Here is a 57,671-nt window from a genome sequence, read left to right as displayed (position 1 = left end):
GCATGCTGGAGCAGATCGGCCGCACTGTCGCCGGCGTCGGCGGCACCGTGGCGGGCCTGATCGACATGCTCGGCGCGGTGCTGGCGGCGGGCTTTCGCGTGCTGGTCCACCCGCGCTCGTTCCGCCTGACCTCGACCGTGCACCACATGGAGCAGGTCTGCTGGCGCGCGGTGCCGATCATCGTGCTGATCACCTTCCTGATCGGCTGCATCATCGCGCAGCAAGGCATCTTCCACTTCCGCCGCTTCGGCGCCGACATCTTCGTCGTCGACATGCTCGGCGTGCTGGTGCTGCGCGAGATCGGCGTGCTCTTGGTCGCGATCATGGTCGCGGGACGTTCGGGCAGCGCCTACACCGCCGAGCTCGGCTCGATGAAGATGCGGGAAGAAATCGACGCGCTGCGCACGATGGGGTTCGACCCGATCGAGGTCTTGGTGCTGCCGCGCATGCTGGCCCTCGTGCTGGCGCTGCCGATCCTCGCCTTCCTCGGTGCCATGGCCGCGCTCTATGGCGGCGGTCTCGTCGCCTGGCTCTATGGCGGCGTCGATCCCGAAGCGTTTCTATTGCGCCTGCGCGATGCCATCTCGATCGACCATTTCATCGTCGGCATCGTGAAGGCGCCTGTGATGGCCGCCGTGATCGGCATCGTCGCCTGCGTCGAGGGACTGGCCGTGCAGGGCAGCGCCGAATCGCTCGGGCAGCACACGACGGCGTCGGTGGTGAAGGGCATCTTCTTCGTCATCGTCATGGACGGCGTGTTCGCCATCTTCTTCGCCTCGATCGGGATGTGACGATGGCAGGCGAAATTCAAAATCCCATCATACGCGTCCGCGACATCACCGTGCAGTTCGGCACGACGCGCGTGCTCGACGGCCTCAACCTCGACGTCAAGCGCGGCGAGATTCTTGGCTTCGTTGGCCCGTCCGGCGCGGGCAAATCGGTGCTGACGCGCACCATCATCGGCCTGGTGCCTAAGGTCGCGGGCAGCATTGAAGTGTTCGGCGTCGACCTCGATTCCTCGAGCACGTCGCAGCGGCGCAATGTCGAGCGGCGGTGGGGCGTGCTATTCCAGCAGGGCGCGCTGTTCTCCTCGCTGACCGTGCGGCAGAACATCCAGTTTCCGATGCGCGAATATCTTCGCGTGTCGCAGCGGCTGATGGACGAGATCACCATGGCCAAGCTCGCCATGGTTGGGCTCAAGCCCGAAGTTGCCGAGCGCTTCCCGTCGGAACTGTCGGGCGGCATGATCAAGCGCGTCGCGCTCGCACGCGCACTGTCGCTCGATCCGGATCTCGTGTTCCTGGACGAGCCGACCTCGGGCCTCGATCCGATCGGCGCCGGCGATTTCGACGAGCTGGTGCGGACGCTCCAGCGCACTTTGGGTCTGACCGTTTTCATGGTAACCCACGATCTCGACAGCCTTTACACCGCTTGCGACCGCATCGCCGTTTTAGGGAACGGTAAGATCATTGCGGCAGGGTCGATCGCCGACATGCAGGCCTCGCAGCACCCCTGGCTGAGGCAGTATTTCCATGGCAAGCGCGCCCGCGCGGTCATGAGTTGAGTAGCCGGAGCACCTGATGGAAACGCGGGCGAATTACGTCCTGATCGGATCGTTCACGCTGGCGGTGATCGCCGCGGCAATCGGCTTCGTGCTCTGGTTCCAGTCGCTGCACACCACCAAGCAGCGCAGCCCCTTGCGCGTCGTGTTCGAGGGCCCGGCGGCGGGCTTGCGCAACGGCGGCAGCGTCAATTTCAACGGTATTAGGGTGGGTGAAGTGGTCTCGGTGAAGCTCGACAACCCGCGGCGGGTTGTCGCACTCGCCATGGTCGAGAACAACGCCCCGATCCGCAAGGACACCCTGGTCGGCCTCGAATTCCAGGGCCTCACGGGCGTCGCCGCGATCTCGCTCAAGGGCGGCGAGGAGGCGGCACCGCCGCCGCCGCTCGACGAGGACGGCATTCCGACCCTGATGGCCGACCCCAACAAGCTCCAGGACGTCACCGAGGCGATCCGCGGCACGCTGCAGAACATCAACAAGATCGTCGCCGACAATCAGGAATCGGTGAAGAACTCGCTGAAGAATCTGGAGACCTTCACCAACTCGCTCGCCCGCAACTCCGAGAAGATCGACGGCGTGATGGCCAAGGTCGACGGCGTCATGCTCAAGGCCGACAGCCTCATGCTCGGCCTCAACACGCTGGCCGGCGGCAAGGACGGCGGCGAGCTGTTCCAGGCGGTGAAGTCGATCCGCGAGCTCGCCGACGATTTCGACAAGCGCTCGGGCGCGTTGATCAGCGACGGCCGCCGTACGCTCGGCGACATCAGCCGCGCCGTGAACAATTTCGACCGCAACCCGACCCGCGTGCTGTTCGGCGCCAGCAACTCATCGCAAGCCGCCCCGCCGCCCGAGCCGCCGAAGCCGTCGGCACAGGAGCGCAGGCGGCAGTAGGCGGACGTGTGTTTGCACGCTTCGTGTCCCGGACGCGCTGCAACGCCCCTTAGCATTGCTGCGCTACAATGCCGCGACATAGGCCCGGCTCTGCTGCGCACCGCTGCAGAAGCGCTGCGCTGCGTCCGGGGCACGAGAGGGTGCATGCTCTCTCCACCCGTCATTGCGAGCGAAGCGAAGCAATCCAGACTGCTTCTGCGGGGACGGTCTGGATTGCTTCGTCGCTTCGCTCCTCGCAATGACGACATGGAGGGAGCGTGCGCTGCCTTCGTAGCCCGGATGGAGCGAAGCGCAATCCGGGTTCTTTGCCTGCCTTCCCGCATTACGCTTCGCTCCATGCGGGCTACGATCGCCGCGCTATGACGAGCTCAAACGAAAACGGAGGCCGCGGGGCCTCCGTTTCCCTTTTCGTCAATCGCTATTGCTGTCTCACCCCAGCCGGCCCGCCGCATGCGCGAGCAGGGTGTACACCAGGCCCGTCTCCGAGGTCAGGTGGCCGCGCAGCTCCTGCGGGCCGCGGCCGTCGCGGGCGACTTCGTCGAGCAGGCGCTCGAACTCGGCGACGTAGCGGTCGACCGTGCCCTTGAAGTTGCGGTCGGCGCGGTACTTGCGGGCGACCTCGTCAAAGGCCTTCTGGCCGGCGGGCGTGTAGAGGCGCTTGGTGAAGGCCTTGTTCTCGCCGCGCTGGTAGCGGTCCCACATCTCGGCGGCGAGGTTGCGGTCCATCAGCCGGCCGATGTCGAGCGACAGCGATTCCAGCGGATTGCTGCTCGCCTGCGGGGCCTGCGGCTGCGGTGCAGGGGCAGCAGCACGGCCACGGGGAGCCTCACGGCCGTTCGGAGCGCCCTGATTGGCGTCCGTGCGGTTCAAGAGGTCCGACAGCCAGCCGTCACGGCCCTGGTCGTTGCTGGAAGGCGCAACCGACGGCGCTTCGGTACGGCGCGAGGGCGCGGGCATGCCGAGGTCCGGCGGCGGCAGCGTCGAGGCGCTGCCGGTGTCGCGCATGCGGGTCTCGGTCGCCCGGCCGCCGACAGCCGCCATCATCGGCTCTTCCTGACGCTGGACGGCGACAGAAGCGCGGCCCGTCGTCGAGACGTCGAGGCCGCGGCCGTGCTGGGCCACGATGCGGTTGAGCTCGGCGAGGGCCTCGATCTGGTCGACGATCACCTTGCGCATCTGCGCAGTGCTCTCGGCGGCCTCCTGCGGCATTTCGAGCACGCCGCGGCGCAGCTCGTTGCGGGTGGCTTCGAGCTCGTTGTGCATCTCGAACGCCATCTGCTTCATGCTGGAGACGAGGTTGGTGAACTTCTCGGTCGACTGCTTGAACATCGTATCCGCCTCGTCCGTGGTCTGGCGGTAGATGTCGTGCATCGCCTCGATGGTCTGGCGGTGCTCCTCCTCGGACGCCGCGCGCACCGCCTCGAACTGGCGGGTGATCGCGGCCGAGCCTGCGCCGGCGGTCTCGGCGACGACGCGGGCGATGTCGCGGGCACGCTCTTCGGCCGCGGCCAGCGATTCATCGAGCAGGCCGGTGAAGCGCGACAGCCGCTGGTCGAGATCGGCCGTACGCAGGTCGATCGTGGTGACGAGCGATTCCAGCGCCTGCTTGCGCTCGGCGAGCGAGGCGGTGGTGTTCTTGTTGCTCTGCTCCACGACCTGCGCGGCATCGACCAGCGCCTTGCCGTGCTTGTCGAACTGGACCGACAGCTCGCCGAGATCCTGGAGCGCCTTCGTGGTCTTGCTGTTGAACACGTTGAGCTGGTCTTCCAGGTTCTGCGTCGCCGCGCCGTTGCGCGAGGTGACGTCGTTCATCGCCGAGACGAAGTCGGCGACGCGCGTCACCAGCGCCCGCTCCAGCGAGTTGAGGTTGTCGTGCGCACCGGTCAGCACCTCCTGGAGGAGGATGTTGCCTTCGCGCAGGCGCTCGAACAGGGCGACCGTATCGGTGCGCAGGATCTTGCTGGTCTCCTGCATCTCGGTGACGGCCGCGATCGAGACCTGGCGCGACTGGTCGATCGCGGAACGCGAGGCCTGCTCGAGGTCCTTGAGCGACTTGCCGACCGCGCCGGTCGCCATCTCGCTCGCCGCGTTGATGGTGCGGGCGACTTCCGAGCCGTTGCCCATCATGGTCTGCGAGAAGGCATGGCCGCGCGTCTCGATCGACTTCAGCGCGTCGGAGGTGACGCGGTCGATGTCGAGCGTGAGCTGGCTGGTCTTGGAGCCGATCGCATCGACCAGCGCGCCGCGCTTGGCGTCGATCATGTTCGACAGACGGTCGGCCTGCTGCTGCACATAGGTGACGATCTCGTCGGTCTTGCCGGTCATGGCCTGGCCGAAGCTGGAGCTGGCGGCGAGCACCGAGCGCTCGACGTCGGCCGAGCTCGACTTGACCCGCGAGCTCGCCTCGTTCGAGGCGGAGATCAGCGCGTTCTGGGCGTTGAGTGCGCTGGTCTGGATCTCGCTGGTCGCGTTCGTGGTGGCCGTGCTCAGGGCGCGCTCGATCTCGGTCGAGATCGTGCGGATCTGGCTCGCGGCATCCGCCGAGGTCGAGGTCAGCGAGGTCTGTGCCTCACGCGCGCTGTTGAGGATGGTCGAGGCGGTGTCGGCGCCGACCGCGGTCAACGTGCGCTCGATATCCGTGGTCAGCGACTTGATCTGGCTGGCCGCATCGGTCGAAGCGGAGATCAGGGTGCCCTGGGCCTCGCGCACGCCGCTGGTGAGCGCCTCGATGGTGGCGCCGCCGGCGGTCGCCAGCGCGCGCTGCATCTCGGCCGCGAGCGAACGGACCTGACCGGTTTGTTCTGCGGAGACAGCAAGAAGGGTGCTCTGGGCGTCGCGGGCGCTGGTCGTGATGGTCTCGGCGGTCGTCTGTCCCGCCTGCGAGAGCGAACGATGCACCTCGGCCGCGAGCGTCTTGACCTGGCTTGCCGCATCCGAGGACGCCGTGACCAGCGTGCTCTGGGCTTCGCGGGCGCCGGTCATGATGGTCTCGGCCGTCGCGGTGCCCGCCATCGTGAGCGAGCGCTGCACGTCCGATGACAGCGCCTTGATCTGGTTTGCGGTCTCGGTCGAGGCCGCGATCAGCGCGCTCTGCGCGTCGCGGGCGCCGGCGGTGATCGATTCCGCCGTGGAGGAGCCGGCCATCGACAGCGAGCGCTGCACGTCGGCGGTGAGCGTCTTGACGTGGTTGGCCGCGTCCGAGGACGTCGTGACGAGGGTGGTCTGCACCTCGCGGGCGCCGGCCAGGATCGAGGCTGCGGTGGCAGAACCGGCCGCCGACAGCGTGCGTTCGACGTCGGCCGCAAGCCCCTTGATCTGGTTGGAGGCATCGCCGGACGCCGCGACCAGGGTCGACTGCGCCTCGCGGGCGCTGCTCAGGATCGAGTTGGCGGCGCCGGTGCCGACCGCGGTCAGCGCGCGCTCGACCTCGGTCGAGGTCATCTTGAGCTGGGCGTTGACGTCCGAGGAGACCGTCATCAGCGACTGCTGGGCGGTGCGCGCACCGGTCTGGATCGTCTCGCTGGTGTTGACGACGAGGTTGGTGAGCGAGCGCTCGGCGTCCTCGACATGCGAGCGGATCGCGGTCGAGATCATCTCGGCGCGGGACATCATGTCCTCGCTGGCCTGGCGGCCGCTGCTCTCGATGCGGCCGGCGACGGCCTCGACGCGCGAGCCGAGCAGGTCCTCGAACTGCGCCACGCGCACGTCGATGTCGCTCGCGACCGAGCCGACCTTGGTCTCGATGGCCTGCTGGATGTCCTGGAAGCGCGCCGTGACCGTGTCGGTCAGGTGCGTGCTGCGGCCGTCGATGATCTCGGTGACGCCGGTGATGCGGCGGTCGACCGCCTCGATCGCCTGTGCGGTGCCGTCGGTGAGCGTCGAGGTCAGCAGCGTGAGGCGCGTGTCGATCGACTGCACGGCCTGCGAGGCGCCGTTGGTGACGGCGGTGGTGAGGTAGGTGAGGCGGGAGTCGATGGATTCGAGCGCCTGCGCCGCGCCGCCCGTCAGCGTCGTCGTGAGGTGGGTCAGGCGGGAGTCGATCGACTGGATGGTCTGCGACGCACCATCGGTCAGCGAGCTCGTGAGGTGGTTGAGGCGCGAATCGATCGTCTCGATGGCGTGCGAAGCGCCGTCGGTGAGCGACAACGTGAGGTGGGTGAGGCGGGAGTCGATCGACTGGATTGCCTGCGCGGCACCGTCGGTGAGCGACGTCGCGAGCGTGTTGAGGCGGCCGTCGATGGTCTCGGTCATCGACTTCGCGCGGCTGTCGAACGACTGTTCGAGCGTGGCGACGCGGCCGACGAGCTGCTCGTCGAAGGTCTTGATGTGGCCCTCGATCGTACCGTCGAGACCGGCGATCTTGCCGTTCAGCGAGGCATCGAGATGGTTGACGCGTTCGCCGATCGTGTTCTCGAACTGCACCAGGCGCTGGTCGAGCACGGCCGTGATCTCGCCGCCGTTGGAGGTGAAGCGGGTGTCGAAATTGTCGACATAGGTCTTCAGCGACTCATGGATGTCCTGCGTGCGCTGGCCCATGCGCTCGACGATCTCGCCGCCGAACGTCTTCACGGTGCGGTCGAACTCGGAGATGTGGCGGGTGATCAGTGCGCCCAGCGTGCCGGAGTCGCGGGCGAACTTCTCGACCAGCTCGGTGCCCTGGTTCTTCACCAGCTCGTCGAAGGCGCTCATCTGCAGCGACAGCGAGTCGTGCGCGGTCTCGGTCTGGCTCACGACCTTGGCGACGAGGGTGTTGACGGTGGCGTCGAGCGCCTCGCTCGCCTTGTCGCCGCTCGTCATGATCTGGTTGGCGAGGCGGCTGCCGGCGTCGTCGATCTTGGCGGAGATGTCGTTGGAGCGCAGCTCGAGCTCGAGCAGCAGCGAGTCCGACGAGTTCTTCAAGCTGTCGTGCACCTGCTCGGTACGCTCGGAGATGCCGTCGACGATCGCGGCGGAGCGCTGCTCGAACTCGCCGGTGATGCGGTCGATGCGCTCGTTCAGCATCTCGTGGACGCGGTCGGCGAGGTCGACGAACTCGTCGTGGACGTGGCCGGTCTTGAAGTTGAGGCTGGTGGTCAGCCGCTCGCTGGCGTCGAGCACGGCGCGCGTGGTCTCGTTGCTGGCTTCCTCGAGGCGGTCGAGCAGGTCGCCGCCGCGCTCGCCGAGCGCCAGGATCATGTTGTCGCCGGCATTGCTCAAGGCGCTGGTAATGTGGGCGCCGCGCTCTTCGAGCGCGCCGGTGATGGACTTGGCGACCTCGTCGACGCGCGAGGCGATCGCGTCCGAGATCAGCGCGATGTCGTGGCGCAGATCGATCTGCACGCCGGAGATGGCGCTGCGGACCTGCTCGGCCTGGCCGACCAGATTGTCGCGCTGATGCGCGATGTCCTGGAGCAGGGCGCGGATGCGCACTTCGTTGTCGCTATAGGCGCGCTCCAGCGCGGCGACCTCGTTGGCGACCAGCGTCTCGAGCTCGCCGGCGCGCGCGATCGCGCGCTCGATGCCGTCGCCCATCGCCGCGACCTCGCGGCGGATGGCCTGGCCGACGGTGACCATGGAATCGGAGGCCGAGCCTTCGGGCTCGGAGAAGCGGATCGCGACCTGCGCCATCGCCTGCGCGATCATGCGCATTTCCTGGCCGCGCCAGACGAGGCTCGCCAGGAAGTAGAACAGCATGATCGGCGCGAAGAACATCGCGATCAGGCCGGCGATGACCAGCACGCCGCCGCTCTGGCCCATGGCGGCCTGGATCGAGGGCAGGAAGCCGACCGTCAGCGCGGCGCAGGCGGCGAGCCAGACGCCGGCGAAGATGGTGGCGAAGGTGTAGACGCTGCGGGCAGGGCGGCCCTTCTGCAGCGCCTGGAGCAGCTGGCCGATGGTCTCGCGGTCGTCGTTGGCGGCGCGGCGCGTGGTGCGCGGCTCCTCGACCGGGTCGAACACGGTCGCCCGTTCGTTGGCGGCGGGGCGCGGCTCGAAGCTCGGCTCGTCGAAGACCGGGGGTGCCGGAGGCGTCACCTGAGACGTCGTTTCGCCCCGCATCGAGGCGTTGCGGCTGGTGTCCGCAGCCGTGTCGCTGATGTTCAGGGCTTCCTGGATCGCAGAAAGCGCAACTTCTGTGGGGTCTTTGACCTTCTTGGGAGTGTTCGCCATGTTCAGTCCGAGCCCTCGTTACTTGTACACGCCCCCCGCGAGCCCTGCGCGCTACGCAAGCCCACAGACCGGATCATGCCGCTTATGCGGATCTCCGAGCCGTCCCCACCCGGACGGCTTGTCCGCCAATTTCCGCAACATCCTATTGGCAGAGCGTCGCGAATGAAATGCCCGCGATTAAGACAATCTTAATCATCGTTAACAGGATCGGGCCGTAACGCCTTAGCAATAAATGAAATTCTCCACGGAACCCGGTCAATTGCGGCGACTTTTCGTCAATAAACGGGCGGAATTGCGTAAATAAGTCCAAACATTTCGTTAACCATTTCCGTGCTTGGCTGGGGCGAACCGTACCGCCTGACCGGCGGAACCACCGCGCGATGCCGGGGCCAGCGCCATGACGCCTGAACTGCAACGGATGGACTGGATGCCCTCGCCCCCGCTTGCGCCCATCGACAGCCCGCTCGATCTCGACCACCTCTCCCGGATGACGCTCGGCGACACTGAACTGGAACAGGAAGTGCTCGCGATGTTCGCCGAGCAGGCCGTCCGCCTGCTCGCCGCAATGGCGGCGCTGCCGGCCGAGACCGGTGCGCTCGCGCACACGCTGAAGGGCTCGGCCCGCGGGATCGGCGCCTTTGCGGTGGCCGATGCTGCCGCCAGCCTCGAGACGGCGGTCCGGACCGGCCACAACCGATCGCATGCGCTTGCCGCACTGAAAGAGGCGGTGGCCGAGGTCCGCGCCGCGATCGCGGCGATCCTGAAGCACTAGGGCGGCCCCCACGAATATGGGGCCTGCGCACTAGCCGTTTGATTTGACGCGTTTTCTGCGCGCGATGCGGGATCCACGCCGCTCGAAAACGCTATGGCGCCGGGCTAACCGACCCGTTATAGGACAGCCCGGACCCTCCTTCATTCCCAACATCGCGGCAGCACGAGCACACATGGCCAAGATTCACTTTGTCGACCACAAGGGCGAAACCCGCACGGTGGAAATCGAGAACGGCGCGACCGTGATGGAAGCCGCCATCCGCAACAGCATCCCCGGCATCGAAGCCGAATGCGGCGGCGCCTGTGCCTGCGCGACCTGCCATGTCTATGTCGACGAAGCCTGGCGCGAGAAGGTCGGCAGCCCGACGCCGATGGAAGAGGACATGCTCGATTTCGGCTTCGACGTGCGCCCGAACTCGCGCCTGTCCTGCCAGATCAAGGTGAGCGACGATCTCGACGGGCTGGTCGTGGCGACGCCGGAACGTCAGGCCTGATCGTCCCTCGATATTACTAGGTGCTCGGCGGCGCGACCTCGATGCCGCGCTTGTGCCAGGGTCTGAACTTCTCGATCACCTCTGCGGTCAGCGGCGCCGGTCGCCGCGTCGCCTCGTCGAGCAGCACGCCGACGGACGTCGCTGACGCAACGCACTTCCCGTTCGAAAACACGACCTGCTCGAAGGTCACGGACGTTCGTCCGAGCTTCACGACGCCGAGGCCGAGCTCGATCGTGTTCGGCCAGTGCAGCTCGGCGCGGAAATGCATGTCGAGCCGCACCATGATCCAGGCGAGGCCGGGCGGGGTCAGCCCGTATTCGGGAAGCTTCATCAGCGTGACACGGCCGGTCTCGAAATAGGTGGCATAGACCGCGTTGTTGACGTGCTGGTTCGGGTCGAGATCGCCGAAGCGGACGTTGTCGCTTAGGCGAAAAGGGAAGTCCTCCAGGCGCGGCGTCGTGTCGAGGCGGGCTGGTGCGTTCACCGATTGATCTCCGTCATATCCAGCCTCGTTACAGCCCAGTTATTTTGGCCCGGCAAGTGGGCGTGCTTGCGGGGCGCTCCCGCTTTTATGCCTTCCCTGATCCATCCCCGTTGGCTAGACAGGCAGGGTCACCTCTGCCCAACGGGCGCCGTCCAACCGATAACGACCGATAAAGAGACGACATGAGCGACGTGATCAAAACCGATGTGCTGATTATTGGCGCCGGCCCCTGCGGTCTGTTCGCCGCCTTCGAGCTCGGCCTTCTCGACATGAAGGCGCACTTCGTCGACATCCTCGACAAGGTCGGCGGCCAGTGCGCCGAGCTCTATCCGGAAAAGCCGATCTACGACATTCCCGGCATTCCGCAGGTCTCGGGGCAGGGACTCACCGACGCGCTGATGGAACAGATCAAGCCGTTCCATCCGACCTTCCATCTCGGCGAGATGATCGAGACGGTGGAGAAGATCGGCGATCCCGCGTTTCGCTGCACCACGGATGCCGGCAAGGTGTTCGAATGCAAGGTGTTGGTGATCGCGGCCGGCGGCGGCTCGTTCCAGCCCAAGCGTCCGCCAGTGCCGGGGATCGAGGCCTACGAGGGCACCTCGGTGCACTACGCCGTGCGCAAGATGGAGACGTTCCGCGACAAGAGCGTGCTGATCGTCGGCGGCGGAGATTCCGCGCTCGACTGGACGCTCAATCTGCATCCGCTCGCCAAGCGCATCACGCTCTTGCACCGGCGCGACGAGTTTCGCGCAGCGCCTCACAGCGTCGAGCAGATGCGCGCGCTGGTCGCCGGCGGCAAGATGGATCTGCGGCTCGGCCAGGTCACCGCGCTCTCAGGCGCCGACGGCAAGCTCACCGGTGCGACCGTGAAGGGCAACGACAACAGCATCACCGAGGTCGACTGCGACACCATGCTGCCGTTCTTCGGGCTGACCATGAAGCTCGGTCCGGTCGCGAACTGGGGTATTGCGCTCGAGAACAACCTCGTGCCGGTCGAGACGTCAGCGTTCGAGACCAATGTGCCGGGCATCTTCGCCATCGGCGACATCAACACTTACCCCGGCAAGATCAAGCTGATCCTGTGCGGCTTCCACGAGGGCGCACTGATGTCGCAAAAAGCCCATCGTTATGTCTATCCGGAGAAGCGGCTCGTGTTCCAATACACGACCTCGTCCTCCAGCCTGCAAAAGAAGCTCGGAGTCAACTGACGGCGAAGGGGCGGGGCGGCGATGCCCCATGTTTCTGGTGCTGGAACCGTTCGCGAAATCGCCGTAGTGTGCGGCCATTCCGGACTTGGCTTTAGGATAGTCTTGGCTTGACAAAGTCTTGGCTTAGCAAGGCAATTGGCTCAGCAAGGCGATTGGCTCAGCAAGGTGATGATAATGCGGACTCTCTTTTCCAGCTTTCGGCTGCTGCCCTTCCTCGCGCTCGTGCTGTCGGTCGGTGCGGTGAGCCCGTCTGCGGCGCAGACCGCGGAGCCGACGGCTGCCGGCCTCTGGCAGAAAGTCGAGGACGGCAAGACGGTGGGATGGTTCCTCTTCATCGATCGCAGCGGCGTCTTCGAAGGTGTGATCGCAAAAACCTTCCCGCGGCCGGGCGACGATCCGAACGAGGTCTGCAGCAAGTGCACCGACGATCGCAAGAATGCACCGGTGCTCGGCATCTCCTTCGTCCGCAACATGAAGCGCGAGGGATTGAAGTACGAAGGCGGCAACGTGCTCAATCCGCGTGACGGCCAGATCTGGAAGGCCAACATGAAGGTCAGTCCCGATGGCCAGACCCTGACCCTGCGCGGCTATCTCGGCATCGCGCTGCTCGGTAAGGACGAGACCTGGACGCGCCTGCCCGATACCAACATCGCCCAGGTCGATCCCGCCATCGTCGCCAAATATTTGCCCGCGCAAGCCGCTGCGACCAAGCCGGCACCCGCGCCCGCAGCCAAGAAGGGCGGCGCGATGATGGCGCCGGCGCCGAAGCAGTAGGGCTGCTGCGCGGCGCCGTTGTTGCCGTAACTGTTGCCTCACATCCCGCTGTCATTCCCCGCGAAGGCGGGGAATCCAGTACGCCGCGGCTTCTCCGTATCCTCGAGCTGTCTCTGGAATACTGGATCGCCCGGTCAAGCCGGGCGATGACAGTTGAGTGTGGCTCGCGCGTGCCTCGATCTCCCGGGCTACGAGACCGTCAATACGTCCGCGCCTTCTTGCACGGCGCATAGAAGGTGCCGTTGCCGGCGACGACCCGCTCGAGGCACTGCCGGGGATCGGTGATCTCGCCGTCGACCTGGAAATAATAGGCCTGCGATCCCAGGCTCAGGACGTAATGCCCCGCCGCCAGATCGAGCCCTGAATCGCCGGAGTGAAGTTCGTACATTTCCGCCTTGCCCGGAATCGGCGAGACCCGGAACGGATAGGAGAAGTTGCGGATCACCCCGACATCGTCTCCGCCACCGAGCGCCTTGCCGGCGGCATCGCTGGAAAACTCCCTGGCGATCTTCGCCACGACCCGAACCTCGACGCGTTCGGGAATGGCGTTTGCGACATCGCGGCGGAAGACGATGAACTTGACGCGGCCGTTCGGCAGGTGCGGCCGATCGGGCTTCTTGAACTCCGGTGAAATCGCAATCCGCATGTCGGGCGCCATCACGCCGGTCGCGGATAGCTCCACCAGCGACTTGTCGTCGATCAGGGCGTAGATGCCGTAGTCGGTGGGCAGCACGCGCGTCGGGGCAGGTGCGGCGGGCGTCACCATCTCCGGCTTGGCGACCGCGATCGTCGTCTCCGGCTTGGGTGCGACCAGCGCGATCTCCGCAGGCTGGGACGTGATCAGCCGGCGCAGCGCTGCGATATTGTCCCGCTGCGAAACGATCAGGATGACTGCGCTGACCGCAAGCAGGATGGCCGCCGTGCGCTTGATCACTGGCAGAAGCGGGCCCGAGATCGCAGGCAGCTGGCTGCGCGGCCTGCCGACGCCCGATGGCAAAACGGTCGCATCGCCGGACACCAGAAGACCGCCGGCCTCCTTGGACGAGGCGAGTTGTTGCGACGGCAGGCGCTCCAGCGGCGCATCGTCACGCGAGAATTTTTCGACCTCCTCGATTGCGATCTCGAGCGCGCGCTTCATCTGGTCGATGTTTCTGGCGTCGGCGTAGGTGAACTGCTCCTGGAGCTTGTAGCGGGCAAGGTCGTAGACCATCTGCCGCCTCGCGTCCGCGTCGTCCTTCACCGTCTCCAGCATGCGCGAAATCACCAGCGCAAACTGCACCTGGTTTGCGGGCAGATCGGTCGCGTCCTGCTGGCCAGGGAGCAACTCTCTCGAATTCATAGCGCTGCCGGTCCAATGCCAGTCACGCCGTCACCTGATTCTCTAATCGAAACAGCCGGTTAAACAAATGCGATAAGTTTCGCGGCCACGTTCCTACACGTCTGGGTGCAACAAGGAAAGCCTCGAAAATGCGCGGCAAAACGGCCGGCGCGTCACGCATGCAGGCATACGCAAGCGTGGGCAACAGCGTGCGGCAGTAGTTCTCCGGAATGCGCGCTGGCGCCGGATTTGCATAGCTGTCGCAAAAGCTGCTGGGGGAACGAGTCGCCGTCTCTGCGCCTGCCGCCCATGTGCGGCAAGGCGGACGGTGGCGCCTGTCCCTCGCGGCGCTGACTTCGATCCGCGGGAAGACGACATGACACTTGCAAGACCGTGTGCAGCGATGCTGCTCGGCCTGACCGTGCTGCTGGCGACATCAGCGCTGGCGCGCGACGACGGGCGCTACGCCAACTCGCCGCTCAAACCCTGGTTCGAGAGCCTGCACAGCGAATTTGGGCAATGCTGCTCGGATGCCGACGGCTACGTGGTCGCCGATGTCGACTGGGAATCCGACAAGGGGCGCTACCGCGTGCATCTCGACGGTGAATGGGTGCTCGTGCCGGAGGGAGCGGTGATCACCGAGCCGAACAAGATCGGCCGCACCATGGTGTGGAAGCACTATATCGACGGCCACCCGCGCGTGCGCTGCTTCATGCCGGGCAGCATGACGTAGAGACGGAAGGCGACGGAAGAGCTTCGTCGAGGCTTGTCACGAGCATCCACACTTCGTGTGGAGGAGCAAAATGTGGATGGCCGGGCCTTCGCCGCGCCGAAGCGGCTTCGGCCGCGCAGGCGGGACAAGGCGCCGGCCATGACGGGATCGTTGAGGAATGACGAGACCGATCAGCGCGCTTCGCTCTGCGAATTCGCGCTCGCAAGCCGCTTCACGCGCGGCGACAGCACCGAGACCTGCGCGGGCGAGGCGGGCATGCCGGCGACGATCATCGCGGGCGCGGTCGACTGCTCCTCGACGCCGGCGCCGCCGAGCACCTGGACCTGCGTCGACGAGATCGGAAACGACTTCACTTCGTAGGAGGGAAGCTCGCCGGCGAACGCGGCAGCGGAGCTGGCAATCATTGCACCGGCAATGGCAATCATCGAGAGAGCACGCATTTGGAAAATCTCCGTGAAAGATGTCAATCGGAGGTTTGGTCGCGATGATGCCGGGGCAGGTTCGCTTGAGCGCGAACATTCCTGTCGCCGTCGGCGCAGATATTGGTTGCTTGGTGCGAAAGGATGAAACGGGGAAGAAGTTTTTCGTGCCAATGTTTCCGGACGGTTTCGCGGAAGCAAGGCGACGCCCCTAGAGCGCCTCCAAAGCCAAGTGCCGCGATCTGGCCGCGGCGGCAGCCTCCGGAAAGCATAGGCGCATCGTCGTGCCGCGGCCGGGCTCGGAGGCGATGACGAGTTCGCCGTCATGGGCGGCCATGATCTCGCGGACGATCGACAGGCCGAGGCCGGCGCCGTCGCCTGCGCTGTTGCCGGTCTGAAACGGCTCCAGCAGCTTGTGCTCCGCGCCGTCGGGCAAGCCTGCGCCGTCGTCGTCGACCGCAACGCTGCCGCGCCCGAGCGTGGCGACGATGCGCCGCGCACCGCGGGCGTGGATCAGCGCGTTGCCGACGAGATTGGCGAGCGCGCTGCGGATGGCGGCATCGACGCCCTGCACCAGGAACGGACCTTCGTCGGCCCGTTCCAGCGCAAGCTCGATGCCTGCGTCCAGCGCCGAGGGACCGAAATCGGCGAGCACGTCCAGCGTGATCGCGGCAAGATCGATCGGCCGCTTTTCGATCGCGTGATTTTGCAGGCGTGCGAGGTCAAGCATGGCTGAGACCAGCGACGTCAGGCGGCGGACGTCGCGCACCAGCTCGGCCTTCAGGGCCGGATCGGGCACGTCGTCGATCTTCGCGCGCAGCAGCGTCAGCGGCGTACGGAGCTGATGGGCTGCATTGCCGAGAAAGCGGCGCTGCATCCTGATATAGGCGTCGATCTCGCCGAAGGCGCGGTTCAGCGCCTCGACCAGGGGCTTCAACTCGGAGGGGACCTCGGACAGCGATATCAAACCTTGCGGTGCTGCAGGGTCAATCGCGAGCGCGCGAAGCGCCACCCGTTCGATGCCGCGCGTGACGAAACGTGCGGCCAGCGCCGAGCCGATGGCGACGGTCGCCGCAAAGGCCAGCGCCACCAGGATGATCGAAAAAATCCTGTTGACAAGGAAGTTCCCGGCCATTCGTCCGAAGCGGACCTGTGGCTCGCCGACCATCGTCGTGAGCCGCAAGGAGCCCCGTTGCGCAACGGCGAGACAGAACGTGCTCTTCTCGTCGTGTGTGCTGAAGACGGACAGGCCGACCGGCCCGCGATAGGGGAATGCGAAAGGAAGCGCCGGCCGGTGCTCGCTACCATACTCGCTGACGAGATCGCCGACGGATACGACGTACCAGAGGTTCGGGCTGTCGGCCTTCAATTCCTCAAGCGCGGGAGTCGGACTGACCGTCAGGTTTTGTCCATTGATATCAGTGGCGCGATCGAGAACGGCGGCCACGACCCGGCAGGCCCTGAACTCGCGTTCCTCCAACGGGTACCTCGAGACGAAGATCGCAACCATGATCAAAAAGATCGTTGTGGCGGCGATGCCGAGCGAGAACGCAAACGTTCGGGCGATCGACCTCATCGCGGCGTTGCCAGCCGCAGGATGTAACCGATGCCGCGCATGCTGCGGATCTCGACGTCGCCGCCGAATGCGGCCAGCTTCTTCCTCAGGCGCGAGACCTGCGCTTCGAGCGTATTGGATTCGATCTCGTCGTCGAAACCGTAGATTTCCTCGATCAGGGCGGCGCGGGTGATGACGCGGTCGCGCCGCATCAGCAGTGCGCCCAGGATCAGCGCCTCGCGCCGCCGCAGCAGGATTTTCCTGTCGGCGACCACGACTTCGTTGCTGCCGAGATGCAGCTCGACATTGCCGAGCGACAGCACGGCAGGCGCGAGCAGGCGGGGCCGACGCAACACGGCGCGCACTCGCGCAAGCAGTTCCTGCGGCTCGAACGGCTTGCCGAGATAGTCGTCGGCGCCGCCGTTGAGGCCGTCGACGACGTCCTCCTTGGTGTCCTTGGACGTCAGCATGATGATGGCGGGGCGCTCCGGCGACTGGCTGAGCGCCGTGACCACCTCGAGCGCATCGCCGTCGGGCAGCATCCGGTCGACGATGGCGAGATCATATTTGAAATTGTCCAGCGCCTGGCGGGCGTCGGCAATCGAGCCGACAAGATCGACGACGCCGTGCAACTGTCCGAGCAGACGGATGATGTAAGCGCCGATCTGCGGTTCGTCTTCGATCACGAGGGAGCGCACGCGGGTCGTCCTTGACTCTGCTGGGGCCATAGGCCCCGATCTTGACGCTTCCTGACCGAAGTCCGGCGTTTCGGTTCGTGCGCGAGTTCCGTTTAAGGCAGCGAGCTTGGCGAATAAAAGGCAGGAACGGAGGGGTTGAACGTCCCGCGCGGGCAAGACTTGCGCGCGTGAACGCGTCCCGGGCAATGTTCGGGCAATGTTGATCCGATGGCGCGTCCGGGCGCGGAATGTCGCAGGGGCGCTTGGCCGTTGCAATCTTGGGGCAATTTTGCCGGACCACATGCTGGGCTCTTAACCACACCAGTCGACTCGGCCAGGAAGGCCGGTCCGGGGCCCCGAAATGAAGCATATTGACGAAGCCGCTCTCCGCCTCACGGTGAATGCGCGGTGGACGACCGCCTGTCTCGCCGCACTCGGTGCGATCATGGCGACCGCGCAATCCGCATCGGCGCAGACCGCGTTCACGCTGCCGGCCCCGCCCTTCGAGCTGCCGATGCTGCCGTCGCCGTCCGGCAACTGGACTGTCATGGTCGGTATCGGCGGCGAATACACGCCTGACTTCGTCGGATCGAAGAACAGCAAGTTTCGTCCGATCCCGATCTTCACCATTCGCCGCGCCGGATCGATCGACCAGTTTCGCGGACCGCGCGACAGCGCCAGCATCGCGCTGCTCGACGTCGGCAATTTTCGCGCGGGCCCTGCGTTCAAATATGTCTCTTCGCGCAAGAGCAGCAAATATGCCGAGCTGACCGGCCTCGGCGACGTCAAGGCCGCCTACGAGCTCGGCGGCTTCGTCGAATATTATCCGGTGGATTGGCTGCGCCTGCGCAGCGAGTTGCGTCAGGGCTTCGATGGCCACACCGGCACAGTGGCCGACGTCTCCGCCGACGTCATCGTGCCGCTGATCCAGAGGCTGACGATCTCGGCTGGCCCGCGCTTCACCTGGAAGAGCACCAAGGCCACCGCGCCGTATTTCGGCGTCGATGCCGCGCAGGCGCTGGCTTCGGGGTTGCCGATGTACAATGCCAGGGGCGGCGCGCATTCGGTCGGCTTCGGCAGCCAGATCTCCTACCGCATCAATCCGCAGTGGGAGGTCCATGCCTATGTCGAATACGAGAAGCTGCTCGGCGATGCCGCGGACAGTCCGCTGGTGAAGCAGCGGGGATCGTCGAACCAGACCACCGTCGGCCTCGGTGCGTCCTATTCGTTCGACTTCAGGATTCGATAGTCGCCATGCGCCGTAGTGTCATTCTTTGGATTGGTCTCGCGATCGCTTCCGTTGCGCTCAGCGCCGCTGCGGCGTTCGAGACGCGCGCGACGAAACTCCAGGCGATCAAGTCAGTCGGCATCGTCTCGGCGATCGGCGAGGAGATGAGCCTGACGCGCGCCGGCCTGACCGGGCTCGGGAACACAGCGCAAAGCCTCTCGATCAGCGCATGGGGACTGGATGAGTTGATCGTCCAGCAGGCGACGAAGCTCTTGAGCGGGCGCTTTCGCGTGCAGCCGGTGAATTACAGGCGCGCCGCGTTCGCTGCTGTCAGGGATTCAGCGGTTACGCCCGTCAACCTCCTGCGCAGCGATCCGTTCAAGGAGCTGGTTCGCAGCGATGTCGCGCCGCAGGGGCTCGACGCCTACATCGTCATCACGCGGGCCAGATCGAAACTCGGAAACGGCCGCAATGTCGAGGGTGTCGGGCTCGCCCAATACCGGACGCTACTTGCGGATTACGGGCTGATCCACGCGCTGTACGAAGTGCGCGTGATCGAGGGGAAGTCGTTCGACGTGATCGAGAAGCGGGCGGCCGCGCCGCTCGAGAACACCGGGACCCTGCGGCTTGCCGGTCCAAGCGGGCCGATCGACGAAACGTTCGAGGGTCCGGCTGCGAGCGAGCGGCTGCGCGCGGCGATCGCCGACCTGATCACGCGTAGCCTGCCCGTCACGCTGGGCGACATGCACCTGATCGACGGTCAGTGAGCCTCTAGGTCACCGGCGCCGGATTGAACAGCGTGAGATCGTTGTGAATGCCCCAGCGATCCGACCACGGTTTTGTGCGACCGGAGGCGACGTCGAGGATCAGGCGGAACAGGTCCCAGCCGCATTCCTCGATGGTCTTCTCGCCGGTGGCGATGCTGCCTGAATCGAAATCGATCAGGTCCTTCCAGCGCCGTGCCAGCTCGCTGCGCGTCGCGACCTTGATCACGGGCGCCGCGGCAAGGCCGTAGGGCGTGCCGCGGCCGGTGGTGAACACCTGCAGCGTCATGCCGGAGGCGAGCTGGAGCGTGCCGCAGATGAAGTCGGATGCAGGGGTTGCCGCGAACAGCATGCCCTTCTGCGTCGCCTTCTCGCCGGGCGAGAGCACGCCGGTGATGGCGGAGGAGCCGGACTTGACGATCGAGCCGAGCGACTTCTCGACGATGTTGGCGAGGCCGCCCTTCTTGTTGCCGGGGGTGGTGTTGGCGCTGCGGTCAGCGCCGCCGCGGGCGAGATAAGAGTCGTACCAGGCCATCTCGCGCACCAGCGCGCGGCCGACGTCCTCGTTGATGGCGCGGCGGGTGAGCAGCTGGATGGCGTCGCGCACTTCGGTCACTTCCGAGAACATCACGGTGGCGCCGGCGCGCACCAGCAGGTCCGCGGCAAAGCCGACGGCGGGGTTGGCGGTGACGCCGGAGAAGGCGTCGCTGCCGCCGCATTGCAGGCCGATGACGAGATCGGAGGCCGGGCAGGTCTCGCGCTTGCGGGTGTTGAGCACCTTCAGCCGCGCCTCGGCCTGGGTCATGATCGCATCGACGATGGCGCCAAAGCCGTCGAAGGCCTCGTCCTGCATGCGGACGATGGCATCGCTCACGCCTTCCGGCACCAGGCGCTCGGGCGCCAGCTTCTCGCAGCCGAGGCCGACGACGAGGATCTCGCCGCCGAAGTTCGGGTTGAGCGCGAGGTTCTGCAGGGTGCGGATCGGCACCACCGCGTCGGGCGCGGTGATGGCGACGCCGCAACCATAGGCATGCGTCAGCGGCACGACGTCGTCGACGTTCGGATATTTCGGCAGCAGCTCTGCGCGGATGCGCTTCACCGCATATTCCATCGTGCCCTTGACGCATTGCACGGAGGAGGAGATGCCGAGGATGTTCTTGGTGCCGACCGAGCCGTCCGGATTGCGGTAGCCTTCGAAGGTGAAGCCTTCGAGCGGCGGCAGCGGTGCGGGGACGGCGGTGGAGATTTCCAGCTTGTCGAGGGCGGGGGCCTCCGGCATGCGGATGCGGGCTTCATCGACCCATTCGCCGGCCAGGATCGGCGAGAGCGCGTAGCCGATGATCTCGCCATAGCGGATGATCGGTTCGCCTTCAGCAATGTCGACCAGCGCGGTCTTGTGTCCCTGCGGCACGAAGGCGCGTAGCGTCAAGCCGCTGGCAAAGCGGGAGCCGGCGGGAAGCCCGAAATCATTGACCACGATCGCGACATTGTCGCGCTCGTTGAGCTTGATGTAGCGGGGCTGCTCTTTCGCTGCGACGTCCTGGTCCATCGAGGACTCCGGATTTGTAGGGTGGGTTAGCGCAGCGTAACCCACCAGTGTCTGTGTCCGCGGAAGCAGAAGAGGTGGGTTACGCTGCGCTAACCCACCCTACGATGTCAGCCTATCAGCCCGGGAACGTATAAGCCGTCTTCACCGTGGTGTAGAACTCGCGCGCATAGGAGCCCTGCTCGCGGGCGCCGTAGCTCGAACCCTTCCGGCCACCGAACGGCACGTGATAGTCGACGCCGGCGGTCGGCAAATTGACCATCACCATGCCGGACTCGCTGTTGCGCTTGTAGTGCGAGGCGTATTTCAGGCTGGTGGTGCAGATGCCGGAGGCGAGGCCGAATTCGGTGTCGTTGGAGATGGCGAGGGCTTCCTCGTAGTTCTTGGCGCGGATGACGGCGGCGACCGGGCCAAAGATTTCCTCACGCGCGATGCGCATGTTGTTGTTGGCCTCGGTGAACAGCGCCGGCGCGAGGTAGTGACCGGGGTTCTCGCGCTTGAGCAGCTCGCCGCCGAAGGCGAGCTTGGCGCCCTCATCCTGGCCGATCTTGATGTAGCGCAGGTCCTGGTCGAGCTGGCTCTGGTCGACCACGGGGCCGATATGCACGCCGGCCTTGAGCGCGTCGTCCACCGACAGGCCCTTCAGCCGCTCGGCCACCGCCGCGACGAAGCGGTCGTGGATGCCTTCGGTGACGATCAGGCGGGACGAGGCGGTGCAGCGCTGGCCGGTGGAGAAATAGGCGCCGTTGACGGCGACCTCGACGGCGGTCTTGAGGTCGGCGTCGTCGAGCACGACCAGCGGATTCTTGCCGCCCATCTCGAGCTGGAATTTCTTCATCGGATTGGACAGCACGCAGGCCTGCGCGATCTTGCGCCCCGTTTGCACCGAGCCGGTGAAGGAGATCGCGGCCACATCCGGATGATCGAGCAGCGTCTGGCCCACCACCGAGCCGGAGCCGACCACGAGGTTGAACACGCCGGCGGGAATGCCGGAGCGGGTGATGATTTCGGCGAGCGCGTGGCCCGAGCCGGGCACCAGCTCGGCCGGCTTGAACACCACGGTGTTGCCGTAGCAGAGCGCGGGCGCGATCTTCCAGGCGGGGATCGCGATCGGGAAGTTCCAGGGCGTGATCATGCCGATGACGCCGACCGGCTCGCGGGTGAGCTCGACGTCGAGGCCGGGACGCACCGAGGCTCCCTTCTCACCGATCAGCCGCAGCGCTTCACCGGCGAAGAACGCGAAGATCTGGCCGGCGCGAGCGACCTCGCCGATGCCCTCCGGCAGGGTCTTGCCTTCCTCGCGGGCGAGCAGGCGGCCGAGCTCTTCCTTGCGGGCAAGGATTTCAGTCGAGATCTTGTTGAGCGCGTCGTAGCGCACCTGCGGGGTCGACTGCGCCCAGGCGGGGAAGGCGGCCTTGGCGGCGGCGATCGCCTTCTCGGTCTGCGCCTTGTCGGCCTTGGCGTATTCGCCGACGAGATCGTTGGTGTTGGAGGGGTTGATGTTCTTGGTGACGCCGGAGCCGTCGACCCATTCGCCGCCGATGAAGTTCTTCAGGATCGCAGTCATCTTTTTCCTCCAGGGAACGCTTTTTAACGGACGAGGCAGGGACGCTTGTCGTCAAACGTCCAGCCGGGGATCAAGTCCTGCATGGCCATAGCGTCATCCCGGGCGCCGAGTCCATGCTTCTTGTAGAGCTCATGCGCTGCCTCGATGGCGGTGCGGTCGATCTCGATGCCAAGACCGGGGCGATCGGGCACGGCGATCTTGCCGCCCTTGATCTGGAGCGGCTCTTTGGTCAGGGCCTGGCCGTCCTGCCAGATCCAGTGGGTGTCGATCGCGGTGACCTTGCCGGGAGCGGCGGCGCCGACATGGGTGAACATCGCGAGCGAAATGTCAAAGTGGTTGTTGGAATGCGAGCCCCAGGTCAGGCCGTTGTCACGGCAGGTCTGGGCCACGCGCACCGATCCTTGCATGGTCCAGAAATGGGGATCGGCGAGCGGGATGTCCACCGCGCCCAGGCGCAGCGCATGGGAGAGCTGCCGCCAGTCGGTGGCGATCATGTTGGTCGCGGTCGGCAGGCCCGTGGCGCGGCGGAACTCGGCCATGATCTCGCGGCCGGAGAAGCCGGCCTCGGCGCCGCAGGGATCCTCGGCATAGGCGAGGATGCCGTGCATGTCCTTGCAGAGGCGGATCGCCTCATCCAGCGACCAGGCGCCGTTCGGGTCCAGCGTGACGCGCGCGTTGGGGAAGCGCTTTGCGATCGCGGTAACGGCCTCGATCTCCTGCTCGCCGCGGAGCACGCCGCCTTTGAGCTTGAAGTCGGCGAAGCCGTAATGGTCGTGGGTGGCTTCCGCGAGCCGGACCACGGTCTCGGGCGTCATCGCTTCCTGGTGGCGGAGGTTGAACCAGTCGGGCTTGCCGGTCTCGCCCGTGACGTAGTCGAGCTTGGATTTACGGCGGTCGCCGACGAAGAAGAGATAGCCGAGCGTCTCGACGCTCTTGCGCTGCTGGCCTTCGCCGAGCAGGGCGGCGACCGGCAGGTTGAGATGCTGGCCGAGCAGGTCGAGGAGGGCGGACTCGATCGCGGTGACCGCGTGGATCATGACGCGCAGGTCAAAGGTCTGCTTGCCGCGGCCGCCTGCGTCGCGGTCGGCAAAGGCGGTGCGGACGTCGGCGAGGATGTTGTTCATCGCGCCGACGGTCTTGCCGATCACGAGATCGCGGGCGTCCTGCAGGGTCTGCCAGATCTTCTGCCCGCCCGGCACCTCGCCGACGCCGGTGTGGCCGGCATTGTCGGTGAGGATGACGATGTTGCGGGTGAAGAACGGCGCATGTGCGCCGCTCAAATTGAGGAGCATGCTGTCGCGGCCCGCGACCGGGATCACCTGCATCGCTGTGACGACCGGTGCGCCGGAGATATTGGTCTCGGCCATCGCACGCTCCTCCCTGTTGTCGGCTGCTATTCTGCAGCCTGTTGTGACGATCGTGCGGCGGGCAGCTTCTTCACCAGCGCGGCCAGCTCCGCGATCTCCTGCTCGGTGAGGTCGGTCAGCGGCGGACGGACCGGGCCGGAATCGCGGCCGATCACCTTCATGCCGGCCTTGATGATCGAGACCGCATAACCCTTCTTGCGGTTGCGGATCGCGATCAGCGGCAGGATGAAATCCTTCAGACCGGCATGGATCGTGGCGTGGTCCCGCTTGCGCACGGCGGCGTAGAAATTGGTGGCGAACTCCGGCACGAAGTTGAACACGGCCGACGAGTACGTCGTCACGCCCATGTCGAGATAGGGCAGGGCGAAGGTCTCGGCGGTCGGCAGGCCGCCGACATAGGTCAGGCGATCGCCGAGCTTGGTGTAGACGCGGGTCATCAGCTCGATGTCGCCGATGCCGTCCTTGTAGCCGACGAGGTTCGGGCAGCGCTCGGCGAGGCGCGCGAGCGTGTCGGGCTGGAGGATGGCGTTGTCGCGGTTGTAGACGATGACGCCGATCTTCACGGAGGCGCACACCGCCTCGACATGGGCGGCAAGGCCCTCCTGCTCGGAATGGGTGAGGTAGGGCGGCAGCAGCAAGAGGCCATCGGCGCCGGCCTCTTCAGCGCCAATCGCGATCTCGCGGGCGATCGCGGTGCCGTAGCCGGTGCCGGCGAGCACGGGCACGCGGCCCTTGGTCTCGTCGACGGCGACCCTCACGACCTCAGGAACCTCGGTCGGGGTCAGCGAGAAGAACTCGCCGGTGCCGCCGGCGGCGAAGAGTCCTGCGACATCATAGCCGCACAGCCAGTCCATGTTGGCGCGGTAGGTCGCCTCGTCGAAGGAATAGTCCGCCTTGAAGGGCGTGACGGGGAAGGACAGGAGGCCCGATCCGATCTTCTGGGCCATTTCCTGCGGGGTCATCTTGCTCATGGGCGCGGCTCCCTTATTGCGTGTTGTGGAGGACGCAAGCAGAAGGCTGCGCGTCCATGCGCCGTGGTTTAGGCAACCGTTCGATGCGCGTCCAAGCCAAAGCCTATATCGACCAATGCGGATTCAGCATCAATCTTCCATCGTCTCCGCGGAGGACAATTCACCGGCGATTTTGACCAGCGCCGACAGCAGCGGATTCTCGTCCTCGCGGCGCCAGACCATGAACAGCTCGACCGGGACGCGGTTGCGGAGCTTCAGGGGACGCAGCCGGACGTCGGAGATCTTCAGGCTCGCGGCCGCGGCCGGCACGATGGCGAGGCCGAGGCCGGCGCGGACCATGGCGAGGATGGAGTGGATCTGGCTGAGATGCTGCACGTAACGCGGCAGCACGTCGGCTCGGGTGAAGAGGGCCACCAGCAGGTCGTGGAAGTAGCGGCTCTCATAGGGCGAATACATCACGAAGGGCTGGTCGTCGAAATCCTTGATGGTGATGCTGTCGGCATTGGCCAGCGGATGCTTCTTCGGGATCGCAGCGAGCAGGGGCTCGGCGACGACGCGGCGGCTGGTCAGCTCGGGCCGCGCGATCGGCGGCCTGAGCAGGCCGGCGTCGATCTGGCCGGAGGTCAGCGCCTCGAACTGGTCGCCCGACACCATCTCCTTCAGCGAGAAGTCCACCTCGGGCAGCTTGGCGCGGCAGGCCGCGACGAGCTCGGGCAGGAAGCCGTAGGCGGCGGCCGCGGTGAAGCCGATCTTCAGCGAGCCGGTCTTGCCGAGCGCGATGCGGCGGGCGACCTGCGAGGCGCTCTCGGCAAGCTTGAGGATGCGCCGCGCCTCCGGCAGGAAGCTGCGTCCCGCCGGCGTCAGGCGCACCGAGCGGCTGGTGCGCTCCAGCAGCGGCGCATCGATGATGTGCTCGAGCACCTGGATCTGCCGGGACAGCGGCGGCTGGGTCATGTTGAGCCGTGCGGCGGCGCGGCCGAAATGCAATTCCTCCGCCACCGTGACGAAACAGCGGAGCTGGTTGAGGTCGAACATCGATACATGCCTTAGATGGATAAGGCGTTTCCCCGGCACTTCTAGCATCGATCATCCCCAAAACAAAGACGGCGGCCGTGAAGCCGCCGTTGAGTTGCCTGGTCAAGCTCCCATGGGAGCCCTCAGGAGGAACGTTTGAGCGTCACCCGCTCGATCTTTCCGACGATGACGAGATAGGCGAAGGCGGCCACCAGCGCGTTGAGCCCGACGAACACCAGCGCGCCGTTGAACGAGCCGGTCGCGGCCAGGATGTAGCCGATCACGATGGGGGTGGTGATCGAGGAGAGGTTGCCGAAGGTGTTGAACAGGCCGCCGGAGACGCCGCCGGCTTCCTTCGGCGAGGTGTCGGAGACGACCGCCCAGCCGAGCGCGCCGATGCCCTTGCCGAAGAAGGCGAGTGCCATGAAGCCGACCACCATCGCCTGTCCGTCGACATAGTTGCAGGCGATGATCGACATCGACAGCAGCATGCCGCCGACGATCGGGATCTTGCGCGCCATGGTCAGCGAGCCGGTCCGGCGCAGGATCGCATCCGAGATGATGCCGCCGAGCACGCCGCCGATGAAGCCGCACAAGGCGGGCAGCGTCGCCACGAAGCCGGCTTGCAGGATCGACAGGCCGCGCTCCTTGACGAGATAGACCGGAAACCAGGTCAGGAAGAAATAGGTCAGCGTGTTGATGCAGTACTGGCCGAGATAGACGCCGAGCATCATGCGGTTGGAGAGCAGCTGGCGGATGTGGTCCCAGCCGGAGCCGGCCTCGGGCGCGCGCTCGCGCAGCTGATCGTCCTTGGGCGCGTCGAGATCGACCAGCGCGCCGCCGTCCTTGATGTAGTCGAATTCCGCCTCGTTGATCGAAGGGTGCTCCTTCGGGCCGTAGATGGTCTTGAGCCAGACGAGGCCCATGACGACACCGAGCGCGCCCATCACGAAGAACACGAAGCGCCAGCCGTAGGTGTGCGCGATCCAGCCCATCAGCGGCGCGAAGATCACGGTGGCGAAATACTGCCCGGAATTGAAGAACGCCGACGCGGTACCGCGCTCATTGCCGGGAAACCAGGCCGCGACGATACGCGCATTGGCGGGGAAGGACGGCGCCTCCGCGACGCCGACGAGCAGGCGAAGCGCGAACAGCACGGCGACGGCCGCGCCGGCGCTGAGGAAGCCGACCCAGCCCTGCATCAGCGTGAACAGCGACCAGATGATGATGCTGAAGGCATAGACGAGGCGCGAGCCGTAGCGGTCGAGCAGCCAGCCGCCCGGCACCTGCGCCGCGACATAGGACCAGCCGAAAGCCGAGAAGATCCAGCCCATGGCGACGGGATCGAGATGCAGCTCCTTGGAGAGCGCGGGGCCGGCGATCGAGAGCGTGGCACGGTCGGCATAATTCACGGTGGTGACCAGGAACAACATGGTCACGATGAACAGCCTGACGCGAGACCTCCTCACGTCCGCTGCGGACACCACTGCGCTCATCACGCGCCTCCTTAGAACTCGAAATGTTTCCTCGATGCGAGTCCTAGTGGCGCGTGCGGCAAGGTGTCCAAGTTCAAGGCAGTATCGATCGATGCCGTTTTTGGATTGATGGAACGGCAGGTTGGGGGAACGATCGTGAGGGTGGACGAGACGCCAGCCCCAAGCTCGTCATTGCGAGCGCAGCGAAGCAATCCAGTATCTTGCCGCGGAGGGATTCTGGATTGCTTCGCAATGACGGTGTGGCGGGCAGCGGGTAGCCCGCATGAGCGTAGCGATATGCGGGGAGAGTGGTCCCGGATGTCGCTGCGCTCATCCGGGCTACGATGTCGTCGCGTGGCCTACTGCTGCGCGCTCGGCAGCAACTGCGGCAGAAACCCGCGCGTCACGTTCGGCGGCACGGCATCGAGGCCGAGCACCGCGCTTGCCGCGGGCAATGCCGCATCCGCCATCGCGGCGTGGCCTTCGGCGCTCGGATGCACGGCGCCGCCATAGACGGCGGAGAGCACGCCCCAGGTCGCATCGTGGATGTCGGTCGGCTGGCTCGCGGCCGGCAAGCCTTGCGGATAGGTCATCGCGGCGAAATAGCTGTCATTGGCGTCGCGGATCCAGCGCGCGCGCGGGAGATAAGCGCGGTACTCCGAGGCGCCGCGGCCGCACAGCATCGGCTGGCTCGCCGAGCTCACGATATCGGGGTTGAAGCTCTGGCCGTTCTCGGCAAAGCAGCTGCGGTCGAATTCGGGATCGTTGCCGGAATGGGCGCAGAAGCCGTGGTCGGCGAATGCGGCCTGATGCGCATCGACGAAGGTCATGCGGTCGGCTTCGGGATCGCGGCACAGCGCACCGCGCGTGCAGGTGGCCAGCCCCTTCAGTTGCGGCAGGAACTCGGTGTCGACGAAGGTCGAGACGCGCGCGAGGCGCTGCGGATCGGCGTTGAAGGACGGGTGGATGTCGAAGCCGGCGCGGCCGCCGCGGCAGGGCACGCCGCCGTCGGCGAGCGCCGGATTGGCGTAGGACACATAGACCACGTGCGAGAGGTCGCCGCCGACCAGCGGCTTCAGCGCCTCGCGCAGCTTGACGAAATTCTGTGGCAGCTCGCGCGCCAGCGCGTCGCGGGAATCGTCGACGCTCGCCATCACGCCGGAGCGGCGGAACAGCGCGCGCTCGGTCGCGGTCTCGACGATGACGTCGGCGACGAGGCCGGAGAAATAGACGTCGTTGGCGCCGACCGAGAGCAGCACGAGATCGAGCGTGCGGTCCGGCTGGCGTTTCTTGGCCGCGGTGAGCGCCTCGCGCAACTCGGCGACCTGCGCGTTCACGCTGGTGTTGCAGACACCGGTCTTGCCGGGCGGGCATTCGCGGGCGCGCTGCGAGCCGAGCAGCCCGTCGCCGATGCTGGCGCCGGTGCAGGCGAGCGGCAGATAGGTCACCGCGATGTGGGTATAGCGCACCGCGAGCGCCAATGCGGTGCGGGCCTGGTAACTGTAGAGCGAGCGGTGGCAGGGTGCATTGAACCACAGCGCGCTGTAGTGCTGCCAGTTGGCGAGCGTGTCCGGCGCCTCGCAGGCGCGCCCGCCCTTGTAGCCGTGGCGGCTCGGCCGGTAGTACTGCGCACCGGCGGTGCCGAGATAGGAGCGGAAGCAGAAACCTTCATCCGACAGCGCCAGCGGCCGGTCCGGATTGCCTTCGCCCGAGGCGATGCTGTCCCCTAAGCCGGCGACGAAGACGTCGCGCACCTGGATCTCGGTCTGGACGCGCTGGGTCGGGTCGGCGCCGGCGGAGACGTCGACGGTCGCAACCGTCTGCTTGCCGTAGCGGACGCGCAGATTGACCGGCTCGGCGCAGTCGAAGGTCGAGGCCTGCGGTCCGTCGCCGTCGTCGAACGACCAGGCACAGGTGGCCCCGACCGGCACCGCGCCGACGAGGCGCACGGTCACGGGATGGTCGATCGGCGTGATGTAGTTCTCTTTGACGTTGTCGCGGGTGCAGGGCTGGTTGACCCGGCCCTGCAGGTCGATGCACAGCCGGTTGACCATGTTGCGGGCCCAGCCACGACCCTCGCTCTGCAGCTCCAGCGACTGCTCGGCGGCGAGAATGCTGCGGTTACGCGCATTCTCGACATGGAGCAGGAAGTCGCGCTCCTCGCGGAACAGGCGGAAGCGGTTGCGCACCTCCCAGGAAATCTGCATGGCGCCGGCGTCCTGCGCCGCTGCGCGCGGAAGCGGCAAAGCGGCCAGAATTCCGGCAAGCAGCAGGACGCTTGCGGAGAGGGTGCGAAGGGATACAGGGATCATGGCCCGCGTTTTCAACGGCAAAGTTGAGGCGGAAATAAGAGGGGATTGCCTCCCCGCCCGCAAGCCCTCCGGCTCCAGATCGCAGCCTACCTTTTATTGGCCTGCCGCAGCAGCCGTTCGCGCTCCATCGGCGCCACCTGCTTGGGCAGATTGGCCTGGGCGCAAGCCTCCGCCAGCCGCCGTCGCTCCTGCCAAGGCTCGACCACGTTCATCCAGAGCTCGCGCGCGCCCATGATGGAGATGGCGAGGCCGAACGGGATCACGAAATAGAGCAGGCGGAACACCAGCAGCGTCGCCAGGAGCTGCTCGCGGCCGAATTCGGGCAGTGCCACCAGCATGGCGGCGTCGAACACGCCGATCGAGCCGGGCGCGTGGCTGGCGAAGCCGAGCAGCGTCGCCAGGATGAACACCACGGCGAGCGAGAGGAAGTCGATCGGCGGATTGGCCGGCATCAGCAGGTACATCGCCGTGGCGCAGAAGCCGAGATCGACCACGCCGATCAGGATCTGCACCAGCGTCAGGGGCGCCGAGGGCAGCACCACCTTCCAGCCCTTCTGGCCGAGCTCGCGCCGCTTCTCGCCCATGCAGAGCCAGACCAGATAGGCGCCGATCGAGGCAAGGCCGCCGAGCGCGATCAACCGGTTGAGCGACGAGGGGAGCTGATCCATCGAGGACGCGGCATCCGGATGGATGGCCATGCCGATCGAGAGCACGAAGATGTTACCGAGCCAGAAGGTCAGGCCCGACAGGAAGCAGATTTTCGCGACGTCGATCGCGTTCAGCCCATAGTCCGAGTAGATCCGGAAGCGGATCGCACCGCCGGTAAACACCGTGGCGCCGATGTTGTGGCCGATCGAATAGGACGTGAAGCTGGAGAGCGCTGCGATGCGATAGGGAACGTGCTTCTTGCCGATCGTTCGCAGTGCAAAAAAGTCGTAGAAGGTCAGCGTACAGAACGCGAAGAAGACGCAGATCGCGGCCAGCCCGATGCTGCCGCGGGGAATCTCGGTTAACGCGGTCAGGATCACGCCGGTATCGATGCCCTTGAGGGTCCGCACCAGCGTTGTAATGGCAAAGGCGATGATGAACACGCTCGCGGCAATTCCGAGCCGTCGCCAGCCAATCCATCTCTTGAAGCCGCGTTTCAGCGCGGTCAGCAGTCCGTGCATTCATCCTCCCGGCGGGGGGCAAGACCGACCCGGCCGGGCATTGACCAGTCGGGCGCGATCGTTGCCGAAGGCAGTGTCGATCGCTGGATATGATCCAGCTCATTTAAGGCAAAAACGGTGACTTGTGCAGCCCTTGACAAGGATAGGTTCTGCGCAAGACCGACTACTTTTGTCATATGCGGTTCACATCGGGCGCGCGTTAAGCATATGAGTCGGCGGATCGGACCGGATCGGACGCTCACATGTCGGCACACTCTCATATCGTGCCGCCGCCTGCATTGTTCCAGCTCAAGCGATGCTGGCTTTTATGGAACGTCGATGCCGGGCTCTCGTTAGCGGCTCATCAGTAACCGAACATGGCGGAATAAGCGGCTTTTCGTGCAAGCCGCGGCCTCCGTGTTCCCGAAACGCAAGAGGATTGGAACGATGGGACTGTTCACAAAGGACATCAAGACCATGAACGACCTGTTCGTGCACCAGCTCCAGGACATCTACTATGCCGAGCAGCAGCTCACCAAGGCGCTGCCGAAAATGGCCAGCAAGGCCACCGATCCGCAGCTGAAACAGGGCTTTTTGACGCACCTCGAAGAAACCAAGCAACATGTCACGCGGCTCGAGGAAGTGTTCAGGATGCACGGCGTTGCCGTGAAGGCGGTCGACTGCCCGGCCATCGACGGCATCATCGAGGAGGCCGATGAGACCGCCGGCGAAGTCGCCGACAAGGCGGTGCTCGACGCCGCGCTGATCAATGCGGCGCAGGCCGCCGAACATTACGAAATCGTACGCTACGGCAGCCTGATCGCCTGGGCCAAGCAGCTCGGCCGCAACGATTGTGCCACCGTGCTGGCCAAGACGCTGGAGGAGGAGAAGGCGACCGACAAGAAGCTGACGGCGCTTGCCGAGAGCAAGGTGAATTTGCGCGCGGCGAGCTAGGGCTGGTGTAGCCAGGAAAGCGCCGCGGTTCGCGCGGCGCTTTTGCCTTGCCTCGGCCGTCGTCATTCCCCGCGAAGGCGGGGAATCCAGTACGCCGCGGCTTCTCCGTATCCTTGCGCTGCTGCGGAGTACTGGATCGCCCGCCTGCGCGGGCGATGACACCGAGTTTCGAGTGGGCACGTTCGCCACATCCATCCTTCCGCCATTATCGAAGCATGACGGCGCGCCGGAGGCGTATATCCCGCATGGGGCTGCAACCGAGGTGGCAGCATGCGCGTGAGCACCATCAAATATGAAACCTTCGACGACGGAGCCCGCGCGCAGCGTGCCGGCTCGCGTCTTGCGACCTCGCTGACGCTGGCCGCGATGAGCCTCGGTTACGGCGTGGTGCAGCTCGACGTCACCATCGTCAACACCGCGCTCGATGCGATGGGCAAGACACTCGGCGGCGGGGTGGCCGAGCTGCAATGGGTGGTCAGCGCCTACACCATCGCCTTTGCCGCCTTCATCCTGACGGCAGGCGCGCTCGGTGACCGGATCGGCGCCAAGCGCGTCTTCATGGCGGGGTTCGCCATCTTTACCGCGGCCTCGCTCGCCTGCGCGCTGTCGCCCAATGCCATGGTGCTGATCGCGGCACGATTGGTCCAGGGGCTGGCAGCGGCGATCCTGGTGCCGAATTCGCTGGCGCTGCTCAATCATGCCTACACAGATGATCGTGCGCGGGGCCGCGCCGTTGCGATCTGGGCCGCCGGCGCCAGCCTTGCGCTCACCGCGGGGCCCTTCGTCGGCGGCGCGCTGATCACGCTGGTCGGATGGCGCGCGATCTTCCTCGTCAACCTCCCGATCGGCCTGATGGGTCTTTGGCTGAGCTGGCGTTATGCGACCGAGACCACGCGCGCGCCCTCGCGCGAGATCGATCTGCCCGGCCAGCTCGCAGCGATCGGCGCGCTCGGGGCGCTGGCCGGCGCGATCATCGAGGGCGGCGCGCTCGGCTGGGATCATCCAGCCGTGCTCGCGGCCTTCGTGGCGGCCCTGGTCCTGGGCGTGCTGTTTATCTGGCGGGAAAGCCGAGCGGCGCAACCGATGCTGCCCTTGTCGTTGTTCGGTCACCGGCTGTTCACCCTGACCGCGCTCGTCGGGCTGCTGGTGAACATCGCGATCTACGGACTGATCTTCGTGCTCAGCCTGTACTTCCAGAGGATCAACGGGCTGTCGGCGTGGTGGACCGGGCTCGCCTTCGTGCCGATGATGGCGGCGGTGCTGCCGGTCAATCTGCTGGCGCCGCGCCTTGCCGAGCGCATCGGCGCGTGCCCGACCATCGTGGTCGGCGCCAGTATCTCGGCGCTGGGCTGTCTCGGCCTGCTCTGGATCGAGGCTGACACGCGCTATTGGATGATCTGCGCGCAGATGATCGCGATCAGCGGCGGCCTCGGGCTGCTGGTGCCGCCGCTGACCTCGACCCTGCTGGGCAGTGTCGAGAAGGCGCGCTCCGGCATCGCGGCCGGCGTCCTGAACGCGACGCGGCAGACCGGCAGCGTGCTCGGCGTTGCGCTGTTCGGTTCGCTGGTGGCCTCGGGGGGAGCCTTCATGGCCGGCCTGCACGCCTCGCTGGCCGTATCGGCCTTCGTCCTGCTGTTTGCCGCCGCGGCGATCGGGATCGGCGCGCCCACGCGAGGGTGAACAATCCGAGCGAATGAACACATCTCCCGTTCACCATCCGGGGAACCAGCACATAGCCGGTTACCGATCGTCCACCTCTGTCGGTTGAAGTGCGGCTCCATAGGGGCCGGCAATGTATCAAGTTCTCTACTGTCTCACCGACGAACATGATTGGCGACTGGTTGCGCTGGGCGGAGCGGTGTGCCTGCTGGCGAGCGCCGCCGCCATCAGCCTGTTTCACCGGGCGCGCGCGACGCGGGGCCCGGGACGCCTCGCCTGGATCGCCCTGGATGCTGCCGTCAGCGGATGCGGCGTCTGGGCGACGCATTTCATCGCGATGCTCGCCTATGGGCCGGGCGGCGCCGGCGCCTACAACATTCCCGTCACGATTCTTTCGCTGATCCTTGCGATCTCCGTGACCTTCGTGGGGCTGAGCATCGCGGTATCGTCCTCACGCGCGGCCTGGGTCATCGTCGGCGGCGCCATCGTCGGCGGCGGTGTCGCGGCGATGCACTACACCGGCATGGCGGCGCTAGAGATGCCGGCCCGCGTGGACTGGATCGGAAGCACGGTTGCCGCCTCGGTGCTGCTCGGAATTGTCTTTGCCGCACTCGCGCTGTTCGTCGCCGCGCGACGCGACGATCTCTCCCATGCGCTGGGCGCGACCGCCTTGCTGACGCTCGCCATCGTCGCACATCATTTCACCGCGATGGGCGCCGTGCTGCTGACGCCGGACCCGACGCTCGCGATCAGCGGGCTCGCCGTTCCGCCTGCCTCGATGTCCTTCCTCACCGCCACCGCCGCGGTTGCGATCATCGCGATTGCGCTCGTTGCCGCGCTGCTCGACCGCCGCGCCAAGGGCGAGCTCGGACGCCAGCAACTGGTGCTGGACTCCGCGCTCGAGAACATGTCGCAGGGACTGTGCATGTTCGATGCGGACGGCAAGATCATCCTGTTCAACGAGCGCTATGCGGCGATGCTTCGCCGCACCGACATCGCGCTCACCGGCCGCCTGCTGGTCGACGTGCTCAGGGAAGAGCAGGCCAAGGGCCAGTGGCAGGGCGACGCCGATCAATTCTTCGCGCGCCTCGTCGCCGACGCGCGCGAGGGCCGCACCACGACCGACGTCGTCAACCGGTTCGGCCGTTCCATCCGCGTCGTCAACCAGCCGATGCAGGGCGGCGGCTGGGTCGCGACCTTCGAGGACATCACCGAGTGGCTGGAGGCCCAGGCCAAGATCACGCACATGGCGCGCCATGACGCGCTGACAGGCCTGCCGAATCGCGTGCTGTTCCACGAGGAGCTCGAGCAGGGACTGCACCGGGCGAGGTCGGACGACCAGCTCGCGGTGCTCTGTCTCGATCTCGACCACTTCAAGGACATCAACGACTCGCTCGGCCATCCCATCGGCGATGCGCTGCTCAAAGAGGTCGGCCGCAGGCTGAAGGCCACGGTCGGCGAGCACGACACCGTGGCGCGGCTTGGCGGCGACGAATTCGCCGTGGTCCAGATCGGACGGTCGGAGGAAGCCGCTGCGCGGTCGCTTGCCGCCCGCCTCGTCGAGGTGATCTCGGCGCCTTACGAGATCGACGACCATCAGATCGTCATCGGTGTCTCGATCGGCATCTCGCTGTCGCCGCAGGACGGCAACAATCCGGACGAGCTGTTGAAGAACGCGGATCTCGCGCTGTACCGCGCCAAGGCGGACGGCCGCGGCACCTATCGCTTCTTCGAGACCGGCATGGATGCGCGCGCGCAGGCGCGGCGCCTCCTGGAAATGGATCTGCGCGCGGCGCTGCAGCGCGACGAGTTCCAGCCGTACTACCAGCCGATCCGCGACGTCGCCAGCGGCCGGGTCGTCGCCTTCGAGGCGTTGTTGCGCTGGAACCATCCGCAGCGTGGCCTGATCGCTCCCGTCAGCTTCATTCCGCTCGCCGAGGAGACCGGTCTGATCGTCCAGCTCGGCGAATTCGTGCTGCGCTCCGCCTGCACCGACGCGGCCACCTGGCCCGACGATGTCGACGTCGCCGTCAACCTGTCGCCGGTGCAGTTCAAGAGCCCGAACCTGATCGCCTCCGTGACCGCGGCGCTGGCCGCCTCGGGACTTGAGGCGCACCGCCTCGAGCTCGAGATCACCGAATCCGTGCTGCTGCAGAACAGCGAGGCGACGCTCACCACGCTGCACGAGCTGCGCGCCATGGGCGTGCGGATCTCGCTCGACGATTTCGGCACCGGCTACTCGTCGCTGAGCTATCTGCGCAGCTTCCCGTTCGACAAGATCAAGATCGATCGCTCCTTTGTGTCGGAGCTTGCGACGCGCGAGGATTCCATGGCGATCATCCGCGCCGTGACCGGCCTTGGCCGCAGCCTCGGCATCGTCACAACGGCGGAAGGCGTCGAGAACGACGCGCAACTCGAGCTGCTCCGGCGCGAGGGCTGCACCCAGGCGCAGGGCTATCTGTTCAGCAAGCCGCGACCTGCCTCGGAAGTCGCGATGATGCTGGACCGGCCTCGGCTGCGCGCCTCGGCCTGAAGGATCAGCCGCGGCGCAGCGCGAAGTGCGCGCCGCAGAACGCCATCACGGCGCCGAGGCACAATGCGGCAAGCCCGGCCAGCACGCCCGAGACCGTCGGGATCGGGCTCGGCGCCGAGGCCACCTGGCCGGCCCCCGCAAGCAGCAGCACGCCGACTGCGATCAGGAATTGCCGCATGCGCTGCGGGATTTGGCCGGAGACCGCGCTCTGCATCAGGCTCGCCGTGAAATAGCCGCCGGAGAAGCCGACCGTCGCGATCAGCCACCAGGCGATCGCCGCGCCCGCCGGAATGAACTCATGCGTGTCGGAGCGCCAGAGACCACCGAGGTCGAGACCGTAGCGCGCGCCCAGCATGTGCACCGCGAGCGCGAGCAGCACGCCGGAGATCATTGCGGCGCCGAGAATCAGGCGACGCGGAAAAAAGGTCGTCTCAGCCATGCCTCGCTTGTAGGATGGGCGGGGGCGATCGCGCAAGCGGATCGCGGACGGGATTGATTTCGAGATGCAGGTTTCCGGAGCCGAGGCGGCCACGAGCTACGCCTACAAGGCCTCGCTGATCGGCTCGGCGCATCGCTTCGAGCTGACGGAGGAGGGGCTGTCCTGGCACATTGCCGGCCGTTCGGGCCTGTGGCGCTATGACGAGATCTCGGCGATCCGGCTGTCGTTCCGCCCGGTGTCGATGCAGCAGCACCGCTTTCGCGCCGATGTCAGCCACAGCGGCGGCGGCCGCATCGCGATCCTGTCGACGAGCTGGCAGACCGCGGCCCTGATGGCGCCGCAGGACAACGGCTTTCGCGATTTTCTGATCGAGCTCCATGCGCGGATGGCGAAAGCGGGCAGCCGCGCCGAATTGACCGCAGGTCTCGGCCGCAAGACCTATGCGGCGGTGCTGGCGTTCCTGGCGGTGCTCGCCGTGGCGATGGCCGGGCTGTTGATCCGCGCCCTCATGATCGGCGAATTCGCCGGCGTGCTGTTCATCCTCGGCTTTGCCGCGCTGTTCGCCTGGCAGGTCGGCGGCTTCGTGCGGCGCAACCAGCCGCAGAGCTACAGTTTCGATCGCGTGCCGAAGGCCCTGCTGCCGTAGTCTTCACAGCGCGCTACTCCGTCGAGTCGAAATCCTCTTCCTTGGTGCCGAGCAGCGAGACGATTGTGCGCAGGCCGGAATCGAGCTGCTCCGGGGTGGGCGGAGCGAGTGCGAGCCGCACCGCATTCGGTGCATGGCCATGCGCGATCGCGAAGGTCGAGGACGGCGTCAGCGCGATGCCGCGCCTTGCTGCTGCGGCGACGAAGGTCTGCGAGCGCCAGTGCGACGGCAACGTCAACCACAAATGATATGCGCGTGTGTCGGCCGCGATCTGGTAGCCGGCGAGCAGTCTCGCCGCGGTCTGCTGGCGGCGTGCGGCGTCGAGGCGTTTCAGCCGCGTCAGCTCGGCGACGGTGCCGTCGGCCATCAGCCGCTGGCCGGACGCGAGCGCGTGGCCCGAGGCGATCCAGCCGCCGGTGCGGACCGCGCTCATCACGCTCTCGCGCAAGTGAGGCGGTGTGACGAGGATGCCGAGTGCAAGGCCCGGCGCGACCTTCTTGGACAGGCTGTCGATCACGATGCAGCGGTCCGGCCCGAGCGCGGCCAGCGGCGTGTCGTCGGCAAGGAAGCCGTAGACGGCGTCCTCGATGATGGTGAGATCGAGCTTCTCGGCAACGCGCATGATGTCGGCGCGCCGCGTCGCGTTCATGGTGACGCCGAGCGGGTTCTGGATGATGGGCTGCAAGTACAGCGCCGACAGATGCGCCTCGCGATGCGCCTTCTGGATTGCGTCGGGCCGCGCGCCGAATTCGTCCATCGGGATCGGCACCAGCGTGATGCCGAGCCGCGCGGCGATGCTCTTGACGTAAGGATAGGTCAGCGCCTCGACGCCGCAGCGGCCGCCGGTCGGAACGAGCGCGGCAAGCGCGGCCGCGAGCGATTGCTTGCCGTTGGCGGTGAAGACGATCTGCTCGGCCTGCGGCGCGAAATCCTTGCGCGCGAGATACGCGGCCGCCGCATTGCGCGCGCTTTTGGTGCCGGTGCTCGTCGAGACACGCAGCGCCGATTCGAGCGCGTCGACGCGCTCCAGCCCCGCGAGGCTCTTGGCGATCATCGCCCATTGCTGCGGCAATAACGGATAATTGACTTCGAAATCGATCCGAGCATCGCGCGGCTCGCTCAGCGCCTCGACCTCGCGCCTGATGTCCCCGGAGATGAAGGTACCGCGGCCGACCTCGCCGACCACGAGGCCGCGGCGGAGCAGCTCCGTATAAACCCGGCTCGCGGTCGAGACCGCGATGCCGCGATCATAGGCAAAATTGCGCTGCGGCGGCAGTCGGTCGCCGGGCCTTAACGTGCCGTTAGAGATATCCGAGGCAATGGCATCGGCAAGCTTCACGTACTCGAACTTGGACATTATTGCACCGAGAGCAATGTTTTACTTGCTCCGAGTAGTGTACTGGAGCATTTAAGTTCCATCAAGTTCCACGATTGAGCCGAGGGGAGCGAGAGCAATCCGACGGCAAATGAGGTGCAGGCGCTGAGTGCGTCCGCGCCAACGGCACCTGCTTCGCCGCGCGGGACGATACGCCGGAGAAGAAACATGACCACGATCTCGCAAACTGCCGGGCGGAGCTTACGCCCATCCTCGTCGAGCGGATTTTTTGCAACGCTCGCCAATGCCGCCTACGCGCTGTTCGACCGCCTGGAGCGCCGCTCCGCCGTCAAGACCCTGAACGAGCTCGACGACCGCGCCCTGCGCGACATCGGCATCAATCGCAGCCAGATCGAGGACGCCGTCTACGGGCAGTTCAAGGCCGAGCTGTCGCGGTATCTGTGAGCCTCTCGTGTCCCGGACGCGCTGCAGCGTTCTTACGCTGCTGCGCAGAGCCGGGACCCAAAGTGCCACAGAACTCGCTGCTGCATGGGCCCCGGCTCTGCAGCGCACCGCTGAAGTAGCGCTGCGCCGCGTCCTGGGCACGAGAGCGGAGTTTTCGGGCGCAACTGTTTCCGCATCGTCATTGCGAGCGCAGCGAAGCAATCCAGAAATGCATCCGCGGAAAGACTCTGGATTGCTTCGCTGCGCTCGCAATGACGGAGTGTGTGGTTGGCACCATCGTTCCTTTCGCTCGCGTCTCAATCGCAGACACACCTTCGCGTCCTCGCGGCTCATCTCGCCCGAGCTTTGCCTCAATGCCTTGCCCCCAATGAAAGAGGGCGCAGGGAAGGCCGGGTGCCGGCCGGGCACCCACGGTCCACTGTGCGAAACGTGGCGACAAGAAACTGCACAGCGGCATACAGGTGAAGCCTAACACACGGCCTTCCCTGCGCAGTGGTTTTACGGTTTATGTCGCGCTCTCCTCGGGGAGCGATGCACTATTGCCCCCGTCGCCATGCGGATGACTGATGCGCGCGCCCGGTCGGGTCGCCACATCACCGCATGACTTGGCGCACAGACCCCGGGCGCCAGGACCACACGATTTGGCCGTACGCTGATGGCACCGGTCGTATGCACGACGACCTTGCTCACGGTCTCCCGCCCTGCAAATCCGTTCGCGCCAACGCCATCTGCGTCCACCGCCGCCCGGCCCGCGTTCGTGACGATCGCGATACGCCCCTCTTCCTTGGGCCGGAGTGGGTGCACTATCCGTCAATTCCGAATTTCGGTAAAGCGGAATATTTTTGGCGGGACGTCTTGACCGATTTCTTGGGTGTTTTGCCCGACGGGCAGCGCGAGGTCTTGTAGCCCGGATGAGCGAAGCGATATCCGGGATTCCGTCCGCGAGCAGTCCCGGGTGTCGCTTCGCTCACCCGGGCTACGAATTGAGAACTCGCTGCTGCCCTCAGTGCCTGACCACCAGCACGGAGCACTTGGCATAGCGCACGACGTGCCCAGCATTGGAGCCGAGGAAATAGGTGCGCATCGCCGGCCGGTGTGAGGTCATCACGATCAAATCGGCCTTCATGTGCACGGCTTCCTCGAGGATCTCGTGGTAGATGCCGCCCTGGCGAACCACGCTGGAGATGCGAGCAGGCTCGATGCCGGATTCGCGCGCGACGATGGCGAGGGCTTCCTCCGAAGTCTGGCGCTGCTGCTCGTCGAAATCGGCCGGCACATATTCGGCGAGCATCACCGGCGTCATCGGCAGCACGTTGAGCAGGCGCACCGTGCCGCTCCAGGTCTGCGACAGCGTGGCCGCGGTCGCGATCGCCGGCTTGGCGAGGTCGGTGTCGGCGAGGTCGATGGGCACGAGGATGGACTTGAACATCTGCGCCTCCAGTCTTCCAGTCAGGAAGTCTAGAGCCATTTTCGTTCCGATGGAATCGGAACGGAGCTCCAGCTTCTTGTTTGGACGCGTTTTCTTGACGCGAACCGGTGTCCACTTCGCTCGAAAACGCTCATGTGGACCAAGCTGACAACCGGTCGAGACGGCGCCCGCGCGTCTCAGGCCGATCGAAGCAGCTTGGGGCTGACGAACAGCACCAGCTTGCCGCGGCGGTAGGCCACGTCCCCCCAATCCTTGACGTCAAAGTCGAAGATCGCAAGCCCCGCCGTGGGCAGGTTGTGGGCGAGCGCCTTGGCGCCGGCGTGATCGCCGCCGCCGATCAGCATCAGGGCGATCTCGTGCATGCCGGGATTGTGGCCGACCAGCAGCAACCGCTTCGGATCGGAGGGAATAGTTGCAGTGCGAATGGATTCCAGGATCTGCGCGGGATCGGCGTGATAGAGCTCTGGCAGGATCTCGACCTGCGGCGCCGGGACGCGGTCCTTCATCGTGTCCCAGGCGATGTCCCAGGTCTGCCGGGCGCGGACGGCATGCGACACCAGCACGGCATTGGGGAAGGGCGGATGGCTGGCGATCCAGTCGCCTATCTGGGCGGCATCCTTGTGGCCGCGGTCGTCGAGGCGGCGATCCTGGTCACGGCCGCTTGGCGCGTCAGTCTCGGTCTTGGCGTGACGCAGCAGCATCAAACGGCGCATGGCATTCTCGAATCGTTCCACGTCCAGGATAATCTACAGACGCCGGTTGAGGACAAGGTGACAAGCGCCCGATCGGTTCTTTAAAGCGGCGATGAGGCAAGAACAAATCGTCATCGCGATTTAAGTTGTTGTTATGAGCATGATCTTTTCGCAAAAACCGCTGCACACTTTTCCGGTTCATGCTCTAAGAAAACGACATGAGCGAGACTTTCACAAGCGTATCCCAGGAAGAAGCCGGCCTTCGCGAGCGCACGCGGCTGTCGTTCGAGCTCGACGCCGATATCTGCGTGATCGGAGCCGGGCTTGCGGGGCTCTCCATCGCGCTGGAGGCGGCCCGGCTCGGGGCCAGCGTCGCAGTGCTCGAGGGCCGGCATGTCGGCTGGAATGCCTCCGGCAACCAGCTCGGCACCGTGATGCCGGGCTTTGCGCTGCCGCTCACTGAGCTGATCGAGCGCATCGGCTTCGAGGACGCCCGCGAATTGTGGGCGCTGTCGAAGGAGGGGGCCGAATTCGTCCGCGCCAACGCCACCGAGGAGAACATGCCGGGGATCGCCCCCAGCGACGGCGTGCTGGAGGTCTCCAACGTCGATGCCGGCGACCGCCTGATCAGCCGGTTGCAGATGCTGAACGAGGATTTCGACACCGAGGTCGAGGGCTGGCAGGTCGATCGCGTCCGCGAGGTGCTGAAGACCGATCATTACTTCCACGGCGTGCACTACCCCAGGGCGTTCCAGGTCGACGGCCGCAAATACGTGCACGGCCTTGCGGGGCTGGCGCGGCGGGCAGGCGCCCGCATCTTCGAGGACACGCCGGTCGTCAGCATCGATCATTCCGGCATCCGCAAGCGCATCGTCACGCCATCGGCGCGGCTACGCGCCACCCACATCGTGCTCGCCGGCAACATCCATCTCGGCGCGCCCTTGCGACGCCTGTCGGAGACGCTGCTGCCGGTCTGGCGTTATGCCGGCATCACCGCGCCGCTCGGCGAGCGCGTGCACGAGATCATCGCCTTCAAGGGATCGGTGATGGATTCCGACGGCGTCGATCATTTCCGCATCGTCGATGGCGACCGCCTGATGTGGGAGAGCCCGGAGACCACCTGGGCCGCGCGACCGCAGCGTTTTGCAGGCAGCGTCAAGCGGCGCATCCGCACGATCTTCCCCCAGCTCGGCAACGTCGAGATCACCGAGACGTTCGCCGGCGCCACCGGCCAGACCGTGCACGGCATGCCGCAGATCGGCCAGTTGCGCAAAGGCCTGTGGGTGGCGAGCGGATTCGGCCGCCAGGGCATGAACACTTCGGCCATGGCCGGACAGTTGATCGCGCGCAGCGTCCTGTGGGGCGATGAACGCTGGAAGCTGTTCTCGCCGTTCGAGCTGGTCTGGGCGGGCGGGGCGACCGGCCGTGTTGCCGGCCAATTGGTCGGCATCTGGGGCAGGGCGAGCTCCGCCGCCGCGGGCTCGCTCGCCCGCTACCGCGAACGTGCCAGGGTCAAGGACAGGGAGCGCGAGGCCCGTCTCGCCGAAGCCAACCGCGCCGCCGGGACCGGGCCGCGCCGTCCGCCGCCCGGCGTGCGGCCGCGGCCGGCGCCTGCACCGGAACATGCGGCCCAAGGCGTGAAGCAGGCTCCGGAACCGGCTGTCCAGGACCAGAGCGTCTCGCAATAAGTTGAGAAATCCTCCGCCCGGAAGTGTAACGTCGGCCGTTAGAGCCCGTATCTCAGGGCGTGGACTCCCCGCGCACGGAGAATGAGATGTTTGACCGCCGCATCCTGCTAACGACTGTCGCCGGCCTGTTCGGCCTTTCGGCCTTCCGCTGGTTGAGAGGATCACCTGCCGAGGCTGGCGAGAAGGCCGCGGAAACGTTCGAGATCACCAAGACGGAGGCCGAATGGCGTGCCCAGCTCACGCCGCAGCAATATGAGATCCTGCGCAATCACGGCACCGAGCGGCCGGGCTCCAGCCCGCTCTTGAAGGAGCATCGCAAGGGCATTTTCGCCTGCGCCGGCTGCGACCTGCCGCTGTTTGCGTCGGAGACCAAATTCGAGAGCGGCACGGGCTGGCCGAGCTTCTACCAGCCGATCGAGGGCAATGTCGGCAAGACCGAGGACCGCACCTACGGCATGGTGCGCACCGAGGTGCATTGCCGGCGCTGCGGCGGCCATCTCGGTCACGTCTTCGACGACGGTCCGAAGCCGACCGGACTGCGCTACTGCATCGACGGTTTCGGGCTGGTTTTCCACCCGGCTGCGGCCTCGGCGACGTAGGTCTTTCTCCTCGTCATTCCGGGGGCGGTCCGCAGGACCGAACCCGGAATCTGGTTCTCAGGTGCGCAATTGCGCACCGGAGTTCGGTCCTGTGGACCGCCCCGGAATGACCCGATGTCCCGGCAATAGTTGCCGGTCCCGGCAATTGTGCCCCGGTCATCGGACCGGGGCTTTTTCGTTAAGGCATTGATTTCACGCGAGTACCCGCATTGGCATGGCCCTTGCGACTGTCTCTTCCGACTGCGGCCATGGTCGACCGGCCGCCGAGCTCGGATTTGGAGACAAAGTTATGGGTATCTTCGATGCAATGAACACCTCGGTGGGTGGCCTGCAGGCGCAGTCCTACGCGCTGCAGAACATTTCCGGCAACATCGCGAACTCATCCACCACCGGTTACAAGGGCATCGGCACCAGCTTCGTCGATCTCATTCCCGACTCCTCGGTTCCGAGCAAGCAGGTCGCGGGCGGCGTGACGGCCAACGCGAAGGCCACCATCACCACGCAGGGCACGATCTCGGGCTCCACCGTCGCCACCAACATGGCGATCACCGGCGACGGCTTCTTCTCCATCCAGAAGGCGACCGGCGTCGTCGACAACGTGCCGGTGTTCAGCGGCGTCACCTACTATACCCGCCGCGGCGACTTCCAGCTCAATGCCAACGGCAACCTGGTCAACGGCGCCGGCTATTACCTGATGGGCACCACGGTCGACCCCAAGACCGGCAACCCCACCGGCAACGTGGCGACGGTCCTGAAATTCCAGAACAACTTCATCCCGGCGCAGGCGACGACCTCGATCCAGTACGCCGCGAACCTGCCCAGCGTGCCGAATACGGCGGCGAGCTCAACCGCGGCGACCGGCACGCTGCTGGCGGCCGGCGGCCTGAACCCGTCTGACTTCGCCGCCAACCCGATGATCGTCGGCACGCCGCCGCCGCCCTACACGAATGCGACGATCTCCGGTGCTGCCGCCACCGGCAATCTGCGCTCGGCCTATACGGCGACGACTGCGACCGGCACGGTGGCGCTGCTGGACAGCGCTTCGGCGGTGGCGAGTGGCGCCACGTCTCTCGATTCCGGCGTGGCCCCGCATCTCAACAACAGCCTTCTCACCAACCTCGCCGGCAAGCAACTGACGGTCAACAACCGGACCATCAACTTCGACAACACCGTCTCGAACACTTCGACGGCCGCAGGCCCCCCTATCGTCACCACGATCGGTCTGAAGTCGCCGACCACCTCAACGATGCAGGACGTCCTCAATGAGATCGCGTCCGGAGCCGGCGTCGCCCCCGCCAACGTGACGATCAACTCCAGCGGTAACATCCAGATTACGTCCAGCACCACGGCCGACGTCACGATCGGCGGCACTGCGGCAAGCTTGCTCGGCGTCAGCAGCGTGACGCGCGGTGGTAACGTGCTGTCCACCCCTGCGATCACGAGTGGTACACAGCTCGGCGGCACCGCGCAGCCCGGCCAGGCCGAGGTCTTGTCGACGCCCTTCGTGGCCGGCAACACGATCCAGGTCAACGGCACGGGACCCGCCAATACGATCACCTTCGTGAACTCCGGCGCCACCCCTCCGAACCAGATCAACATCACCGACTCCATCGCGACCCTGCTCACCCAGATCGACCAGCTCAGCGGTGCGAGCGGTTCTTCGATCAGCAACGGCGTGATCACGCTGAACACCGGTATCGCCAATCCGACCCTGACGGTGACGAGCAACAACAGCAGCGCCTTCGCCGCGCTCGGCTTCACGTCGTCCATTTCCAAGAACCGCGGCGGCGGCGGTACGGCCGGCACCGGCGGCGTGATCGGCAACGACATCGCGACCTTCACCAAGGAATCGATCAGCGGCGGTGCGGTGACCGCCTACAACGCCGCGGGCACGCCGGTGAACCTACAGCTGCGTTGGGCCAAGACCGACAGCGCCTCGCTGGGCACCGGCCATTCCGACACCTGGAATCTGTTCTACCAGACCGATCCGAACGCGACCGGCACGACGGTGGGCTGGGTCAATGCCGGGCAGGCCTTCACCTTCGCCGCCGACGGCTCGCTGACCTCGCCGAGCACCTCGGGCGTCACCATCAACAATGTCAGCGTCGGCGGTCAGTCGCTCGGCTCGCTCGCCTTCAACATCTCTCAGGGCGGCCTGACGCAATATGCCAGCACCAGCGGCGCGGTGACCATCAACACCATCACCCAGAACGGCTATGCCGCCGGTCAGCTCCGCTCCGTCGCCGTCAACAACAACGGCCTCGTGGTCGGTACGTTCTCCAACGGCCAGAACCTCGACCTCGCGCAGGTCTCGCTGTCGCACTTCAACGGCACGAATTACCTGAAGGCCCTCGATGGCGGCGCCTATGCCGCGACCGAGCAGTCGGGCCCTGCGATCGACGGCGCTTCGGGCACGATCAGCGGCTCGTCGCTGGAAGGCTCCAACACCGACATCGCCGACGAGTTCACCAAGCTGATCGTGACCCAGCAGGCCTACTCGGCCAACACCAAGGTGATCACGACGGCGAACTCGATGGTGCAGGACCTCCTGAACGTGTTGCGCTGATCGGCGCGTGACGTAACCAAAGGCGGCTAGTGACATGGGTTTGAGTTCAGCCCTCGCCAGTGCGATGAGCGGTCTGCGTGCCAACCAGGCCGCGCTCTCGATCGTCTCCTCGAACGTCGCGAATGCGCAGACGCCGGGTTACGTCGTCCAGACCCCGAACCAGATCGAGGTCACCACCGGCGATTTCGGCTCGACGGCGATGACGACCGGCGTCAGCCGGGAGCTCGACGCCTTCGTGCAGAACCAGCTGCGCACCGAAACCGGCGGCAGCGGCTACGCCGACCAGATGGCCAACATCCTGAAGCAGCTTCAGAATGTCTATGGCACGCCCGGCAACAGCGGCACGCTCGAAACCGCGCTGAACAATTTCACGACGGCGCTGCAGGCGCTGTCGACCAGCTCGGGCGCGTCGTCCGCGCAGACGGTTGCCCTCGGTGCGGCGCAGGCGCTGGCCACGCAGCTCAACGTCACGACCAAAGGCATCCAGTCGCTGCGCTCCAATGTCGAGCAGGATCTCGGCACCTCGGCGCAGGCCGCCAACGCCGCGATGCAGCAGGTCGCCACCATCAACACCAAGCTGCAGGGTCTGTCGGCCAACGACCCCTCGGCCGCGACATTGATGGACCAGCGCGACCAGGCCATCAACACGCTGTCGAAATATGTCGACGTCCGCGTCACCACCGACGGATCGAACCAGGCCAACATCTACACGACCACAGGCATCCAGCTGGTCGGCGCCGGGCTCGCTTCGCAATTCACCTTCGCTTCCGCAGGCGCAATTTCGGCGACGTCACTGTACAACACTGATCCCGCCAAGTCCGGCGTCGGCGCGCTCAACATCGTGCTGCCGAACGGCTCGAAGGTGGACGTCGTCGCCAACAACGTGGTCTCGTCGGGCCAGATCGCGGCCGACCTCAAGCTGCGCGACCAGACGCTGGTGCAGGCGCAGAACCAGATCGACCAGCTCGCCGCCACGATGTCGAGCGCGCTCTCCGACAAGACCACGGCCGGCAGCACCGTCTCCGGTCCGCCGGCAGGCTTCGACGTCGACCTCGCCGGTGCGCTGCCGGGCAACACCGCCACCTTCACCTACACGGATGTCGCGACCAATACCCAGCGCCAGATCACGCTGGTCAACGTGACCGATCCGGCGGCGCTGCCGCTGCAGAATGCGACCAACGCCAACCCGATGCAGATCGGCGTGAATTTCGCCGCTGGCGCGAGCACGATCGCCTCCGTGCTGAACACCGCGCTCTCGGGCTCGCACGTGTCCTTCTCAGCCGCGCCGTCTCCGGCGACCGGCTCGACGCTGCGGATCACCGACGACAGCAGCGGCCTCGCCAAGGTCAATTTGGCCACGACGAGAAAGACGATGTCGTCGCTGACCTCGGGCAATCCGCAACTGGCTGTTTTCACCGATGGCGGGCAGGCGCTCTACACCGGCGCGATCTCGGCCTCGGGCTCGCAGCTGACGGGCTTTGCCGGACGCATCAAGGTGAACACGCAGCTGGCCGCCGACCCGACCAGGATGTCGGTGTACAACACTTCGCCGGTGACGCCCGCGGGAGACACCACGCGCTCGGACTATCTCTACTCGCAGCTCACCAGCGCGGTGTTCTCCTATTCGCCGACGACCGGCCTCGGCTCGGCCAATCAGCCCTTCACCGGCAGCGTCTCGAACTATCTGCAGCAGTTCCTGAGCGTGCAGGCCAACGCCTCGACCCAGGCCACCCAGCTCCAGCAGGGTCAGAGCGTCGTGGTCTCGACGCTGCAGGCCAAGTTCGACTCGACCGCCAAGGTCAATCTGGACTCGGAGATGTCGAACCTGATCCAGCTGCAGAATGCCTATGCCGCCAACGCCCACGTCATGTCGGTGGTGCAGAGCATGATGAACACGTTGATCCAGGCTCAAGTGTAGAAGTAACAGGGCGCTGAAACATGTCGATCAGCAGTATCAATTATTCCTCGTCGGTTCTGGGCTCGCAGATCCGCAACATCAATCAGCAGCTCACCGACCTGTCGACACAGCTCTCGACCGGCAAGCTGTCGCAGAACTATTCCGGCATGGGTACCAACGAGGGTTTTGCGATCGCTTCGCGCGCGCAGCTCTCCAACATCGCGGCCTATACCGACACGATCACGAACGTCAACGTGAGCATCAACCTTGCCAATACCGCGCTGCAGTCGCTGACGAAGATCCGCAGCACGGTGCAGACCGGCTCCGCCAACACCGCGCAGGATCTCAACGTCAACGGACAGACGATCGCGCAGAACACCGCCGCCGCCCAGTTCGGCTCGATGGTCGGCGTGCTCAATACGCAGACGGGCAACCGCTATCTGTTCTCGGGAACGGCGGTCAACACGCAGTCGGTTGCGGACGCCGGCGACATCATCAACGGCACCACGACGCAGGCGGGCTTCAAGACCGTCATGGCGGAGCGCCAGGCCGCCGACTTGGGGGCCAACGGCATGGGGCGGCTGGTGCAGACGCAGCCGACGCCGAGCTCGGTGCAGGTGTCCGAAGACGTCGCTGGCTCGCCCTTCGGGCTCAAGATCAAGTCGGTGTCCTCGACGCTGACGGGTGCGACCGTCACCGGCCCGAGCGGCTCGCCGGTGTCGTTCTCCGTCGATCTCAACGGTGTCAATCCGAACAACGGCGATAAGCTCAGCATCCAGTTCACGCTGCCAGACGGCACGACCGAGCAGATCGATCTGACCGCGTCCTCGGCGACACCGACGCCGCTCGGCAGCTTTGCGATCGATGCGAGCGTCCCGGTCAACCCGAACAATACCGCCGCGAATCTCAACACGGCGCTGAACACGGCGATCAAGAAGCTCTCCAACACCTCGCTGGTTGCGGCGTCGGCCGTGACCGCCGGTGACAATTTCTTCAACACCGCAAGCTCCGCGATCGGCGCTGCCAAGACCAACCAGGCGGCTCCGCCCGCACCGATCAGTGGTGCGACGGCGCTGTCCGGCACCAGCCCCTCGGACTCGATCTCGCCGGGCTTCGTCGCCGGCGACACCATCACCGTCAACGGCACCACGCTCACCTTCGTCAGCTCGGGCGCGACCGGCAACCAGCTCAACGTCACCGACAGTATCCAGACCCTGCTGAGCAAGATCGACGCGATCACGGGGACGTCGAAGCCGTCGACGGTCCATGGCGGCGCGATCATGATCAACACCGACGATGCGGCGAGCCTGAACATCACGAGCTTGAACACGAGTGCGCTGGGCTCGCTCGGCTTCAGCGCGACGCCCGTGACCGCCACGCAGCCGCCGTTGCGCGTCGGCTCCTCGCCGGCGAGCTCGGCGACGACGCTGGTCAACGGCTCCGCCAACACCGTGAAATGGTACCTCGGCAATGACGGGCCCGGCTCGCCGCGCTCCACCGCGATGGCGCGGGTCGACGATTCCATCACGGTGCAGTACGGCGCGCAGGCGGACGAGGACGCGATCCGCCGGCAGTTGCAGGCGATCGCCGTGTTCGGGACGTTCTCGACCTCGCCGACCGGACAGTATTCGGGCGGGCAGGTCTCGGCGCTGAGCCTTCGGGTGACCCAGGCGCTGACCCAGCAGCCCGGCCAGCAGCGCATCGAGGACATCCAGACCGACATCGCGATGGCCCAGAACACGATGAAGGATGCGAGCACGCGCCAGACCCAGGCCAAGGCGCAGCTCCAGAGCATCGTCGACCAGGCGGAATCGGCCTCGCCCGACCAGGTCGCGAGCGAGATCCTGGCGCTCCAGAACGCGTTGCAGGCGTCCTACCAGGTGACCTCGAACCTGGCGCAGCTCTCGCTCGTCAAGTTCCTGTAAGGATGCGTTAAGACGCCGTTAACCATGCCTGTTTACCTCTTGGTGAGGATTGCAAGCGGGGGCGGAGCGGTCGATGTCTGACAGGATGCAGCTGGTGGTGGCAACGCCTTGCTTCGGCGGGCAGGTGTCGAGCATCTATGCGAGCTCGATCTTCGCGCTCCAGCGCGCCGTGCACGGCATGTCCAATCTCGAGCTCAAGGTGCACTTGCGCGACGGCGACGCGCTGATCACGCGGGCGCGGGCCAATCTGGCCGCGATGTTCCTGGACGATCCCAAGGCGACGCACTTCCTGTTCATCGACGCCGATATCGGCTTCAAGCCGGAGCAGGTGTTCCGGCTGATCGAATGCGGCGCCGACGTCGTTGCGGGCTGCTATCCGATCAAGCGGGTCAACTGGGACAAGGCCGCGCGTGCGATCCAGTCAGGTCGGGCCGACGTGCCGGCCGCCTCGCTCGACTACGTGCTCGAAATAGAGGATCCCGACCGCATCGTGGTGGTCAACGGCTTTACCCGCGTACGTTACGCCGGCACGGGCTTCCTGATGATCCGCCGTCACGTGCTGGAGGCGATGTGCCGCCATCCGGACTACGCCAACCTTCGGTTCTTCCGCGAGCATTCACATGACACGCTGGCGGCGAGCCAGAATAGGTTCGCGCTGTTCGAATGCATGATCGACCCGGCGACCGGCACCTATCTCTCCGAGGACTTCGCCTTCTGCAAGCGCTGGACCGATATCGGCGGCGAGATCTGGGCCGACATCCAGAGCTCGCTCGACCATGTCGGGCCCTCGGTGTTCCACGGCGATATCGCCTCTCAGTTCGCGCCGGCGCCTGCGGCGGCGGCCGACGCGGCCTGAGCGCTTCGGGATGAGCACCGGCGCATCCCGTCTGCCAGACATCGAACGAGCGTCCGACGGCGGCTCGCGCTATCGCTTGCGCGATCTCTTCACGCCGCTCGACACGCTGCTGGTCTCCGGCGGCGACCCGCGCCTGACGCTCGATCCTGACGATCGCGTCAACGCCTATGGCTGTGCGCCATCGCCGGAGCCGGAGATCTGGAATTTTGCTTCGTCGACCGCGTCCACGATCTCGCAAGCCGCCTACGATCGCGCTGCGCTGGCGCGCGAAGAGCTGATGCACCGATGCCTGTTCGACGAGGTCGAGGTCGCCTTCGACGCACGCTGCGAGGGCATGCGCGAGGAGCTGCGCGGCCATCTCCAGCTCTCGCCGCGCGTCGACATCGTGTTCTCGCCGTCAGGCACCGACTCCCAGCTCCATGCCCTGTTCCTCGCGCGCGCGGTGCTCGGCGCACCGCCGGTGACGATCGTGGTCGGCGCCGATCAGACCGGAAGCGGGACGGCCCATACTGCGGGCGGGCGCCATTTCAGCACGCTGACGGCGAGCGGCCTTGCGGTGCGCAAGGACAGTGCGGTGGCCGGGCTTGCTGGTGACAGCATCGCGGTGCCGTTGCTCGACGCCGCCGCGTCCGACATCGCGATGCGCGCCGATGCCGACGCTGCAGTAATGCGTGCAATCGAGAACAGCCTCGCGCAAGGCCGGTGCGTTCTTCTGCACATCATGGATTCGTCAAAACTCGGCTGGCGCGCGCCGAGTGCTGCCTGCCTCGATGAGATCGCGCGGCGCTGGCCGCGCAAGGTTCAGGTGGTCGTCGATGCCTGCCAGGCGCGACTCGGTCGCCGCCGGCTGCGTTCCTATCTCGACCGCGGTTACATGGTTTTGATGACAGGCTCGAAATTCTTCGGCGGCCCCGCCTTCAGCGGCGCGCTGCTGGTGCCGAAGGGCCTGTCGCGGTCGATCGACCGAATTGGCGCGATGGCGCCGGGCATCTTCGACTATGCCGGCCGCTGCGACTGGCCGACGGCCTGGACGGCGCTGCGCTCGCGATTCGAGCGCCGGCCGAATTTCGGTCAATGGCTCCGCTGGGAGGCCGCACTGGCGCAGATCGGCAGCTACTATGCCGTGCCGGGCGCATTCCGCGCCAAAGCGCTGGCCGAGCTCGCTGCCGGCATCGACAGCATGATCGCGCTGTCGCCATCGTTTCAAGCCGTTCCGAATGCATCCGGGCAGGCCGGCGTGGATGACGAGGAATTTGCGGCGGCCACGATCTTTCTGTTCACGTTGCTGCGCGACGGCAAGCCGGTCTCCATCGCGGACACCAGCGCGGTGCATCGCGCTCTGGCGCGTGACATGAGCAACGACATCGGCGGTAGTGCGGCGGACCGGCAGGTCGCCGCACAACGCTGCCTCGTTGGTCAGCCGGTACGGCTTGAGCGGGCGGACGGCAAGCAAGGATTGCTGCGGCTGTGTGTCGGCGCGCGGCTGGTTACCGAAGCCTGGTCGGCGGACGCCGCACAATCGCAACGCAATTTGCAGCAGATCCTCGATCGCATCGCCCACGTGCTGGTGAAGATCGAGCTGCTGCTCGACGGTGCCACGGCTGCGCCGGGGAAGTTCGTGCTCGAGGCCTAAGATGCTGCATCCTGTTTCCGCCCCGAACGGCGCCACCGCGCCAGCCCATTCCGACCGTATCGGCTTTGCGCAGTTGACGCGCCGGGCCTTCGAGGGCGGCAATCTGCATCCGTTGCGCGAGAAGCTTCTGGCGCGGATCGCGGAAGGAATCGCGGAGGCAGGCGAGGGGCTGGACCTGTCGCTGATTGCCCAGCTGCTCGGCGAGAAGGAGGCCGGCCTCGTGATCCAGACCGAGGTGCTCGCCTTCCATCAATTGTTTCGCACGCCTTGCGCGGCTGCCAAACCGCGCATGCGCGTGCTGGCGCTCGCGGCCGATATCGACATGGGGGGCAATACGCCGATCGAGTTCCTGCTCGAAGGCTCCGACATCGAGCTGCTGACGCTCTACGTGGTGAAGGGCGTCGGCCTGCCCGAGACATTGCCCGAGCACGACGTGGCCATCGTGGTCGCCTCCGATTCCGCGGAATGCCGCGAGGCACTCGCCGTCATCGAACAGGCCGCGGCGCGCTGGCCGCGGCCGCTGCTCAATCGCCCCGAGCTGATTGGCAATCTCGATCGCGACAAGCTCTATCGGTTGCTGGCTGATATCCCCGGTCTCGATATTCCCGTGACCGCCAACGCGACCCGTGCGCAATTGACGGCTCTCTCAGAGGGACAGATCGCTTGCGCGGAGATTACGAGCGAATTGCACTTTCCAATGATCGTACGGCCGCGCGGCACGCACGCCGGCGTCGGGCTCGCGAAGGTCGACGATGCTGCGGCGCTGAAGGCCTATCTGGCCGAGCGACAGGAGCAGGACTTTTTCGTCGCGCGTTTCGTCAACTACGCGAGCTCCGACGGGCTCTTCCGCAAGATCCGGCTCACCATGGTCGACGGCAAGCCTTATGCCTGTCACATGGCGATCGCCGATCGTTGGGACATCTGGTATCTCAACGCCTACATGGCGTTCAGCGAGGAGAAGCGCGCTGAAGAGGCCGTCTTCATGCAAGACTTCGATCACGCCTTCGCGGCACGCCACAAGAATGCGCTCGACGAGATGAGCCGGCGCGTCGGCCTCGACTATTTCATCGTCGACTGCGCCGAGAACCAGGACGGCGAGCTGCTGGTGTTCGAGGCCGACAACACCGCCGTCGTGCACAACATGGATCCGCCCGCCGTGTTTCCATACAAGCCGCCGCAGATGCGCAAGATCTTCGCCGCGTTCACGGCGATGCTGTCGCGGCATGCAAAGGCGGGCGAGGGGGCTGCAGCATGAACGAGATCATCCGCAACACGCAAGGCTCGGTCACGCACACTTCGCTCGATCCGCAGGACTGGAGCGAATTCCGCGCGCTCGCCCATCGCATGCTCGACGAGGCGATCGACGGCATCGCCAACGTTCGCGGCCGTCCCGTCTGGCGGCCGATCCCCGATGAGGTCCGCGCGGCTATCAAGTCCGACGTGCCGCGTGAGGCAACCGACCTCGCCGATGTCTATCGCGAGTTCGCAGCGCATGTCGCGCCTTACGCGACCGGCAACGTTCATCCCGGCTTCATGGGCTGGGTGCATGGCGGCGGCACGGCTGTCGGCATGGTCGCGGAAATGCTCGCCGCGGGTCTGAACGCCAATCTCGGCGGGCGCGATCACATGCCGATCGAGGTCGAGCGCCAGATCGTCGACTGGATGCGCCGCCTGTTCGCCTTCCCGGAAGAAGCGAGCGGCATCTTCGTCACGGGCACATCGATGGCCAATCTGATGGCGGTGCTGGTGGCACGCAACGCTGCGCTCGGCACGCTGGCGCGGCAGCACGGCATCGGCAATGACGGCGCGCTGCTCACGGCCTACACGTCGCGGGCCGCGCATGGCTGTGTCTCCAGGGCGATGGACATCGCCGGGCTCGGCACCGATGCACTGCGCAAGATCGGCGTCGATACAGATCACCGCATCGATGTGGCCGCGCTGCGTGCGCAGATCGCGGCCGATCGCGAGGTCGGCTTCAAGCCGTTCCTGGTCGTCGCGTCCGCCGGCACGGTCGATGTCGGTGCGATCGACGATCTCAGGGCCGTCGCGGAGCTGTGCCGCGAAGAAGGAATCTGGTTTCACGTCGACGGCGCTTTTGGCGCGCTCGCAATTCTCTCTCCCGAACTTGCGCCATTGCTCGGCGGCATCGAGCTAGCCGACTCCATTGCGCTCGACTTCCACAAATGGGGACAGGTGCCCTATGACGCCGGCTTCCTGCTGGTACGCGACGGCGAGCGACATCGGCAGGCCTTCGCCCAGCCGGCGGCCTATCTCAGCCGCGAGGCGAGGGGGCTGGCGGCAGGTGCGGTCTGGCCTTGCGATCTCGGCCCCGATCTGTCGCGCGGCTTCCGGGCGCTGAAGACCTGGTTCACGCTGAAGACGTTCGGCACCGACCGGCTGGGTGCGGTGATCGCGCGAAGCTGCGCGCTCGCCAAATATCTGGAGGCGCGCGTGCTGGCCGAACCGCGGCTGGAGTTGCTGGCGCCGGTGAATCTCAACATCGTCTGCTTCCGCTATCGGTGCGGCGATGCGGTCAATCGCGAGATCGTTGCCGACATCCAGGAGTCCGGCATCGCCGCGCCATCGGGCACGACGCTGAACGGCAAGTTTGCGATCCGCGCCGCGATCGTCAATCACCGAACGAACGAGACCGATATCGATGCGCTGGTTGCGGCCGTGCTGGAGTTCGGCGGACGGCGGAGCGGCGGAGTGATCGAGGTCGAGGCGCCGCCGCTCGTGGCGCAATAGCATCGGTGCATGGCTGAAACGACAACGGCCCCGGAGGCGATCCGGGGCCGTTGTCGTTTGTGCGGCTTGGCCGTTCGGGCCAACGCCTGCGTCAGGCGGCGGTGCTGACGTCGTCCTTGTCCGCCGGCGCCTTGGGATGCGTGGCCTCGAACTGGCTGCGCAGCTTCTCCTCATAGGCGATCAGCTTGCGGGCTTCCTTCAGCGCCCGGTAGAGGTCGCCGTTCAGGATGTTGTTATTGATGCCTTCGATGATCGGCCAGGAGCTCGGCACCGCGGTGACGATGTCCCGCACCAGGTTGAAATAGGTGCCGTGCTGGGTCTGCGGATCCGGCGAGATGTACATGAGCTGGACCGCCAGATAGACGAGCTTGGCGGGGGTGTCGGCGGTCTCGGGCGTGAGGATGTCGCGCTCGCGCAGGATCGGCACGTTCTCGCCATCGATCAGGAGGCGGGCCCGCTGGTCCGTGTTGGTGATCACGGAATTGCCGACGATGATGCGTTCGTGCGGTTTGAGCTCGACCTTGAGAGCCATGCCTGTTCTCCATCAACGCTTTCGTAACCGAGCGTGAGTTGGGGCGGATCAGGGTGCAATACTCCCTCAACATTAGTTAACGAGTTCTAAATTGCCGGCGTTCGTGCCGAAAAAGTCAATCATATCAATGTAGGAATTGCGCGGCGGTGCAGCGGCGAGGGCGGCTGGATCGGCCGAATCACGCGCTGACTGAGCGAAAGCGCCGATTTCATTTCATGTTTCGTTAGAGGTCTCGACGCCAGGGTCCGCCGGTCGCTGGATCCATCTCGATCCAAGCAGACGCGTAACAGTAGCGTCGTTTACCAGAAAGGTAACAGAGTCATGTCAGGCATCGTCCTCTCCGCGTCGGTTCGTCAGAACCTCCTCTCCCTCCAGTCCACCGCTGATCTTCTCGCCACCACGCAGAACCGTCTGTCGACCGGCAAGAGCGTCAACTCGGCCCTGGACAATCCCACCAACTTCTTCACGGCCCAGTCGCTCGACAACCGCGCCAGCGACATCAACAACCTGCTCGATGGCATCGCCAACGGCGTGCAGGTGCTGCAGGCCGCCAACACCGGCATCACCTCGCTGCAGAAGCTGATCGACAGCGCCAAGTCGATCGCCAACCAGGCGCTGCAGACCACGGTCGGCTACTCCACCAAGTCGAACGTCTCGGCCACCATCTCGGGTGCGACGTCGGCGGACCTCCGTGGCACGACCTCTTTCGCCAGCGCGACGGCGAGCAGCAACGTCGTCTATAGCGGCGCGGCCGGCGGCACCACCGCGGCGACCGGTACCACCACGCTCGGCGCGACCATCGGTTCCTTTGCGAGCACTGGCGCAACGGCCGGTGACGGCTCCACGGCCCTGTCCGGCGCCATCACCCTGATCGCCACCAACGGCACGACTGCAAGCGGCCTGCTCGGCAACGCCCAGCCTGCCGACGGCGACACGCTGACCGTGAACGGCAAGACCATCACCTTCCGCTGGGGTGCTGCTCCGGCGTCGACCGGGGTTGCGACCGGCTCGGGCGTCAGCGGCAACCTCGTCACCGACGGCAACGGCAACACCACCGTCTATCTCGGCACGGCGGGTACTCCGGCTGCGACCGTCAACGATCTCTTGTCCGCGATCGATCTGGCCAGCGGCGTGAAGACGGTGTCCATCAGCTCCGGCGCTGCGACGATCTCCGTGAGCGCCAGCCAGCCGGGTGCTGCGGTCTCGACCGCTGCTGCCGGCGCGGTCACGCTGAAGAGCTCGACGGGTGCGGATCTGAGCGTCACCGGCAAGGCCGACCTGCTCAAGGCGCTCGGCCTGACCACGGCCGTCGGCGGCGGCAACGCCACCATCAACGTCAACCGGACCACGAGCGCGGCCTCGCTGGGTGCGACCATCGCGGACGGTTCGACGCTGAACGTCGACGGTCACGTCATCACCTTCAAGAACGCGCCGATCCCGGGCTCGACCGGTGCTCCGAGCGTTCCGAGCGGTTTTGGTACGAGCGGTAACGTCCTCACCGACGGCGCCGGCAACTCGACGGTCTATCTGCAGGCCGGCACGCTCAATGACGTGCTGAAGGCGATCGACCTTGCCACCGGCGTGCAGACCGCGACGGTCAATGCCAACGGCACTGCGACGCTTGCGACGGCCACCGGCCAGACCAACTCGTCGATCAACGCCTCGGGTCAGCTCAAGCTCTCGACCGGCGTCAACGCCGATCTGTCGATCACCGGCACGGGCAATGCGTTGAATGCGCTCGGCCTTGCCGGCAACACCGGGACTGCGACCGCCTTCACCGCGGCCCGCACCTCCGGCGTCGGCGGCATCAGCGGCAAGACCTTGACCTTCGCCTCCTTCAGCGGCGGCACGGCGGTCAACGTCACCTTCGGCGACGGCACCAACGGCACGGTCAAGACGCTCGATCAGCTCAACACCAAGCTTCAGGCCAACAACCTGACGGCAACGATCGACGCCAACGGCCTGCTGACCGTTTCGACCACCAACGACTACGCGTCCTCGACCATCGGTTCGAGCGCCGCGGGTGGTGCGATCGGCGGCACGCTGACCACGTCGCTGACCTTCTCGACGGCTTCCACCCCCGTCCAGGATGCGGTTGCTCAGACCTCGCGTGCGAACCTGGTGTCTCAGTACAACAACATCCTGAACCAGATCGACTCGACTGCGCAGGACTCCTCGTTCAACGGCGTCAACCTGTTGAACGGCGACCAGCTCAAGCTGGTGTTCGACGAGACCGGCAAGTCGAACCTCAGCATCACTGGCGTGACCTACAACTCCAAGGGTCTGGGCCTCGCCGCGCTGACCAGCGGTGTCGACTTCATCGACAACGCTGCCACCAACAAGGTGCTGACCAACCTGAACTCAGCGTCGAGCACGCTGCGTTCGGAAGCCTCGGCTCTCGGCTCGAACCTGACGATCGTGCAGGTTCGTCAGGACTTCAACAAGAGCCTGATCAACGTGCTGCAGACCGGTTCGTCCAACCTGACGCTGGCCGACACCAACGTCGAAGCGGCCAACAGCCAGGCGCTGTCGACCCGCCAGTCGATTGCGGTCTCCGCTCTGTCGCTGGCCAACCAGTCGCAGCAGAGCGTGCTCCAGCTGCTCCGCTAACAAGCGGCTGACATCGCTAAGCAAGATCCGGCGGCGGGGCTTCGGCCCCGCCGCTTT

At 65.8% G+C, this 57,671-nt stretch carries 44 protein-coding genes (1 of these 44 running past the window's edge); 25 read left to right on the top strand and 19 right to left on the bottom strand.

Features of this window, described 5'->3' with window-relative positions; genetic code table 11:
- The 3 genes in view from IQ16_RS26385 to IQ16_RS26375 are tightly spaced (at most 16 nt apart) and all read left to right on the top strand, a layout consistent with a single transcriptional unit that may run on beyond the window.
- Nucleotides 1–791, top strand: the 3' portion of a protein-coding gene (locus IQ16_RS26385) for an MlaE family ABC transporter permease (RefSeq protein ID WP_020607866.1). 343 nt of this gene lie to the left of the window's left edge; 791 of the gene's 1,134 nt are visible here — the last part of the coding sequence; its start codon lies beyond the left edge, outside the window; the stop codon is at nucleotides 789–791.
- 2 nt (nucleotides 792–793) lie between these two features.
- Complete coding sequence (locus IQ16_RS26380; protein WP_018642882.1) at nucleotides 794–1,564, top strand: ABC transporter ATP-binding protein; 771 nt, start codon at nucleotides 794–796, stop codon at nucleotides 1,562–1,564.
- A 16-nt stretch (nucleotides 1,565–1,580) separates the two neighbouring features.
- Nucleotides 1,581–2,453, top strand: coding sequence for an MlaD family protein (locus IQ16_RS26375; RefSeq protein ID WP_018642880.1), 873 nt, complete (start codon nucleotides 1,581–1,583; stop codon nucleotides 2,451–2,453).
- Nucleotides 2,454–2,882: 429 nt separating this feature from the next.
- On the opposite strand, the gene IQ16_RS26370 is transcribed toward IQ16_RS26375, so the two are convergent.
- Entirely contained in the window at nucleotides 2,883–8,600 is a 5,718-nt protein-coding gene (locus tag IQ16_RS26370) for an apolipoprotein A-IV repeat region-like domain-containing protein (protein ID WP_018642878.1), read from the bottom strand.
- Between the two features lie 397 nt (nucleotides 8,601–8,997).
- Between IQ16_RS26370 and IQ16_RS26365 the strand changes: the two genes are divergently transcribed.
- Nucleotides 8,998–9,372: an Hpt domain-containing protein gene (locus IQ16_RS26365; protein WP_018642877.1), complete on the top strand. Its 375-nt coding sequence runs from the start codon at nucleotides 8,998–9,000 to the stop codon at nucleotides 9,370–9,372.
- A gap of 172 nt (nucleotides 9,373–9,544) precedes the next feature.
- A complete protein-coding gene (locus tag IQ16_RS26360) occupies nucleotides 9,545–9,865 on the top strand; it encodes a 2Fe-2S iron-sulfur cluster-binding protein (RefSeq protein ID WP_018642875.1) in 321 nt (106 codons plus the stop codon).
- 16 nt (nucleotides 9,866–9,881) lie between these two features.
- Here IQ16_RS26360 and IQ16_RS26355 read toward each other — a convergent pair whose 3' ends face one another.
- Nucleotides 9,882–10,349: an acyl-CoA thioesterase gene (locus IQ16_RS26355; protein WP_018642874.1), complete on the bottom strand. Its 468-nt coding sequence runs from the start codon at nucleotides 10,347–10,349 to the stop codon at nucleotides 9,882–9,884.
- A 182-nt stretch (nucleotides 10,350–10,531) separates the two neighbouring features.
- Between IQ16_RS26355 and IQ16_RS26350 the strand changes: the two genes are divergently transcribed.
- Together IQ16_RS26350 and IQ16_RS26345 are read left to right on the top strand one after the other, a co-directional pair.
- Nucleotides 10,532–11,560: an NAD(P)/FAD-dependent oxidoreductase gene (locus IQ16_RS26350; protein WP_018642872.1), complete on the top strand. Its 1,029-nt coding sequence runs from the start codon at nucleotides 10,532–10,534 to the stop codon at nucleotides 11,558–11,560.
- A 174-nt stretch (nucleotides 11,561–11,734) separates the two neighbouring features.
- Nucleotides 11,735–12,334 (top strand): DUF2147 domain-containing protein, encoded by a 600-nt coding sequence (locus tag IQ16_RS26345; protein WP_018642871.1) that lies wholly within the window; start codon nucleotides 11,735–11,737, stop codon nucleotides 12,332–12,334.
- A 199-nt stretch (nucleotides 12,335–12,533) separates the two neighbouring features.
- Here IQ16_RS26345 and IQ16_RS26340 read toward each other — a convergent pair whose 3' ends face one another.
- The gene (locus IQ16_RS26340) at nucleotides 12,534–13,658 is read right to left on the bottom strand and encodes a hypothetical protein (protein ID WP_018642870.1); all 1,125 of its coding nucleotides are present in this window, start codon (nucleotides 13,656–13,658) and stop codon (nucleotides 12,534–12,536) included.
- A 370-nt stretch (nucleotides 13,659–14,028) separates the two neighbouring features.
- Here IQ16_RS26340 and IQ16_RS26335 point away from each other — a divergent pair, with 370 nt between their 5' ends.
- A complete protein-coding gene (locus IQ16_RS26335) occupies nucleotides 14,029–14,385 on the top strand; it encodes a hypothetical protein (RefSeq protein ID WP_018642868.1) in 357 nt (118 codons plus the stop codon).
- A 170-nt stretch (nucleotides 14,386–14,555) separates the two neighbouring features.
- Here the strand turns inward: IQ16_RS26335 and IQ16_RS26330 are convergent, their stop codons facing one another.
- The 3 genes from IQ16_RS26330 to IQ16_RS26320 form a co-directional block, all read right to left on the bottom strand.
- Nucleotides 14,556–14,825, bottom strand: a complete 270-nt coding sequence (locus IQ16_RS26330; protein WP_026311970.1) for a hypothetical protein — start codon at nucleotides 14,823–14,825, stop codon at nucleotides 14,556–14,558.
- A gap of 190 nt (nucleotides 14,826–15,015) precedes the next feature.
- Nucleotides 15,016–16,380 carry a sensor histidine kinase gene (locus IQ16_RS26325; protein WP_018642865.1) on the bottom strand — a complete coding sequence of 455 codons (1,365 nt, stop codon included), beginning with the start codon at nucleotides 16,378–16,380 and terminating at the stop codon, nucleotides 15,016–15,018.
- Nucleotides 16,377–17,057 carry a response regulator transcription factor gene (locus IQ16_RS26320; protein WP_018642864.1) on the bottom strand — a complete coding sequence of 227 codons (681 nt, stop codon included), beginning with the start codon at nucleotides 17,055–17,057 and terminating at the stop codon, nucleotides 16,377–16,379. The genes IQ16_RS26325 and IQ16_RS26320 overlap by 4 nt, the downstream gene beginning before the upstream one ends.
- A gap of 340 nt (nucleotides 17,058–17,397) precedes the next feature.
- On the opposite strand from IQ16_RS26320, the gene IQ16_RS26315 reads away from it, so the two are divergent.
- Nucleotides 17,398–18,285, top strand: coding sequence for a MipA/OmpV family protein (locus tag IQ16_RS26315; protein ID WP_026311969.1), 888 nt, complete (start codon nucleotides 17,398–17,400; stop codon nucleotides 18,283–18,285).
- Nucleotides 18,286–18,290: 5 nt separating this feature from the next.
- Nucleotides 18,291–19,031: a hypothetical protein gene (locus tag IQ16_RS26310; RefSeq protein ID WP_018642863.1), complete on the top strand. Its 741-nt coding sequence runs from the start codon at nucleotides 18,291–18,293 to the stop codon at nucleotides 19,029–19,031.
- Between the two features lie 4 nt (nucleotides 19,032–19,035).
- Here the strand turns inward: IQ16_RS26310 and garD are convergent, their stop codons facing one another.
- The 8 genes from garD to IQ16_RS26270 all read right to left on the bottom strand — a co-directional run bounded on the left by garD (nucleotide 19,036) and on the right by IQ16_RS26270 (nucleotide 30,449).
- On the bottom strand, nucleotides 19,036–20,577 hold the full coding sequence (gene garD / locus IQ16_RS26305) for a galactarate dehydratase (RefSeq protein WP_018642861.1): 1,542 nt from the start codon (nucleotides 20,575–20,577) through the stop codon (nucleotides 19,036–19,038).
- 115 nt (nucleotides 20,578–20,692) lie between these two features.
- Nucleotides 20,693–22,141 carry an aldehyde dehydrogenase family protein gene (locus IQ16_RS26300; protein WP_018642860.1) on the bottom strand — a complete coding sequence of 483 codons (1,449 nt, stop codon included), beginning with the start codon at nucleotides 22,139–22,141 and terminating at the stop codon, nucleotides 20,693–20,695.
- Nucleotides 22,142–22,164: 23 nt separating this feature from the next.
- Entirely contained in the window at nucleotides 22,165–23,508 is a 1,344-nt protein-coding gene (gudD, locus tag IQ16_RS26295; RefSeq protein ID WP_018642859.1) for a glucarate dehydratase, read from the bottom strand.
- A 26-nt stretch (nucleotides 23,509–23,534) separates the two neighbouring features.
- Nucleotides 23,535–24,479 (bottom strand): 5-dehydro-4-deoxyglucarate dehydratase, encoded by a 945-nt coding sequence (kdgD, locus tag IQ16_RS26290; protein ID WP_018642858.1) that lies wholly within the window; start codon nucleotides 24,477–24,479, stop codon nucleotides 23,535–23,537.
- Between the two features lie 129 nt (nucleotides 24,480–24,608).
- On the bottom strand, nucleotides 24,609–25,514 hold the full coding sequence (locus IQ16_RS26285) for a LysR family transcriptional regulator (RefSeq protein ID WP_018642856.1): 906 nt from the start codon (nucleotides 25,512–25,514) through the stop codon (nucleotides 24,609–24,611).
- Between the two features lie 122 nt (nucleotides 25,515–25,636).
- On the bottom strand, nucleotides 25,637–26,989 hold the full coding sequence (locus tag IQ16_RS26280) for an MFS transporter (protein WP_018642855.1): 1,353 nt from the start codon (nucleotides 26,987–26,989) through the stop codon (nucleotides 25,637–25,639).
- A gap of 338 nt (nucleotides 26,990–27,327) precedes the next feature.
- Nucleotides 27,328–29,280: an SGNH/GDSL hydrolase family protein gene (locus tag IQ16_RS26275; protein WP_018642854.1), complete on the bottom strand. Its 1,953-nt coding sequence runs from the start codon at nucleotides 29,278–29,280 to the stop codon at nucleotides 27,328–27,330.
- An 86-nt stretch (nucleotides 29,281–29,366) separates the two neighbouring features.
- Nucleotides 29,367–30,449, bottom strand: a complete 1,083-nt coding sequence (locus tag IQ16_RS26270; protein WP_018642853.1) for a lysylphosphatidylglycerol synthase transmembrane domain-containing protein — start codon at nucleotides 30,447–30,449, stop codon at nucleotides 29,367–29,369.
- Nucleotides 30,450–30,875: 426 nt separating this feature from the next.
- Here IQ16_RS26270 and IQ16_RS26265 point away from each other — a divergent pair, with 426 nt between their 5' ends.
- From IQ16_RS26265 to IQ16_RS26255, 3 genes are all read left to right on the top strand, one after another.
- The gene (locus tag IQ16_RS26265; RefSeq protein ID WP_018642852.1) at nucleotides 30,876–31,382 is read left to right on the top strand and encodes a YciE/YciF ferroxidase family protein; all 507 of its coding nucleotides are present in this window, start codon (nucleotides 30,876–30,878) and stop codon (nucleotides 31,380–31,382) included.
- A gap of 270 nt (nucleotides 31,383–31,652) precedes the next feature.
- Complete coding sequence (locus IQ16_RS26260; protein WP_018642851.1) at nucleotides 31,653–33,062, top strand: MFS transporter; 1,410 nt, start codon at nucleotides 31,653–31,655, stop codon at nucleotides 33,060–33,062.
- Nucleotides 33,063–33,174: 112 nt separating this feature from the next.
- A complete protein-coding gene (locus IQ16_RS26255; RefSeq protein ID WP_018642850.1) occupies nucleotides 33,175–35,574 on the top strand; it encodes a bifunctional diguanylate cyclase/phosphodiesterase in 2,400 nt (799 codons plus the stop codon).
- Nucleotides 35,575–35,578: 4 nt separating this feature from the next.
- Here the strand turns inward: IQ16_RS26255 and IQ16_RS26250 are convergent, their stop codons facing one another.
- Nucleotides 35,579–36,013 (bottom strand): hypothetical protein, encoded by a 435-nt coding sequence (locus IQ16_RS26250; protein WP_018642849.1) that lies wholly within the window; start codon nucleotides 36,011–36,013, stop codon nucleotides 35,579–35,581.
- Between the two features lie 64 nt (nucleotides 36,014–36,077).
- On the opposite strand from IQ16_RS26250, the gene IQ16_RS26245 reads away from it, so the two are divergent.
- The gene (locus IQ16_RS26245; RefSeq protein ID WP_018642848.1) at nucleotides 36,078–36,659 is read left to right on the top strand and encodes a hypothetical protein; all 582 of its coding nucleotides are present in this window, start codon (nucleotides 36,078–36,080) and stop codon (nucleotides 36,657–36,659) included.
- Nucleotides 36,660–36,672: 13 nt separating this feature from the next.
- On the opposite strand, the gene IQ16_RS26240 is transcribed toward IQ16_RS26245, so the two are convergent.
- The gene (locus IQ16_RS26240; protein ID WP_018642847.1) at nucleotides 36,673–38,016 is read right to left on the bottom strand and encodes an aminotransferase-like domain-containing protein; all 1,344 of its coding nucleotides are present in this window, start codon (nucleotides 38,014–38,016) and stop codon (nucleotides 36,673–36,675) included.
- A gap of 186 nt (nucleotides 38,017–38,202) precedes the next feature.
- Here IQ16_RS26240 and IQ16_RS26235 point away from each other — a divergent pair, with 186 nt between their 5' ends.
- A complete protein-coding gene (locus IQ16_RS26235; protein WP_026311968.1) occupies nucleotides 38,203–38,439 on the top strand; it encodes a DUF1127 domain-containing protein in 237 nt (78 codons plus the stop codon).
- Nucleotides 38,440–39,442: 1,003 nt separating this feature from the next.
- On the opposite strand, the gene IQ16_RS26225 is transcribed toward IQ16_RS26235, so the two are convergent.
- Together IQ16_RS26225 and IQ16_RS26215 are read right to left on the bottom strand one after the other, a co-directional pair.
- Nucleotides 39,443–39,868 (bottom strand): universal stress protein, encoded by a 426-nt coding sequence (locus IQ16_RS26225; RefSeq protein ID WP_018642845.1) that lies wholly within the window; start codon nucleotides 39,866–39,868, stop codon nucleotides 39,443–39,445.
- 176 nt (nucleotides 39,869–40,044) lie between these two features.
- A complete protein-coding gene (locus IQ16_RS26215) occupies nucleotides 40,045–40,581 on the bottom strand; it encodes a SixA phosphatase family protein (protein WP_018642844.1) in 537 nt (178 codons plus the stop codon).
- A gap of 197 nt (nucleotides 40,582–40,778) precedes the next feature.
- On the opposite strand from IQ16_RS26215, the gene IQ16_RS26210 reads away from it, so the two are divergent.
- From IQ16_RS26210 to IQ16_RS26170, 9 genes are all read left to right on the top strand, one after another.
- Nucleotides 40,779–42,248 carry an NAD(P)/FAD-dependent oxidoreductase gene (locus tag IQ16_RS26210; RefSeq protein WP_018642843.1) on the top strand — a complete coding sequence of 490 codons (1,470 nt, stop codon included), beginning with the start codon at nucleotides 40,779–40,781 and terminating at the stop codon, nucleotides 42,246–42,248.
- Nucleotides 42,249–42,334: 86 nt separating this feature from the next.
- Nucleotides 42,335–42,847: a peptide-methionine (R)-S-oxide reductase MsrB gene (gene msrB / locus IQ16_RS26205; RefSeq protein ID WP_026311967.1), complete on the top strand. Its 513-nt coding sequence runs from the start codon at nucleotides 42,335–42,337 to the stop codon at nucleotides 42,845–42,847.
- A 289-nt stretch (nucleotides 42,848–43,136) separates the two neighbouring features.
- Nucleotides 43,137–45,413, top strand: a complete 2,277-nt coding sequence (locus IQ16_RS26200; RefSeq protein ID WP_018642841.1) for a flagellar hook-basal body complex protein — start codon at nucleotides 43,137–43,139, stop codon at nucleotides 45,411–45,413.
- 34 nt (nucleotides 45,414–45,447) lie between these two features.
- Nucleotides 45,448–47,331 (top strand): flagellar hook-associated protein FlgK, encoded by a 1,884-nt coding sequence (gene flgK / locus IQ16_RS26195; protein WP_018642840.1) that lies wholly within the window; start codon nucleotides 45,448–45,450, stop codon nucleotides 47,329–47,331.
- Nucleotides 47,332–47,351: 20 nt separating this feature from the next.
- Nucleotides 47,352–49,235 (top strand): flagellin family protein, encoded by a 1,884-nt coding sequence (locus IQ16_RS26190; protein ID WP_018642839.1) that lies wholly within the window; start codon nucleotides 47,352–47,354, stop codon nucleotides 49,233–49,235.
- Between the two features lie 73 nt (nucleotides 49,236–49,308).
- Entirely contained in the window at nucleotides 49,309–50,091 is a 783-nt protein-coding gene (locus IQ16_RS26185) for a hypothetical protein (protein ID WP_018642838.1), read from the top strand.
- Between the two features lie 10 nt (nucleotides 50,092–50,101).
- Nucleotides 50,102–51,724, top strand: a complete 1,623-nt coding sequence (locus IQ16_RS26180; RefSeq protein WP_018642837.1) for a hypothetical protein — start codon at nucleotides 50,102–50,104, stop codon at nucleotides 51,722–51,724.
- A 1-nt stretch (nucleotide 51,725) separates the two neighbouring features.
- A complete protein-coding gene (locus tag IQ16_RS26175; RefSeq protein ID WP_026311966.1) occupies nucleotides 51,726–52,979 on the top strand; it encodes an ATP-grasp domain-containing protein in 1,254 nt (417 codons plus the stop codon).
- Complete coding sequence (locus IQ16_RS26170) at nucleotides 52,976–54,472, top strand: pyridoxal phosphate-dependent decarboxylase family protein (RefSeq protein WP_018642835.1); 1,497 nt, start codon at nucleotides 52,976–52,978, stop codon at nucleotides 54,470–54,472. The genes IQ16_RS26175 and IQ16_RS26170 overlap by 4 nt, the downstream gene beginning before the upstream one ends.
- A gap of 91 nt (nucleotides 54,473–54,563) precedes the next feature.
- On the opposite strand, the gene flbT is transcribed toward IQ16_RS26170, so the two are convergent.
- Complete coding sequence (gene flbT / locus IQ16_RS26165; RefSeq protein WP_145831829.1) at nucleotides 54,564–55,004, bottom strand: flagellar biosynthesis repressor FlbT; 441 nt, start codon at nucleotides 55,002–55,004, stop codon at nucleotides 54,564–54,566.
- A gap of 321 nt (nucleotides 55,005–55,325) precedes the next feature.
- Between flbT and IQ16_RS26160 the strand changes: the two genes are divergently transcribed.
- On the top strand, nucleotides 55,326–57,614 hold the full coding sequence (locus tag IQ16_RS26160) for a DUF1522 domain-containing protein (RefSeq protein WP_145831828.1): 2,289 nt from the start codon (nucleotides 55,326–55,328) through the stop codon (nucleotides 57,612–57,614).
- Nucleotides 57,615–57,671: the final 57 nt, after the last annotated feature.

It is taken from the genome of Bradyrhizobium huanghuaihaiense, assembly GCF_007830635.1.
In the GTDB taxonomy this organism is placed as follows: Bacteria; Pseudomonadota; Alphaproteobacteria; order Rhizobiales; family Xanthobacteraceae; genus Bradyrhizobium; species Bradyrhizobium huanghuaihaiense.
The sequence above is the reverse complement of the archived record's forward strand: the minus strand, read 5'-3'. Positions and strand labels throughout refer to the sequence as shown.

Coding starts and splice junctions, on each gene's coding strand:
- IQ16_RS26245 (WP_018642848.1), top strand. CDS start 36,078: ATGCAGGTTTCCGGAGCCGAGGCGGCCACGAGCTACGCCTACAAGGCC.
- IQ16_RS26275 (WP_018642854.1), bottom strand. CDS start 29,280: ATGATCCCTGTATCCCTTCGCACCCTCTCCGCAAGCGTCCTGCTGCTT.
- IQ16_RS26255 (WP_018642850.1), top strand. CDS start 33,175: ATGTATCAAGTTCTCTACTGTCTCACCGACGAACATGATTGGCGACTG.
- IQ16_RS26240 (WP_018642847.1), bottom strand. CDS start 38,016: ATGTCCAAGTTCGAGTACGTGAAGCTTGCCGATGCCATTGCCTCGGAT.
- IQ16_RS26260 (WP_018642851.1), top strand. CDS start 31,653: ATGCGCGTGAGCACCATCAAATATGAAACCTTCGACGACGGAGCCCGC.
- flgK (WP_018642840.1), top strand. CDS start 45,448: ATGGGTTTGAGTTCAGCCCTCGCCAGTGCGATGAGCGGTCTGCGTGCC.
- IQ16_RS26280 (WP_018642855.1), bottom strand. CDS start 26,989: ATGAGCGCAGTGGTGTCCGCAGCGGACGTGAGGAGGTCTCGCGTCAGG.
- flbT (WP_145831829.1), bottom strand. CDS start 55,004: ATGGCTCTCAAGGTCGAGCTCAAACCGCACGAACGCATCATCGTCGGC.
- IQ16_RS26210 (WP_018642843.1), top strand. CDS start 40,779: ATGAGCGAGACTTTCACAAGCGTATCCCAGGAAGAAGCCGGCCTTCGC.
- IQ16_RS26235 (WP_026311968.1), top strand. CDS start 38,203: ATGACCACGATCTCGCAAACTGCCGGGCGGAGCTTACGCCCATCCTCG.
- IQ16_RS26180 (WP_018642837.1), top strand. CDS start 50,102: ATGAGCACCGGCGCATCCCGTCTGCCAGACATCGAACGAGCGTCCGAC.
- garD (WP_018642861.1), bottom strand. CDS start 20,577: ATGGACCAGGACGTCGCAGCGAAAGAGCAGCCCCGCTACATCAAGCTC.
- IQ16_RS26250 (WP_018642849.1), bottom strand. CDS start 36,013: ATGGCTGAGACGACCTTTTTTCCGCGTCGCCTGATTCTCGGCGCCGCA.
- IQ16_RS26330 (WP_026311970.1), bottom strand. CDS start 14,825: ATGCGTGCTCTCTCGATGATTGCCATTGCCGGTGCAATGATTGCCAGC.
- IQ16_RS26175 (WP_026311966.1), top strand. CDS start 51,726: ATGCTGCATCCTGTTTCCGCCCCGAACGGCGCCACCGCGCCAGCCCAT.
- kdgD (WP_018642858.1), bottom strand. CDS start 24,479: ATGAGCAAGATGACCCCGCAGGAAATGGCCCAGAAGATCGGATCGGGC.
- IQ16_RS26335 (WP_018642868.1), top strand. CDS start 14,029: ATGACACTTGCAAGACCGTGTGCAGCGATGCTGCTCGGCCTGACCGTG.
- IQ16_RS26325 (WP_018642865.1), bottom strand. CDS start 16,380: ATGAGGTCGATCGCCCGAACGTTTGCGTTCTCGCTCGGCATCGCCGCC.
- IQ16_RS26345 (WP_018642871.1), top strand. CDS start 11,735: ATGCGGACTCTCTTTTCCAGCTTTCGGCTGCTGCCCTTCCTCGCGCTC.
- IQ16_RS26200 (WP_018642841.1), top strand. CDS start 43,137: ATGGGTATCTTCGATGCAATGAACACCTCGGTGGGTGGCCTGCAGGCG.
- IQ16_RS26270 (WP_018642853.1), bottom strand. CDS start 30,449: ATGCACGGACTGCTGACCGCGCTGAAACGCGGCTTCAAGAGATGGATT.
- IQ16_RS26225 (WP_018642845.1), bottom strand. CDS start 39,868: ATGTTCAAGTCCATCCTCGTGCCCATCGACCTCGCCGACACCGACCTC.
- IQ16_RS26285 (WP_018642856.1), bottom strand. CDS start 25,514: ATGTTCGACCTCAACCAGCTCCGCTGTTTCGTCACGGTGGCGGAGGAA.
- IQ16_RS26190 (WP_018642839.1), top strand. CDS start 47,352: ATGTCGATCAGCAGTATCAATTATTCCTCGTCGGTTCTGGGCTCGCAG.
- IQ16_RS26315 (WP_026311969.1), top strand. CDS start 17,398: ATGAAGCATATTGACGAAGCCGCTCTCCGCCTCACGGTGAATGCGCGG.
- msrB (WP_026311967.1), top strand. CDS start 42,335: ATGTTTGACCGCCGCATCCTGCTAACGACTGTCGCCGGCCTGTTCGGC.
- IQ16_RS26375 (WP_018642880.1), top strand. CDS start 1,581: ATGGAAACGCGGGCGAATTACGTCCTGATCGGATCGTTCACGCTGGCG.
- IQ16_RS26185 (WP_018642838.1), top strand. CDS start 49,309: ATGTCTGACAGGATGCAGCTGGTGGTGGCAACGCCTTGCTTCGGCGGG.
- IQ16_RS26310 (WP_018642863.1), top strand. CDS start 18,291: ATGCGCCGTAGTGTCATTCTTTGGATTGGTCTCGCGATCGCTTCCGTT.
- IQ16_RS26265 (WP_018642852.1), top strand. CDS start 30,876: ATGGGACTGTTCACAAAGGACATCAAGACCATGAACGACCTGTTCGTG.
- gudD (WP_018642859.1), bottom strand. CDS start 23,508: ATGGCCGAGACCAATATCTCCGGCGCACCGGTCGTCACAGCGATGCAG.
- IQ16_RS26170 (WP_018642835.1), top strand. CDS start 52,976: ATGAACGAGATCATCCGCAACACGCAAGGCTCGGTCACGCACACTTCG.
- IQ16_RS26300 (WP_018642860.1), bottom strand. CDS start 22,141: ATGACTGCGATCCTGAAGAACTTCATCGGCGGCGAATGGGTCGACGGC.
- IQ16_RS26360 (WP_018642875.1), top strand. CDS start 9,545: ATGGCCAAGATTCACTTTGTCGACCACAAGGGCGAAACCCGCACGGTG.
- IQ16_RS26350 (WP_018642872.1), top strand. CDS start 10,532: ATGAGCGACGTGATCAAAACCGATGTGCTGATTATTGGCGCCGGCCCC.
- IQ16_RS26370 (WP_018642878.1), bottom strand. CDS start 8,600: ATGGCGAACACTCCCAAGAAGGTCAAAGACCCCACAGAAGTTGCGCTT.
- IQ16_RS26380 (WP_018642882.1), top strand. CDS start 794: ATGGCAGGCGAAATTCAAAATCCCATCATACGCGTCCGCGACATCACC.
- IQ16_RS26160 (WP_145831828.1), top strand. CDS start 55,326: ATGTCAGGCATCGTCCTCTCCGCGTCGGTTCGTCAGAACCTCCTCTCC.
- IQ16_RS26215 (WP_018642844.1), bottom strand. CDS start 40,581: ATGCGCCGTTTGATGCTGCTGCGTCACGCCAAGACCGAGACTGACGCG.
- IQ16_RS26365 (WP_018642877.1), top strand. CDS start 8,998: ATGACGCCTGAACTGCAACGGATGGACTGGATGCCCTCGCCCCCGCTT.